General features: G+C 70.8%; 43 protein-coding genes, 1 pseudogene and 1 riboswitch (1 of these 45 running past the window's edge). Of the genes and pseudogenes, 21 read left to right on the top strand and 23 right to left on the bottom strand.

Translation table 11 applies throughout. The features are described 5' to 3' along the window. Positions 1-188: the 5' end (the start) of an AAA family ATPase gene (locus ADK54_RS15515; RefSeq protein WP_078966402.1), read on the bottom strand. Its footprint begins 469 nt before the window's first position; only the first 188 of its 657 coding nucleotides appear in the window; it begins with the start codon at positions 186-188; the stop codon falls past the left edge of the window. A gap of 129 nt (positions 189-317) precedes the next feature. After that, positions 318-415: riboswitch (glycine riboswitch) on the top strand. A 153-nt stretch (positions 416-568) separates the two neighbouring features. Between ADK54_RS15515 and gcvT the strand changes: the two genes are divergently transcribed. From gcvT to ADK54_RS15495, 4 genes are all read left to right on the top strand, one after another. Further along, a complete protein-coding gene (gene gcvT / locus ADK54_RS15510) occupies positions 569-1684 on the top strand; it encodes a glycine cleavage system aminomethyltransferase GcvT (RefSeq protein ID WP_053726216.1) in 1116 nt (371 codons plus the stop codon). Positions 1685-1784: 100 nt separating this feature from the next. Next, positions 1785-2159, top strand: coding sequence for a glycine cleavage system protein GcvH (gene gcvH / locus ADK54_RS15505; RefSeq protein WP_053726215.1), 375 nt, complete (start codon positions 1785-1787; stop codon positions 2157-2159). Between the two features lie 32 nt (positions 2160-2191). Next, entirely contained in the window at positions 2192-3451 is a 1260-nt protein-coding gene (gene glyA, locus ADK54_RS15500) for a serine hydroxymethyltransferase (protein WP_053726214.1), read from the top strand. Positions 3452-3607: 156 nt separating this feature from the next. After that, positions 3608-4978: an L-serine ammonia-lyase gene (locus tag ADK54_RS15495; protein WP_053726213.1), complete on the top strand. Its 1371-nt coding sequence runs from the start codon at positions 3608-3610 to the stop codon at positions 4976-4978. A gap of 4 nt (positions 4979-4982) precedes the next feature. On the opposite strand, the pseudogene ADK54_RS15490 reads toward ADK54_RS15495, so the two are convergent. From ADK54_RS15490 to ADK54_RS15480, 3 genes and pseudogenes are all read right to left on the bottom strand, one after another. After that, positions 4983-5645, bottom strand: a pseudogene (locus ADK54_RS15490) (NADPH-dependent F420 reductase); the annotation flags it as partial. A 126-nt stretch (positions 5646-5771) separates the two neighbouring features. Beyond that, on the bottom strand, positions 5772-5984 hold the full coding sequence (locus tag ADK54_RS15485; protein ID WP_053726211.1) for an EF-hand domain-containing protein: 213 nt from the start codon (positions 5982-5984) through the stop codon (positions 5772-5774). A 56-nt stretch (positions 5985-6040) separates the two neighbouring features. Then, a complete protein-coding gene (locus tag ADK54_RS15480) occupies positions 6041-6961 on the bottom strand; it encodes a MerR family transcriptional regulator (protein WP_053726210.1) in 921 nt (306 codons plus the stop codon). Positions 6962-7030: 69 nt separating this feature from the next. Between ADK54_RS15480 and ADK54_RS15475 the strand changes: the two genes are divergently transcribed. From ADK54_RS15475 to ADK54_RS15465, 3 genes are all read left to right on the top strand, one after another. Continuing rightward, positions 7031-7669, top strand: coding sequence for a GNAT family N-acetyltransferase (locus ADK54_RS15475; RefSeq protein ID WP_053726209.1), 639 nt, complete (start codon positions 7031-7033; stop codon positions 7667-7669). A gap of 202 nt (positions 7670-7871) precedes the next feature. After that, entirely contained in the window at positions 7872-8567 is a 696-nt protein-coding gene (locus ADK54_RS15470; protein ID WP_053726208.1) for a tRNA-dependent cyclodipeptide synthase, read from the top strand. Further along, positions 8564-9754, top strand: coding sequence for a cytochrome P450 (locus tag ADK54_RS15465; protein WP_053726207.1), 1191 nt, complete (start codon positions 8564-8566; stop codon positions 9752-9754). The genes ADK54_RS15470 and ADK54_RS15465 overlap by 4 nt, the downstream gene beginning before the upstream one ends. Positions 9755-9818: 64 nt before the next feature. Here ADK54_RS15465 and ADK54_RS15460 read toward each other — a convergent pair whose 3' ends face one another. From ADK54_RS15460 to ADK54_RS15435, 6 genes are all read right to left on the bottom strand, one after another. After that, complete coding sequence (locus ADK54_RS15460) at positions 9819-11012, bottom strand: YncE family protein (RefSeq protein ID WP_053726206.1); 1194 nt, start codon at positions 11010-11012, stop codon at positions 9819-9821. After that, a complete protein-coding gene (locus ADK54_RS15455; RefSeq protein WP_053726205.1) occupies positions 11012-11833 on the bottom strand; it encodes a polysaccharide deacetylase family protein in 822 nt (273 codons plus the stop codon). The genes ADK54_RS15460 and ADK54_RS15455 overlap by 1 nt, the downstream gene beginning before the upstream one ends. Positions 11834-12232: 399 nt before the next feature. Continuing rightward, entirely contained in the window at positions 12233-12736 is a 504-nt protein-coding gene (locus tag ADK54_RS15450) for an ATP-binding protein (protein ID WP_053726204.1), read from the bottom strand. A 286-nt stretch (positions 12737-13022) separates the two neighbouring features. Continuing rightward, positions 13023-13790 (bottom strand): enoyl-CoA hydratase/isomerase family protein, encoded by a 768-nt coding sequence (locus ADK54_RS15445; RefSeq protein ID WP_053726203.1) that lies wholly within the window; start codon positions 13788-13790, stop codon positions 13023-13025. An 82-nt stretch (positions 13791-13872) separates the two neighbouring features. Next, the gene (locus tag ADK54_RS15440) at positions 13873-15117 is read right to left on the bottom strand and encodes a L,D-transpeptidase (protein ID WP_199826974.1); all 1245 of its coding nucleotides are present in this window, start codon (positions 15115-15117) and stop codon (positions 13873-13875) included. A 236-nt stretch (positions 15118-15353) separates the two neighbouring features. Next, positions 15354-16583: a L,D-transpeptidase gene (locus ADK54_RS15435; protein WP_053726201.1), complete on the bottom strand. Its 1230-nt coding sequence runs from the start codon at positions 16581-16583 to the stop codon at positions 15354-15356. 141 nt (positions 16584-16724) lie between these two features. On the opposite strand from ADK54_RS15435, the gene glgX reads away from it, so the two are divergent. Beyond that, positions 16725-18980 (top strand): glycogen debranching protein GlgX, encoded by a 2256-nt coding sequence (glgX, locus tag ADK54_RS15430; RefSeq protein ID WP_053726200.1) that lies wholly within the window; start codon positions 16725-16727, stop codon positions 18978-18980. Positions 18981-19144: 164 nt separating this feature from the next. Then, a complete protein-coding gene (locus ADK54_RS15425; protein WP_053726199.1) occupies positions 19145-19723 on the top strand; it encodes a methyltransferase family protein in 579 nt (192 codons plus the stop codon). A gap of 36 nt (positions 19724-19759) precedes the next feature. On the opposite strand, the gene ADK54_RS15420 is transcribed toward ADK54_RS15425, so the two are convergent. From ADK54_RS15420 to ADK54_RS15405, 4 genes are read right to left on the bottom strand one after another with little or no spacing between them, the layout of a single operon-like run. Then, complete coding sequence (locus tag ADK54_RS15420; RefSeq protein WP_053726251.1) at positions 19760-20404, bottom strand: response regulator; 645 nt, start codon at positions 20402-20404, stop codon at positions 19760-19762. After that, entirely contained in the window at positions 20394-21662 is a 1269-nt protein-coding gene (locus ADK54_RS15415) for a sensor histidine kinase (protein ID WP_053726250.1), read from the bottom strand. The genes ADK54_RS15420 and ADK54_RS15415 overlap by 11 nt, the downstream gene beginning before the upstream one ends. A gap of 59 nt (positions 21663-21721) precedes the next feature. Then, on the bottom strand, positions 21722-22513 hold the full coding sequence (locus ADK54_RS15410) for an ABC transporter permease (protein WP_078966401.1): 792 nt from the start codon (positions 22511-22513) through the stop codon (positions 21722-21724). After that, positions 22510-23412, bottom strand: coding sequence for an ABC transporter ATP-binding protein (locus ADK54_RS15405; RefSeq protein WP_053726198.1), 903 nt, complete (start codon positions 23410-23412; stop codon positions 22510-22512). The genes ADK54_RS15410 and ADK54_RS15405 overlap by 4 nt, the downstream gene beginning before the upstream one ends. A gap of 228 nt (positions 23413-23640) precedes the next feature. On the opposite strand from ADK54_RS15405, the gene ADK54_RS15400 reads away from it, so the two are divergent. From ADK54_RS15400 to ADK54_RS15390, 3 genes are read left to right on the top strand one after another with little or no spacing between them, the layout of a single operon-like run. Continuing rightward, complete coding sequence (locus ADK54_RS15400) at positions 23641-25464, top strand: ABC transporter ATP-binding protein (RefSeq protein WP_053726197.1); 1824 nt, start codon at positions 23641-23643, stop codon at positions 25462-25464. After that, a complete protein-coding gene (locus tag ADK54_RS15395; protein WP_053726196.1) occupies positions 25461-27308 on the top strand; it encodes an ABC transporter ATP-binding protein in 1848 nt (615 codons plus the stop codon). Before ADK54_RS15400 ends, ADK54_RS15395 begins: the two co-directional genes overlap by 4 nt. Positions 27309-27368: 60 nt before the next feature. Next, positions 27369-28520: a DUF1266 domain-containing protein gene (locus ADK54_RS15390; RefSeq protein WP_053726195.1), complete on the top strand. Its 1152-nt coding sequence runs from the start codon at positions 27369-27371 to the stop codon at positions 28518-28520. A gap of 9 nt (positions 28521-28529) precedes the next feature. Here ADK54_RS15390 and ADK54_RS15385 read toward each other — a convergent pair whose 3' ends face one another. Further along, positions 28530-29036 (bottom strand): DinB family protein, encoded by a 507-nt coding sequence (locus ADK54_RS15385; protein WP_053726194.1) that lies wholly within the window; start codon positions 29034-29036, stop codon positions 28530-28532. Between the two features lie 83 nt (positions 29037-29119). On the opposite strand from ADK54_RS15385, the gene ADK54_RS15380 reads away from it, so the two are divergent. Continuing rightward, positions 29120-29839, top strand: a complete 720-nt coding sequence (locus ADK54_RS15380; protein WP_053726193.1) for a hotdog fold domain-containing protein — start codon at positions 29120-29122, stop codon at positions 29837-29839. A gap of 422 nt (positions 29840-30261) precedes the next feature. Here the strand turns inward: ADK54_RS15380 and ADK54_RS15375 are convergent, their stop codons facing one another. Continuing rightward, the gene (locus tag ADK54_RS15375; RefSeq protein WP_053726192.1) at positions 30262-31785 is read right to left on the bottom strand and encodes an MFS transporter; all 1524 of its coding nucleotides are present in this window, start codon (positions 31783-31785) and stop codon (positions 30262-30264) included. Between the two features lie 115 nt (positions 31786-31900). On the opposite strand from ADK54_RS15375, the gene ADK54_RS15370 reads away from it, so the two are divergent. Then, positions 31901-32809, top strand: coding sequence for a TetR/AcrR family transcriptional regulator C-terminal domain-containing protein (locus ADK54_RS15370; RefSeq protein ID WP_053726191.1), 909 nt, complete (start codon positions 31901-31903; stop codon positions 32807-32809). Positions 32810-33012: 203 nt separating this feature from the next. Further along, entirely contained in the window at positions 33013-35046 is a 2034-nt protein-coding gene (locus tag ADK54_RS15365) for a M4 family metallopeptidase (protein ID WP_053726190.1), read from the top strand. A 127-nt stretch (positions 35047-35173) separates the two neighbouring features. Here the strand turns inward: ADK54_RS15365 and glgP are convergent, their stop codons facing one another. Next, the gene (gene glgP / locus ADK54_RS15360; protein ID WP_053726189.1) at positions 35174-37807 is read right to left on the bottom strand and encodes an alpha-glucan family phosphorylase; all 2634 of its coding nucleotides are present in this window, start codon (positions 37805-37807) and stop codon (positions 35174-35176) included. Positions 37808-38154: 347 nt separating this feature from the next. On the opposite strand from glgP, the gene ADK54_RS15355 reads away from it, so the two are divergent. The 5 genes from ADK54_RS15355 (at position 38155) to ADK54_RS15335 (ending at position 46243) form a co-directional block, all read left to right on the top strand. Continuing rightward, a complete protein-coding gene (locus ADK54_RS15355) occupies positions 38155-40251 on the top strand; it encodes an alpha-1,4-glucan--maltose-1-phosphate maltosyltransferase (RefSeq protein ID WP_078966400.1) in 2097 nt (698 codons plus the stop codon). After that, the gene (gene treS / locus ADK54_RS15350) at positions 40248-41954 is read left to right on the top strand and encodes a maltose alpha-D-glucosyltransferase (protein ID WP_053726188.1); all 1707 of its coding nucleotides are present in this window, start codon (positions 40248-40250) and stop codon (positions 41952-41954) included. Before ADK54_RS15355 ends, treS begins: the two co-directional genes overlap by 4 nt. A gap of 143 nt (positions 41955-42097) precedes the next feature. Further along, the gene (locus ADK54_RS15345; protein ID WP_053726187.1) at positions 42098-43474 is read left to right on the top strand and encodes a maltokinase N-terminal cap-like domain-containing protein; all 1377 of its coding nucleotides are present in this window, start codon (positions 42098-42100) and stop codon (positions 43472-43474) included. An 18-nt stretch (positions 43475-43492) separates the two neighbouring features. After that, the gene (gene glgB / locus ADK54_RS15340; protein WP_078966399.1) at positions 43493-45820 is read left to right on the top strand and encodes a 1,4-alpha-glucan branching enzyme; all 2328 of its coding nucleotides are present in this window, start codon (positions 43493-43495) and stop codon (positions 45818-45820) included. Between the two features lie 117 nt (positions 45821-45937). Continuing rightward, positions 45938-46243 carry an antibiotic biosynthesis monooxygenase family protein gene (locus ADK54_RS15335; protein WP_053726186.1) on the top strand — a complete coding sequence of 102 codons (306 nt, stop codon included), beginning with the start codon at positions 45938-45940 and terminating at the stop codon, positions 46241-46243. Positions 46244-46323: 80 nt separating this feature from the next. On the opposite strand, the gene ADK54_RS15330 is transcribed toward ADK54_RS15335, so the two are convergent. From ADK54_RS15330 to ADK54_RS15305, 6 genes are all read right to left on the bottom strand, one after another. Beyond that, complete coding sequence (locus ADK54_RS15330; protein ID WP_053726185.1) at positions 46324-49335, bottom strand: alpha-mannosidase; 3012 nt, start codon at positions 49333-49335, stop codon at positions 46324-46326. Between the two features lie 40 nt (positions 49336-49375). Next, positions 49376-51379: an endo-beta-N-acetylglucosaminidase gene (locus ADK54_RS15325; protein WP_053726184.1), complete on the bottom strand. Its 2004-nt coding sequence runs from the start codon at positions 51377-51379 to the stop codon at positions 49376-49378. Positions 51380-51401: 22 nt separating this feature from the next. After that, positions 51402-52643, bottom strand: a complete 1242-nt coding sequence (locus ADK54_RS15320; RefSeq protein WP_053726183.1) for a glycoside hydrolase 5 family protein — start codon at positions 52641-52643, stop codon at positions 51402-51404. A gap of 54 nt (positions 52644-52697) precedes the next feature. Continuing rightward, a complete protein-coding gene (locus ADK54_RS15315; RefSeq protein WP_053726182.1) occupies positions 52698-53588 on the bottom strand; it encodes a carbohydrate ABC transporter permease in 891 nt (296 codons plus the stop codon). A gap of 25 nt (positions 53589-53613) precedes the next feature. Next, the gene (locus ADK54_RS15310; RefSeq protein WP_053726181.1) at positions 53614-54573 is read right to left on the bottom strand and encodes a carbohydrate ABC transporter permease; all 960 of its coding nucleotides are present in this window, start codon (positions 54571-54573) and stop codon (positions 53614-53616) included. 75 nt (positions 54574-54648) lie between these two features. Next, entirely contained in the window at positions 54649-55944 is a 1296-nt protein-coding gene (locus ADK54_RS15305; RefSeq protein ID WP_053726180.1) for an ABC transporter substrate-binding protein, read from the bottom strand. 210 nt (positions 55945-56154) lie between these two features. Here ADK54_RS15305 and ADK54_RS15300 point away from each other — a divergent pair, with 210 nt between their 5' ends. Further along, positions 56155-57225 carry a LacI family DNA-binding transcriptional regulator gene (locus ADK54_RS15300; protein ID WP_420717313.1) on the top strand — a complete coding sequence of 357 codons (1071 nt, stop codon included), beginning with the start codon at positions 56155-56157 and terminating at the stop codon, positions 57223-57225. The last annotated feature ends 446 nt before the right edge of the window (positions 57226-57671 follow it).

The following is a 57671-nucleotide window of genomic DNA, read 5'->3' as shown; positions in this document are numbered from 1 at the left end:
CCGCTGCCGGGCAAGCCCGACACCACCACGACGTCGCCCGCGTCGAAGACCAGCTCCGGCGGCGTGCGCTCGGGCCGACCGCGCAGATCCCGCACCACCGGCCGTGTCTGTCCTCCCGCCGCCTGATGCCCAGGGCCTTTTGGCGCGGGGACCTCCCGCACCTGGCCCGTGTTCCGTCCAACCGTCATGGCACTCCCCCCTGTTCGGGTCCCGCGACCCCTGCCCACGAAGTGTAAAGAGACGGTAATGGGTCACCGGCGATGTGACGCTTCCGGGATGCGTGCAATGATGTGCGCGCCAACTGCATACCGGCCGTTCGAATCCGCGCGGGAGAGTCCTCAGCAGCTGTGAGCTGGGGCGCCGAAGGAGCAAGTTCCTCCCTTGAATCTCTCAGGCCCCGTACCGCGCGGACGAGGCAGATCTGAAAAGCGGGCCGTCCCCTGCCGGGCGTCCCCACCCAAGGTGCAAGCCGTGCCGCGCAACGCGTGCCGGTGAACCTCTCAGGTTCCGATGACAGATGGGGAGGATGTCCTCGACCGTCATGCCCCGGGACCTTGGAGCCACATCCATGAGCAACGCCCCCCGCCTCACCGCCCTCGATGCACTGCATCGTTCGCTGGGCGCCACGATGACCGACTTCGCGGGCTGGGACATGCCGCTGCGGTACGGGAGCGAGCGCGACGAGCACACCGCCGTACGGACCCGCGCCGGGCTCTTCGACCTGTCCCACATGGGCGAGATCACCGTCACCGGCCCCGAGGCCATGAAGGCGCTGAACTACGCCCTGGTCGGCAACATCGCCACCATCGGCCCCGGCCGCGCCCGGTACACGATGATCTGCCAGGAGGACGGCGGCATCGTCGACGACCTGATCGTCTACCGCCTGGGTGAGACGGAGTACATGGTCGTCGCGAACGCGGGCAACGCGCAGATCGTGCTCGACGCGATCACCGAGCGCGCGGTCGGCTTCGACGCCGAGGTCCGCGACGACCGCGACGCGTACGCGCTGATCGCCGTGCAGGGCCCCGAGTCCCCCGGCATCCTCAAGTCCGTCACGGACGCCGACCTGGACGGCCTGAAGTACTACGCGGGCCTGCCCGGCACCGTCGCCGGTGTCCCCGCCCTGATCGCCCGCACCGGCTACACCGGCGAGGACGGCTTCGAGCTGTTCGTCGCCCCTGAGCACGCCGAGCCGCTGTGGCGTGCGCTGACCGAGGCCGGCCAGGACGCGGGTCTCGTGCCGTGCGGCCTGTCCTGCCGCGACACGCTGCGCCTGGAGGCGGGCATGCCGCTGTACGGGCACGAGCTGACCACGGAGCTCACCCCCTTCGACGCCGGGCTCGGCCGGGTCGTGAAGTTCGAGAAGGACGGCGACTTCGTGGGCCGTACGGCTCTGGAGGCCGCCGCCGAGAAGGCCGCCGCGAACCCGCCGCGCAAGCTGGTCGGCCTGATCGCCGAGGGCCGCCGGGTGCCCCGCGCCGGCTTCTCGGTCGTGGCCGACGGCGAGGTCGTCGGCGAGGTCACCTCCGGCGCCCCGTCGCCGACCCTGGGCAAGCCGATCGCCATCGCGTACGTGGACGCCGCGCACGCCGCGCCCGGCACCGCCGGCGTCGGCATCGACATCCGCGGGACGCACGAGGCGTACGAGGTCGTTGCGCTGCCCTTCTACAAGCGCGAGAAGTGACCCGCGCGTCCCTGCGGCACCGCCCTTCTCGTCTCACTGTCCGAGACACTCTTCGAGACCCCGTCATCAGCACTCCCCCGCGTACAGGAGAATTCAGGTCATGAGCAACCCGCAGCAGCTGCGCTACAGCAAGGAGCACGAGTGGCTGTCGAACGCCGAGGACGGCGTGTCGACGGTCGGCATCACGGAGCACGCGGCCAACGCGCTCGGTGACGTCGTGTACGTACAGCTTCCCGGGGTGGGTGACACGGTGACCGCGGGCGAGACCTGCGGCGAGCTGGAGTCCACCAAGTCGGTCAGCGACCTGTACTCCCCCGTGACCGGCGAGGTCGTCGCCGCCAACCAGGACGTCGTGGACGACCCGGCCCTGGTGAACTCCGCTCCGTTCGAGGGCGGCTGGCTGTTCAAGGTGAAGGTCACGGACGAGCCGGGCGACCTGCTCTCCGCCGACGAGTACACCGACTTCGCCAGCTGACCTAGAGACCACAGGGATACAGGGATCGTCTGATGTCGCTTCTGAACCAGCCCCTCCACGAGCTGGACCCGGACGTCGCCGCCGCCGTCGACGCCGAGCTCCACCGTCAGCAGTCCACCCTCGAAATGATCGCCTCGGAGAACTTCGCTCCGGTCGCGGTCATGGAGGCCCAGGGCTCGGTCCTCACCAACAAGTACGCCGAGGGCTACCCGGGTCGCCGCTACTACGGCGGCTGCGAGCACGTCGACGTGGTCGAGCAGATCGCGATCGACCGCATCAAGGCGCTCTTCGGCGCCGAGGCCGCCAACGTGCAGCCCCACTCGGGCGCCCAGGCCAACGCGGCCGCGATGTTCGCGCTGCTCAAGCCGGGCGACACGATCATGGGTCTGAACCTGGCCCACGGCGGCCACCTGACCCACGGCATGAAGATCAACTTCTCCGGCAAGCTCTACAACGTGGTCCCGTACCACGTCGACGAGACCGGCGAGGTCGACATGGCCGAGGTCGAGCGCCTCGCCAAGGAGTCGAAGCCGCAGCTGATCGTGGCCGGCTGGTCCGCCTACCCGCGCCAGCTAGACTTCGCCGCGTTCCGCCGCATCGCGGACGAGGTCGGCGCGTACCTGATGGTCGACATGGCGCACTTCGCCGGCCTGGTCGCCGCGGGTCTGCACCCCAACCCGGTGCCGCACGCCCACGTCGTGACCACCACCACGCACAAGACCCTCGGCGGTCCGCGCGGCGGTGTCATCCTGTCGACGCAGGAGCTCGCCAAGAAGATCAACTCGGCGGTCTTCCCCGGTCAGCAGGGTGGCCCGCTGGAGCACGTGATCGCGGCCAAGGCGGTCTCGTTCAAGGTCGCGGCCTCCGCGGAGTTCAAGGAGCGCCAGCAGCGCACCCTGGACGGCGCTCGGATCCTGGCCGAGCGCCTGGTCCAGGACGACGTGAAGGCCGTCGGTGTCGACGTCCTGACCGGCGGCACCGATGTGCACCTGGTCCTGGTGGACCTGCGCAACTCGGAGCTGGACGGCCAGCAGGCCGAGGACCGCCTCCACGAGGTCGGCATCACGGTCAACCGGAACGCCATCCCGAACGACCCGCGGCCGCCGATGGTGACCTCGGGTCTGCGGATCGGCACCCCGGCGCTCGCCACCCGCGGCTTCGGTGACGACGACTTCCGCGAGGTCGCCGACATCATCGCCGAGGCCCTGAAGCCGGACTTCGACAAGGACGCGCTGGCCGCCCGGGTGTCCGCTCTGGCCGCGAAGCACCCGCTGTACCCCGGCCTGAAGTAGTTTCGTACGCTTTAGTTCCCGGTTCATTCGGGACGAAGCCCCGGGGCACCGCGCACACTGGTAGTGAGCGCGGTGCCCCATCCCATGCTGTGCCAGCTTTGCTCTGCACCACCCCGGCAGACAACGGCGTCTACCAAACCCCTCAAGGAGTCCCCCGTGGCCATCTCGGTCTTCGACCTGTTCTCGATCGGCATCGGCCCGTCCAGCTCCCACACCGTCGGCCCGATGCGGGCGGCCCGAATGTTCGCCGCGCGCCTGAAGAACGAGGGCCTCATCGCCCACACCGTGCGGATACGGGCCGAGCTGTACGGGTCGCTCGGCGCCACCGGACACGGCCACGGCACGCCGAAGGCGGTGCTGCTCGGCCTGGAGGGCGCCTCCCCGCGCACGGTCGACGTCGAGACCGCAGACGACCGGGTGGAGCGGATCAAGGAGTCGGGGCGGCTCAACGTGCTGGGCATGCACGAGATCGACTTCGCTTACGACGACGACCTGATCCTGCACCGCCGCAAGGCGCTGCCGTACCACGCCAACGGCATGACGGTCTTCGCGTACGACATCGACGGCGCGCTGATCCTGGAGAAGACGTACTACTCGGTCGGCGGCGGCTTCGTCGTCGACGAGGACGCGGTGGCCGGCGAGAACCCGATCGTGCCGGACGACACCGTTCTCAAGCACCCCTTCCGCACCGGCGACGAGCTGCTCCGGCTCGCCCAGGACACCGGTCTTTCGATCTCCGCGCTGATGCTGGAGAACGAGAAGGCCTGGCGCACCGAGGACGAGATCCGTTCCGGCCTGCTCGACATCTGGCGGGTCATGCAGGCCTGCGTCTCGCGCGGCATGGCCCGCGAGGGCATCCTGCCCGGCGGCCTCAAGGTCCGCCGCCGCGCCGCCACCACCGCCCGCCAGCTGCGCGCCGAGGGCAACCCCGAGGCGCACGCCATGGAGTGGGCGACGCTGTACGCGATGGCCGTGAACGAGGAGAACGCGGCGGGCGGCCGGGTCGTGACCGCCCCCACCAACGGCGCCGCGGGCATCATCCCGGCGGTCCTTCACTACTACATGAACTTCGTGCCCGGCGCCGATGAGGACGGCATCGTCCGCTTCCTGCTGGCCGCCGGCGCGATCGGCATGCTGTTCAAGGAGAACGCCTCGATCTCCGGCGCCGAGGTCGGCTGCCAGGGCGAGGTCGGCTCCGCCTGCTCGATGGCGGCCGGCGCGCTCGCCGAGGTCCTCGGCGGCACCCCCGAGCAGGTCGAGAACGCCGCCGAGATCGGCATGGAGCACAACCTGGGTCTGACCTGCGACCCGGTCGGCGGCCTCGTCCAGATCCCCTGCATCGAGCGCAACGGCATGGCCGCCGTGAAGGCCGTCACCGCCGCCAAGATGGCGATGCGCGGCGACGGCAGCCACAAGGTGTCCCTGGACAAGGTCATCAAGACGATGAAGGAGACGGGGGCCGACATGAGCGTCAAGTACAAGGAGACGGCCCGCGGCGGCCTCGCCGTCAACATCATCGAATGCTGATCGCCTAGAAGCTGTGGGCGGCCGGGCGCTCCTTGGGCGCCGCCGCCAGGGCCTCGGTGACCTCCGCGACGTTGCCCCTCAGTCCGTAGACCGGGGTCGCGGGCTGCTGGCGCCAGGAGTCGTCGATGCCGCCGGCGTCCACGGTGTCGAAGCCGAGCTCGTCGACGAGCTCGCGGACCAGCTGCTTGGCGGCCGTGTCGTCGCCGGCCACCGGCACGGCGATCCGCTCGGGGTCGCCCTGCGGGCGGGGCCGGTCGAGGAGGTCCTGCGCGTACGTGCCGTTGAAGACCTTGATCACCGGGTGGCCGATGTGCTGCTCGGTCCAGCGGCTCTCGGTGAGGCCGTCCTCGATCGCGTCGATCCGGCCGTCGCGCTCCTTGGGGTAGTAGTTCCCGGTGTCGATGACGGCGAAGCCGTCGGCCGCGCCGTCGAGGAAGCCCTTGGGCAAGTCGGGGATGCGCTTCAGCGGGATGGTGACCACGACGACCTGTGCGCCCTTGGCGGCCTCGGCGACGGTGACCGGGGTCGCGCCGGTCTCCTCGGCGAGGGCTGAAAGGGTCTGCGGGCCGCGGGAGTTGGCGACGGAAACCTCGTGTCCGAGCGCGGTGAGACGGCGGGTCAGGTTGCCGCCGATGTTGCCCGCACCGATGATGCCGATCTTCATGAGCTGGCCTTCCGGAGATGGTGCCGCGTTGGCATGCTCCGGGGAACTCGCGGTCCCGGGAAGTTATTCCGGGCCGGCCCCGGATGGCGTACCGCGCGAGCGGGAGTACGCCACCGGGGCCGATCGGCGTCACTTGTTCAGCGAGGCCCAGAACTCCTCGAAGGAGAGCTTGCCGTCGCCGTTGGCGTCCTTGGCCTTGATGATGGCCTGGGCCACCGTCTCGGTGACGTGGAAGTCGCCCAGCTGCGCCATGACCGCCTTGTACTCGCTCGCGGTGACGCGTCCGTCGCCGTCGATGTCGAGCTTCGCGAACGCCTTGCGCGCCTCTTCGATGTCCGCCACTGGGTCCACCCCTTTGTTGGTGCCTACTGCTTGATGCGTTTCTGACGCGGGTCAGATTAGCTGCCGACGTGCGCGCCCAGTGCGGCGGCCAGCCATTGGAAGGCGGCGGCCGCGCTCGGCGGCTGCTCGTACCCGTTGATGACGGCGAGCAGCTGGAAATAGCGTTCGACGCGCAGGTCCGGGCTGACGCCGACCCGCTCCAGGACGGCCGCCCGGTCGGCGCCCGCGCCGAGCAGCTCGGTGAGGAGTGCGTCGGCCTCGGAGCTTTCGGGTGCGACGCCGCGCTCCTGGGCCGCGCCCGCGAGCTGGGCGACCTTCTTCGCGAAGGCGAGGTAGGCCTGCGGTTCGCGCGAGCGCTCCCGGAAGCTCTCGGAGTCGGTCTCGGCGATCCGCCGCATCAGCGCCCGGAAGGCCTCGTCCTCGACCAGTTCGGCCAGCTCGATCCAGGCGTCGACCTGGAGCGGGGTGGGGTCGTCGGGCAGCTCACCGGCCACGCCGCGGACCCGGGCGTGGAAGTGCGGGTTGGTGTCGTCGAGGCCGGTGAACACCTCGTCGGTGAAGTCGTCGATGATCTGCTTGCGCTCGCGCGCGGAGAGCCTGGCCAGCTTGTTCATGAGGGTCGTCTCCTCCGTGTCGGACTGCCGTCGGGCGATGGTCGACAGGACGGCCCGGCTCACCCGGAGCGCCCGGATCTGGGCGTCGAGGGCCGCGACATGGGCCGCGGCGACCTCGGCGACCGTGATCTCCCGGGCGAGCACGCGGCGTACGTCATCCAGGGAGAGCCCCAGTTCGCGCAGGGTGCGCACCAGCTCAAGGCGGGCCACGCACTCGGCGTCGTACAGCCGGTAGCCGCCGTGGGAGCGGCCGACGGGCGGCAGGGCGCCGATGTCGGACCAGTACCGGATGGTGCGCACGGGCAGGCCGGTGCGGCGGGCGAGCTGCCCGATGGTGAAGGTTTCCGGGCCGTCGTCGATCATGTTGTCGAGTGTCCGGTTTCCAGTGGGTGGAGACTCAAGGCCTCTGGACGGAAAGAAACGGGGAATCCCATGGATGGCACGCTCGGCGACATTCTGGCGGCCGCGGCGACGGGGCGGTTCCCGCCGGCCGACGGCGGTACGACGGTGGTGGCGCAGCCGGGGCCGCGCGACGCGGGCGTGCTGGCGTTCACCGCGCACTCGGTGATCTTCCTGGACGAGGACGAGGACTGGCTGCGGGCCACGCTGGCCGAGACGAGGGCCGATCCGCTCGGCGCGTCGATGAACCCCGGGTTCCTGGCCGCCCTGATGGCCCGCACCGGCCGCTCGATGAACTGCGTCGACCTGCTGACCTGCGCCCCCGCCCTGCCGGGCGAGCCGCCGCTGGGGCTGACCGAGATCGAGGACCCGGAGCATCCGAGGGTGGCGCGGGCCCTGAAGTACCGGGACGACGTGCGGGTCTGGGCGGCGGACGGCGGCGTCCTGATACTCGGCCGGGGCGTCGCCGGCCGCTGGGAGGCCGCCGTCGAGGTCGACGAGTCCGCGCGCGGCCTGGGCCTCGGCGTTCAACTCGCCCTGGCCGCACGGCACTTGGTGCCCGAGCCGGTGCTCTGGGCGCAGCAGTCGCCGGGCAACGCGCGCAGTGTGCGCACCTTCCAGGCGGCGGGTTTCCGGCCGGTCGGCTCGGAGGCACTGCTTGTCGCGCACTGATAACGGGTCCAGACCGGCGGGCCCCGGACTCTGACTGTTCGAAACACGGAAAGGACTGTTTTCCGCCCGCCAAAGAGCAGTTCGCGCCAACTTCACGCCGCCACTTCCTCACGCTCCGCACTTGGCGGATAACTTCTTGCTGTCGCCGCCACACCGGGAGCACAGGGCACCCAGGGACTAGCGGCGCTGGGGCGTTACAGCTGTGACCATCACAACTGAAGCATTCACCGTGCAGCCCTTCACGCGAAGTTGCCACCACATATGGGACGAGGGCGATCACGTCCTCATCGGTGTGAGTCCGGGAAACAGCTATTTCAGCGCCGGCCGCATCACCGAACTCGTCCGCTGGGCTTCGGCACGGTTCTCCCGCATCGACATCGTGTACGCCGACCTCCATGTGGCCGAGCTGTTCAGCGCGCTCGGCTACGACGAGGAGCACGCGGCACGGCGCGCCTCGAAAGAACTCAAGGCGGTACGCCGCAGAATTCTGCGCGGCGTCGAAGAGGCAGGCTCGCCGGACATACCCGTCGGCGTGCACGGGCTCTCCGAATTCGCCGGTAATCCGGTCTACGAACTCCTGCACCGGCGGGTGCGGCATTTCCTCGCCACCGATCCGCATTTCCGGGCCGGCTGCGAGCGCATGGCCGGGCACTTCCTCTCCACGAAGGTGGGCGGGCCGGCCGCGAGCGCGGAACAGCTCGCCGCCTGCCTCGACTACATCGCCGCGGAACTCCCCTTCTTCCTGGACACTCCGGGCATCCTCGGCGTCCCCTCCTCGGTGTCGGCCTACCACGCGCCGATCCCGCTGACCGAGCTCCTCTACGCGAAGGGCGGCGGCTTGCGCGCCTCCCGCAATCAGGCCTACGCCGTGGTGCGCCCGGAAGGAATCGCCGCATGACCCCCGAGCCCGTACTCGACTTCCCGCTCTCGCGCCGCGGTGACGTCCTGCCCGAGGAGTGCGCCTGGCTGCGCGAGAAGCAGCCGGTGGCCCGGGTGCGTACGCTCACCGGCGACCAGGCCTGGCTGGTGAGCAGCCACGCGCTGGCCAAACAGGTCCTGGAGGACGCGCGGTTCAGCCTGAAGGACACCGCGAACGCCGGGGTGCCCCGCCAGTACGCGCTGACGATCCCGCCCGAGGTCGTCAACAACATGGGCAACATCAACAGCGCCGGGCTCCGCACCGCCGTGATGAAGTCCCTCAGCCCGCGCGCCGACGGCCTGGCCGGTCAACTCCGCGTCCGTGCGGGCGAGTTCATCGACGCGCTGCTCACCGAGGGCCCGCCGGCCGACCTCCGGGCGGGGTTCGCCGACCCCTTCTCGGCGGCGCTGCACTGCCAGGTGATCGGGGTGCCGTTCGCGGACTGGCGCCGGCTCATGTCCGGCCTGGACACCGCCTTCATGACCAGCGCGCACACCTTCGAGGGTGCCGGGCTCAACTGGTACAAGGACCTCGGGTACATGGTGGAGCGCCTCAACGCGCCCGGCCTGGACCCCGACAGCCTGCTCGGACGGCTCGCGGCGCTGCGCGAGGACCAGGAGTCCGCGCACCTCACGGACGAGATGCTGGCCACGGTCGCGGTGTCCATGTTCGGCGCGGGCGCGGTCTCCACCTCCGCGTTCCTGATCCTCGCGATCCTGGCCCTGCTCCAGCACCCGGAGCTGATCACCCATCTGCGCGAGCACCCCGAGCGCATGGGCCGCGCGGTGGAGGAGCTCCTTCGCTGGAACCTGTCGATCGGCGACGGGCTGCCCCGGCTCGCCCTGGAGGACGTGACGCTGGGCGAAGTCCTCGTGAAGAAGGGCGAGTTGGTGCTCGTCCTGGTCGAGGGCGCCAACTTCGACCCGGAGGTCTTCACCGACCCCCAGCGCCTCGACCTCGACCGGGAGCACAACCCGCATCTCTCGTTCGGCGCCGGGCGGCACTTCTGCCCGGCCACGGGGCTCGGCCGGCTGCACGCCGAGACGGCGCTCTCGGTCCTGGTGGACCGGATGCCGGGGCTGCGCCTCGCGGTCCCGGCCGAACAGCTGGTGTGGCGTACGGGATTCATCAAGCGCCTGCCGGAGCGGCTGCCCGTGCTGTGGTGACACGGAGGTGCCCCGGGGCCGGCGGACCCCGGGGCACCTCGCCGTCGTACGCCCCCGCTCGTGCTCAGCGGAAGATGCCGGTGTGGCCGAGCGAGTACCGGCCGGGCTGCGGGTAGACGGCGAGGCCGTGCGGGCCCGAGCCGACCGGGATGCGGGCCAGCTCCTTGCCGGTGGCGGTGTCGATGGCGTACACCTCGCTGTTGTAGCGGCCGGACAGCCAGAGCACCTTGCCGTCGGCGGAGACGCCGCCCATGTCGGGGCTGCCGCCGTCCGGCAGCTCCCATTTCTTGGTGAGCTTGTTCTTGGTGAAGTCGAAGATGGAGATGGTGCCCTCGCCCCGGTTGGAGATGTACATCTCCTTGGAGTCGCGGCTGATGTAGAGGCCGTGGCAGCCCTTGCCGGTGGGCAGCAGGGTCGGCGTGGTGAACTTGTCGCCGTCCAGGACCCACATGCCGTGCGCCATCATGTCGGCGATGTAGAAGGTCTTTCCGTCCGGGGACATCTTCACGTCCTGCGGCATCGCCCCGTCGAAGGGCAGCTTCTGGTGGGCGATGACCTCCATCTTCTCCGTGTCGACCTTGAGCAGCTCGCCGGAGAACTCGCACGAGACGATGAAGTACCGCCCGTCCATGGAGAAGTCGGCGTGGTTGACGCCCGCACAGGTCACCGGGACGGTCTTGACCCGGTTCATGCTGACCGGGTCGCGGAAGACGAGCTCGCGGTCCTTGGAGGCCATCACGACGGCGTACTTGCCGTTCGGCGTGAAGTAGAGGTTGTACGGGTCCGAGACCTGGACGGTGCGCCCGGTCTTGCCGGTCGCCGGGTCGATGGCGGTGAGCGAGTCGCCGAGGTCGTTGTTGACCCAGAGCGTCTTCATGTCCCAGGACGGCACGACGTGCTGCGGCTGGTGGCCGACCGGAATCGTCTCGATGACCTTGTACGTGGCCGGGTCGATCACGGACACCGTGTTGGAGTTGGTGTTGGGCACGTACACGCGCGGCAGGAAGTTCTTGACGGCCGGCTGGAGGGCGTTCGGCCGGTCCGCGGCGTAGGCGTCCTTCGAGTCCAGGACGGGCGGCATCCCGGGCAGGCCCTGCGGCACGGCCTTCTTGGCGGCCGGGGGCGGCAGGGCCGCCTTGGTGCTGAGTGCCTCGTCCTTGTGGTCGGCACCCGATCCGCAGCCGACCAGCGCCGCGAGCAGGGCTGCCGAGAGCAGCACGGTGATCCTCTTCGTTACGGCCTTCGTTGCGGTCGGCATCAGATCAGCAGCTCCGTGGTCGTGACCGCGCGCAGTCGGCGGCGTTCCAGTTCGGCGAGTAGGGCGGGCAGCGCGGCGACCGTGTCCGCATAGCCGAAGTGCAGGCTCACCACCGATCCGTTGCGGATCTGCCCGGTGACGTTGCGGGTGACGGCCGAGGCACCGGGCGAGGTGAAGTCGAGCGAGTCGACGTCGTACGACAGGACGTGCGGGTACCCCGCCTTCCGGGCCAGTCTCTGAACGAGCGGTGTCGCGTACTGGGCACGGGAGGGCCTGAACCAGGTCCCGATGGAGCCGGTGAGCCTGCGCAGCCGGTCCGCGCAGCCCGTGATCTCGGCGTACGCCTCCGCCTCGTCCATGGCCCCGATGTCGATGTGGTGCTGGGTGTGGTTGCCCAGCTCGTGGCCGCCGTCGAGGATGCGGCGGGCCATCGCGGGCTGCTCGTCGAGCCAGCTGCCGACGGCGAGGACGGTGACTTTGGCACCGGCCTTCTCGGCCTCGCCGAGCAGGGTCGTGGCGATCTTCGGATCGCCCTGGCCGTGGAAGGTGAGCGCGACCTGGGGGCGGCCCCGGGGGCCACTGCTGATCTGGACCGGCTGCCCGGGGAAGGTACGGGGGGCCGGTGCGGAGCGTGGGACCTTGGGGCGGGCGGGAGCGACGGCCGCCGCGGAGGCGGACGGCTGGGGCTTCGGAGAGTCGGCCGGCTGCTCGCCGGCGTGGTCGTCCGAACAGCCTGCCGTGAACGCCCCCACGATGGCCGCGCCCGCCCCGGCCCGCAGGGCGCTGCGGCGGTCGACGGCACGGGGTGATGGATTCGACACATGGACATTTAAGTGGGCCGAAGGGCGCTTGGTAACGATTGACCCATTTCAGGACCTCTGCGGGTCGCGGCCGCCCGAAGGTGACCGGAGGCGACCGAGTCGCTGATTCACTCAGCACTTCCAATATTTATTCATGCTTTAGAAGGTGCGTGCTCTAGCTCACCTACGATTCACAGCTAAACTGTCATGATTCATGGCGCTATGTCCGACTAGGGACTTTTGATGATTGGCCGCCCATCTGTCATAGTCGAAGCCACGACCCCCATTGACCCGGGCCAGGTCGTCTTCAGTCGCCGTGGATCACACCCCCCCCCAGATCCACGGCGCTCCACAGAAGCCCCCGCGGCGCCACATCCGGCAGCCAGGGGGCTTCTGTGATTCGGCGGGGCCTTCGGCGACTCAGCGGTCGGCGACGCGCATCTCGAACCAGGTGGTCTTGCCGCGCGGCAGCAGGTCCACGCCCCAGCGGTCGGAGAGCTTGTCGACGAGGAAGAGGCCGCGGCCGCTGATGTCGAGCTCGTGCACCGGCATCAGACAGGGCAGGCCGCGCGAGGGGTCGCGGACCTCGATCCGGATCCAGCCCCGGCGGCGCAGCATGCGCAGACCGAAGACGCGGGCTCCGGTGTGCCGCACCGCGTTGCCGACGAGCTCGGAGACGAGGAGCACGGCGTGCTCGGCGAGTGTCGGCGAGAGCGCCCACTGGCGCAGTACGACGGACTGCGTGATCCGGCGGGCCGTGGCGGCGGACTCCGGACGCGAGGGCAGCCGGACTTCTTCCTCCGTCGGATTCCCGAACAACTCCAGCGCCTTCAGCGCCACTTCGTCGTCGGCGGACGGCATCCACCGTGCCGCGGTCGCACTCACACGCTGCGCCGGTTGTTCCACACCCTCCAGCCCCGCCATGGCACCATCATGGCGGCCCGGCGCGGCCTCCGGGGCCGTTCCGAAGGAATCGAGCCCCCGGAACCTGACGTTCCGGAGGCTCGTTCTGGCATATGACGGGGGCAGTCGATGACCCAATGCACCCGCTCTGACCTGCGATGACGTGATGCGTTTGCTTGATCACCAAGCGTTCCGAAGGGGTTTTCCTTAAGGTGCGCTTAAGGCTGTGCTAATCCCCCCACAGGGTGTACACACTGCCCTCACATGTACAGCCGTCGTTGACCCCGGCCACTCAACTCCCGTGCGCTCAGAGGAACTTGGCCTTGCCCGGGCCCTCCTCGACGAAGCTGCGCATGCCCCGCTCGCGGTCCTCGGTCGCGAACAGGCCCGCGAACCAGTTGCGTTCAACAGCGAGGCCCGTGTCGATGTCCGTCTCCAGACCGGCGTCGATGGACTCCTTGGCGGCGCGCAGCGCGATGGCCGGGCCCTGGGCGAGGCGCGCGGCCCAGGCGACGGCCCGCTCGTACACCTCGGCGGCCGGCACCACCTGGTCGACCAGGCCCATGGCCAGCGCCTCGTCCGCCTTCACCTGACGGCCGGTGAAGATGAGGTCCTTGGCCTTGGACGGACCCACCAGGCGCGCGAGTCGCTGGGTGCCGCCGGCGCCCGGGATGAGGCCGAGCAGGATCTCGGGCTGGCCGAGCTTGGCGTTCTCACCGGCGATGCGGAAGTCGGCGCAGAGCGCCAGCTCGCAGCCGCCGCCCAGCGCGTAGCCGGTGACGGCCGCCACGACCGGCTTGGGGATCTTGGCGACGGCGGTGAAGGAGTCCTGCAGCGCCCGGCCGCGTACGACCATCGCCGCGTGGTCCATGGCCTGCATCTCCTTGATGTCCGCGCCCGCCGCGAACAGCTTCTCGCCGCCGTACAGGACCACCGCCCGCACGTCCTCGCGCCGGGCCGCCTCCTCGGCGAGCTCGCGCAGCCGGTCCTGGCTCGCGATGTCGAGGGCGTTCATCGGAGGGCGGTCCAGGCGGATGGTGCCGACGCCTTCGGAAACTTCGAGGTTCACAGTCATGGAGGCAGGTTAACGGTCACTAACGACAACGGACCCGGTGCTGTCGGTCACAGCACCGGGTCCGTCGGGCGTTCGTCCGGGCCTACTTGGTCCAGTCCGCCCAGGAGAGGTTCCAGCCGTTGAGGCCGTTGTCGGGCTGAATGACCTTGTCCTTGGAGTTCTTCACGACGACCACGTCGCCGATCAGGGAGTTGTTGTAGAACCAGGCGGCCGGCGTGGACGGGTCGCCCGCACCGCGCGCGTCTTCCAGACCGACGCAGCCGTGGCTGGTGTTGGCCGAGCCGAACACCGACGGGTCGCCCCAGTAGTTGCCGTGGATGAAGGTGCCGGAGCTCGACAGGCGCATCGCGTGCGGCACGTCCTTGATGTCGTACTCGCCGCCGAAGCCGACGGTGGCGCCGTTCATCCGGGTCACCTCGTACTTCTCGCTGATGACCATCTGCCCGTTGTACGTGGTGTTCGCCGGGGAGCCCGCGCTGATCGGGATGGTCTTCAGGGGCTTGCCGTCGCGCTCCACCTTCATGGTGTGGGCGCTCGCGTCCACGGTGGAGACCTGGGAGCGGCCGATGGTGAAGTGGATGGTGCGGGTCTGCTTGCCGTAGACACCGGGCCGGCCCTCGACGCCGTCGAGGTTGAACTTGACGGTCACCTTGGTGCCGGGCGCCCAGTACTGCTCGGGCCGGAAGTCGAGGCGGTCGTTGCCGAACCAGTGGCCCTCGACCGGGACGGACGGCTCGGCCGTCACGGTGATCGCCTTCTTGACCGCGTCCGGGTTGGTGATGCCGCGGCTGAAGTTGATGGAGACCGGCATGCCGACGCCGACGGTGGAGCCGTCCTCGGGCACGTACTGGCCGATGAAGGTGTTGGTCGGCACGAGGGTGGTGAAGGTGGTGTCCTTGGCGGACTCGCGGCCCTTGGCGTCCTTGGCGACCGCGTGGACCTTGTACTGCGTCGCGGAGGCGAGGTGCTGGTCCGGGGCCCAGCCGAGGCCGTCCGCGGATATCTTCCCGGCGACCGCGTTGTTTTTGCTGTCGGCCACCGTGACGACGGACAGCCTGCCCTTGTCGGCGGATATCTTCAGCGCGCCGTTGGTGGCCACGTCCTTGGCGTTGTCGGCCGGCAGGATGGTGACCACGGCCTCGGAGGCCTTGGTGTCCTCGGCCGCGCCGCCGCTGCCCGCCTTGGCCTTGGAGCTGGAGCCGTCGCCCCCGCCGCATGCGGTGACCAGGAGCAGCATGGCCCCGAATAGGAGGGCCAGCAGTGCGCTGCCCTGGCGACCGCGTCGTCCGGCCCCGGCCGAAGCCCCCGAAATAGGCTGCCCGTTCAAGACTTTTTCTCCCCTCGCACGGCGTGGCCCCGCCACCGCCCGTACTCACTCACCCCCGCGCGCGTCATCGCGCACGCACGGCGCTAGATAATCACACCGGGCGGGCCCCGACCTCCCCTCCAATGTCACCGTTCAGTCCCAACTTGTCCTGGAACTCTCAGGTGAAACACAGGAACCGTTCCCGGTTGGTTAACCGGGAACGGTCAGGGGCCGTGCGTTCGAGGGGTGAGGGGAAATCAGGAGATCGCGGAGCCCGCCTTCCACTTCGCCCAGTCCAGGTTCCAGCCACTGAGCCCGTTGTCGGGAGCCACCTGGCGGTCATGGGAGTTGACGACCTCGACGATGTCGCCGATGAGGGTGCGGTCGAAGAACCACCCCGCCGGGGTGTCCGAGCTGCCGCCCTTCACATCGCGCAGACCGACGCATCCGTGGCTGGTGTTGGAGTTGCCGAAGGTCTTGGAGGGAGCCCAGTAGTTGCCGTGCAGGAAGGTGCCGGTGTTGGTGAGCCGGATGGCGTGCGGGACGTCCGGAATGTCGTACTCGCCGCCGAAGCCCACGGTCTGGCTGTTCATCCGCGTCACGTCGTACATCTCGGTGACGACCATCTTCCCGTTGTACGTGGTGTTCTTCGGCGACCCCGCGGAGATCGGCAGCGTGGACACCAGCTCGCCGCCGCGCCGCACCTCCATGGTGTGCGCCTCGGCGTCCACGAGGGACTCCTGGGCGCGCCCGACGGTGAAGCCGACCGTCTTGTCCTGGATGCCGTAGACGCCGGGCGCCGCGACCACGTCGCGCAGGTGCATGTCGACGGTGACCTTGGTGCCGGGCACCCAGTACTGCTCGGGCCGGAAGTCGAGGCGGTCCTTGCCGAACCAGTGGCCCCGCACGTCCACCGGAGGCTGCGAGGTGATCCTGATGGCGCGCTCGACGGCCGCCCGGTCCTTGATCGGCTGGTTGAAGTTGAACGACACGATCATGCCGACGCCCACGGTCGAGCGGTTCTCGGGCTTGAAGTAACCGATGAACCGGTGCTCGGGGACGAGGGTGGTGAAGCTGGTGTGGCGGGCCTGGCGGTGGCCGTGGCCGTCGAGCGCCACGGTGTCCACCGTGTACAGCGCGGCCAGTTGCAGCGCGCTGCCGGTCGGCGTCCACGTCAGCCCGTCCGTCGAGATCCTGCCCGGCACCTCCTCGGGCTGCGCGTCCTCCGTCTTCATCACCTTGACCCGCTCCAGGCGCCCGCTCGGCACCCGCACCTCCACCTTCTGGTCCGCCTTGACCGCCTTGGCGCCGTCGTCCGGAGTCACCAGAATGGCCTCCTGGGGCGTCAACGGCTTGCCCCCGATGTCGCCGATGTCCAGGGTGCTGCCCGAGCACCCGGTCAGCGTGGCCACCAGGACCGCCGTCAGTCCTGCCCATGCCAGGGCGGCGGCCGTGCCCGCCCCTGCCCGCTTCAGTACGTCTCTCACGACCGACCCAACGACCGCCCCCCGCCGGGGGAAACGTGAGTACGAGGGCTGTTGCGGGAAGAACAGGTGCAGGGACACGCATGGGGAGCCGCGGCCGGGACGCCGCGTGCTGCCCTGCGCCGAGCCGCGGGAGGCCGTCAGGTGTCGAGCGCAGCCGAGCAGAGGGCAGTGCGGGGTGCCGCGCAGGGCGCGCCCGGCACGGAGGGGCACCGGAAGGTGAACGGCCACCGGGGTGAACCGGGGGCGCTGCGCCCCCCTGTCTGGCCGGGCGCGCCGACCCCGCTCGGCGCCCGCTTCCGGGTCGGCCCGGACGGTGTCGCGGGCACCAATTTCGCGCTGTGGGCGGGCGGCGCCGAATCGGTCGAGCTGTGCCTCTTCGACGCGGCGGGCACCGAGACCCGGCTCGCGCTCGCCGAACTGACCCATGAGATCTGGCACGGCTTCGTGCCGGGCGTACGCCCGGGGCAGCGGTACGGATTCAGGGTGCACGGGCGCTGGGACCCGTGGACGGGGGCGCGCTGGAACCCGGCGAAGCTGCTGCTCGACCCATACGCGCGGGCCGTGGACGGGGACTTCGTGCTGCCGCCCGAGGTCTACGGGCACGTCCGGGACTGGCCGCAGCAGCAGGTCGCCGACACCGTCCGCGACGACCGCGACTCGGCGCCGCACGTCCCCAAGGGCGTGGTGGTGCAGGACGACGACGACTGGGCGGACGACCGCCGTCCCAAGACGCCCTGGTCCGACTCGGTCATCTACGAGCTGCACGTACGCGGCTTCACCCGGCTGCACCCGGAGATCCCCGAGCCGCTGCGCGGCACCTACGCGGGGCTCGCGCACCCGGCGGCGATCGGCCATCTGGTGCGGCTCGGCGTGACGGCGGTCGAGCTGCTTCCGGTGCACCAGTTCGCGCACGAGGACCATTTGCTGCGGCGCGGCCTTCGAAACTACTGGGGCTACAACTCGATCGGATACTTCGCGCCGCACGCCGGCTACTCGGCGACCGGGACCGCGGGGCAGCAGGTCGGCGAGTTCAAGCGGATGGTGCGGGCGCTGCACGCGGCCGGCATCGAGGTCATCCTCGACGTGGTCTACAACCACACGGCCGAGGCAGGGGAGTTGGGGCCGACGCTGTCCCTGCGCGGCATCGACAACCGCGGCTACTACCGCCTCCAGTCCGATGCCCGCCGCTACGCCGACTACACGGGCTGCGGCAACACCCTCCATGTGGTCCAGCCACATGTCCTGCGCCTGATCACGGATTCGCTGCGCTACTGGGTGACCGAGATGGGGGTGGACGGCTTCCGGTTCGACCTGGCGGCGGCCCTTGCCCGCTCGATGCACGACGTCGACATGCTGTCGCCCTTTCTCGCGGTGATCGCCCAGGACCCGGTGCTGCGCCGCGTGAAGCTGATCGCCGAACCGTGGGACGTGGGCAACGGCGGCTACCAGGTGGGCTCCTTCCCGCCGCTCTGGACCGAGTGGAACGACCGCTACCGGGACGCCGTTCGGGACTTCTGGCGGGGCGCGCTGCCGGACGTGCGCGACCTCGGCTACCGCCTCTCGGGCTCCAGCGACCTGTACGCCTGGGGCGGCCGGCGCCCGTACGCGTCGATCAACTTCGTGACCGCGCACGACGGTTTCACGCTGCGCGACCTGGTGTCGTACGAGCGCAAGCACAACGAGGCGAACGGGGAGGGCAACCGGGACGGCACCAATGACAACCGGGCCTGGAACTGCGGGGTCGAGGGCGAGACCGACGACCCCCGCGTCAACGCGCTGCGGCGGCGCCAGCTGCGGAACCTGCTCACCACCCTGCTGGTGTCGACGGGCGTGCCGATGCTGGTCGCGGGCGACGAGATGGGCCGCACCCAGGGCGGCAACAACAACGCGTACTGCCAGGACGGCGAGGTGAGCTGGGTCGACTGGTCGCTCCTGGAGCAGCCGGGGCCGCGCGGCCTGCTCGAACTGGCCACACGGCTCGTCGAGTTGAGGCACCGGCATCCGGTGCTGCGTCGCCGGGCCTTCTTCTCCGGCCGGGCTCAGGGCGCGGACGGGCTGCGGGACCTGGCCTGGTTCACCGCGCGGGGCGAAGAGATGACGGAGCAGGACTGGTACGCGCCCGCCGCGACGCTGGGCCTGTACCTGTCCGGCCGGGACATCCCGGGGCGTGACGCGCGGGGCGCGCCGGTGACCGACGACAGCTTCCTGATCCTGCTGCACTCGGCGGACCGCCCGGCGAGCTGCGTGCTGCCGGGGCCGCCGTGGGCCGCCTCGTACGAGCTGGTCGTGGACACCTCGGAGGAGGAGCAGGCCGAGGCGCCGGGGCGGGTGCACCGGGGCGGCGAGACGGTGACGCTGCCGGCCCGGTCGGTCCTCGTGCTGAAGGTGGCGGGGTAGCGGGCGGGGCCGGGTGGTGGCGGTGCGGGTGGAGGCGGGGTGGAGGCCGGGCCGCCGAAAGCTCCACCCAGCGGTCCACCCGGGAGCCGATCCGCTCCACCCGCCCCGGCTGCGATCGTCGAACGTGCCGGAGCCATCAGCGGGCGACGAGGGAGTGGTGCGGCATGAACAACGACATCGATCTGGCCCTGCGGATCACCCTGTACGCGTGGCTGGCCTGCGAACTGGCCCTCCAGGTGAGGCAGTTGCTGAGCAGCGCGCCCACCGAGCGCACCGAGTGGCGCAGCCTGCTGCTCTTCGTCGTGGCGCTGGGCGCGGCCGGCTGGGCGGCGCATCCCGTCGCCCGCGCCACGCCCGCGCTCGACTACTCGACCACGTCTACGGCTGCCCGCCTGGCCGTGCTGATCGTCGCCTGGGCCGGGATAGGCCTGCGGCTGTGGGCCATCGTCGCCCTGGGCCGCTTCTTCCGGGGCACGGTCCACGTCCAGCGGGACCACCAGGTGGTGCGGTCGGGTCCGTACCGCTGGGTGCGCCATCCCGCGTACAGCGGCATCGCGCTGGCCGGGCTCGCCCTCGGGGTGACCTACGACAACGCGGCGGCGCTCCTGGTCTTCGTGGCGGGCGGCGCGCTGGCGCTCGGCTATCGCATCCGCGTGGAGGAGAAGCTCCTCTCGGAGGCGCTGGGCACCGCGTACACGGAGTACGCGGCGACCACGCCCCGGCTGATACCCGGGGTCTGGTGAGGTTCCGGTGAGGGCGGGCGGCGCGACGAGCTTCGGCTAGCCGAGGATCTTCCGGTCGTACGCCACCGCCACCGCGGCGGCCCGGTCCTTGACGCCCAACTTGCCGTAGATGTGCGTCAGATGGGTCTTCACGGTGGCCTCGCTGATGAACAGGGCCCGCGCGATCTCCCGGTTGGAGGTGCCCTTGGAGACGAGTGCGAGGACCTCGCGCTCGCGGCCCGAGAGGGGTTCACCGGCGGGGACGGCGGGCGTGCGGACCGCCGTGACCAGGCGGGAGGCGACCGCCGGGGAGAGCACCGTGCGGCCCGCGGCGGCGGCCCGGACGGCGGTGAACAGCTCCTCCCGCGGGGCGTCCTTGAGGAGGTAGCCGGTGGCGCCCGCCTCGATCGCGGGGAGGGTGTCCGAGTCGGTGTCGTACGTGGTGAGGACGAGGACCTTGGAGCGCAGCCCGCGCCGGGTGAGCTCGGCGATCGCGGCCACTCCCCCGCCACCGGGCATCCGCAGGTCCATCAGGACGACGTCCGGGTCGAGTCGCTCGGCGAGGTCGACACCCTGGACTCCGTCGGAGGCCTCGCCGAGGACCTCGAAGCCGTCGGCCGAGGCGAACATGCCGCGCAGACCGTCCCGCACTACGGGGTGGTCGTCGCAGATCAGGAGGGTGATGGTGGCGTCATTGGTCATGGGGGACCAACGGTACGCGGGCACAGACCGCGGTGCCATGGCCGGGCTCCGATTCCACGGTGACACTGCCGGCGATGCGTTCGGCCCGGGCGCGCATGCCGTCGAGGCCGAAGCCTCCGGCGCCGGAGCGGGCCGGCAGGCCCAGCTGGTCGAAGCCCCGGCCGTCGTCGCGGACGTCGAGGGAGACCTCGTCGCCCATGAAGGAGAGGGTGACGCCGATGCGGGAGGCCTGGGCGTGGCGGCTCGCGTTGGCGAGGGCCTCCTGGGCGATGCGCAGCAGGGTGGCCTCGATCTCGTCGTGGAGCTGCACGGCGGTGCCGGTCACGGTGAAGTCGGCGCGGACCTGGTGCCGGTTGCCCCAGTCGGCGACGGTCTTCTTCAACGCCTTGTGCAGGACGTCGTGTTCGAGGTCAAGGGGGCTGAGGTTCTGCACCGAGCGGCGGGCCTCACCGAGGCTGTGCCGGGCCAGCGACTGGGCGCTGGCGAGGTGTTCGCGTACGAGGTCGGGGTCGGTGCTGCTGGTGACGACCTGGAGCTGGGCGATGATGCCGGCCAGGCCCTGGGCGATGGTGTCGTGGATCTCGGCGGCGAGCCGGCGGCGTTCGTCGGCGACGCCCGCCTCCCTTGCCTGGAGCAGGAGTTGGGCGTGCAGGGCGGCGTTCTCGTCGAGGGCCTGCTGGAGGCGGGCGTTGGTGGTCTCCAGCTCGTCGATGGTGGCGACCTGCACGCGGGCCCGCTCGTCCTCCTGGGCGGCGAGGTGGCCGAACACAGCGAGGAGGACGGAGTTGATGGCGAGTACGGCGCCGAACAGGACCCATCCCATGGAGCCCTTGGGCGGCAGGCCGCCGGACTGGGAGCCGGCCATGATCACCGCGGTCGCGAACAGGCCGACCTTGACCCAGCGCCGGGGCAGCACCGCCTGGGCGCCGAAGTAGCCGACGACGGCGTAGAACGCGAAGAACGGGTTGAGCCAGGTGAGCGCGAAGGCGAAGGCCCAGCGCAGGAAGTAGTAGACGACTCCGGCGGCGCCCGGTCCCGGCCGGGTGCGGCGCAGATAACCCCAGCAGAGCTGGAGCAGCAGGGCACCGCCGGCCAGGGCGGCGGCGGCCCAGCGGTCGGCGGTGCTCATCAGCAGGTCGGCGGTGGCCGCGGCGGCCAGGCAGCCGACGAAGAGGAGTCCATAGGGCCCCCAGCGGTGGAACGCCTCCCAGCGTTCCTCCACCGGATCCGACTTCGCCGTGCTCACCCCGTTGCTCATGGCTCCAGTCTCGTCCACGTCGAAGCCGTCACCGGAGCCGCCCCAGAAGGACACGGCCGTCATTCCCACCGGAACCAGCGGGTGGCGGCCGCCGAGAGGAGCACGGTCCACAGGGCGAGGATGCCGAGGTGGTCCCAGCCGGGCCAGCCGCCGGCCGCGGCCTCGTTGAGGGCTTGCGCTGCGGCACCGAAGGGCAGCAGCTCGACGATGCGGCCCAGTGTGTCGGGCATGGCCTGGACGGGCAGCCAGACACCGGCGCTGAACATCATCGGGAAGAACACCGCGGAGCCGATGGCGTTGGCGACCTTCGAGGTACGGGAGAGGGCGGAGATCAGGGCGCCGAGGGCGAGCGCGCTCAGGACGGCGAGCAGCAGGGCGAGGGCGTACCCGAAGAGCTGGTGCGGCAGGGCCACGTGGAAGGCGAGCCGGCCCACCGTGATGGAGAGGACGGCGGAGATCAGCGCGGCCACGCCGTGCAGCCCCATCTGGGCGCCGAGCAGGGCGGACGGGCGGACCGGGGTGGCCGACATGCGGCGCAGGATGCCGCGCTCGCGGTATCCGGTGATGACCGGCGGCATCGCCTGGAGGCCCGCCATGATCATGGAGAGGAGTACGGCGACGGGAACGTAGGCGTCGACGAAGCGGATGCCCCCGAGCGCCTTGTCGGGGTCGCGGAAGCCGGGGATCGAGCCGAGCACGACAAGGAGGACGGTCGGGAACACCATGATCCAGAAGAGCCCGGCGGGCTCGCGCCGGAACAGCTTGGTCTCGGTCTTCAGTACGGCGACGGCGGCCGAACGGGAGGTGCGGGCCGACCGGGCCGGGCGCGGCCGGGTGAGGGTGGTGGTCATACCGAGGCCTCCGTCAGGTCCAGGAACGCGTCGTCGAGGGTCGCCTCGGAGACGCGGAGTTGGTGGGCGGTGATGTGGTGCCGGGCGAGCAGGGTGATCACGGCGTTGACGGTCTCGTCGGTGCCGTGGATGGTCACCCGGCCGTGCTTCTCCTCCACGGCGGCGGCCTGCGGCAGCTCGGCCAGGGCGAAGTCGTCAAGCGGGGCCGAGGGGGTGAAGGAGATGACGGTGGAGCCCGCCGCCCGCCGGATAAGACCGGAGGGGGTGTCCAGGGCGGCGATCCGCCCCTTGTCGATCACGGCGACACGGTCGCAGAGGCGCTGGGCCTCCTCCATGAAGTGGGTGACGAGCAGGACGGTGACTCCGCTGCGGCGTACGTCCTCGATCAGTTCCCAGGTGTCGCGGCGGGCGCGCGGGTCGAGGCCGGTGGTGAGCTCGTCGAGCACCACGACGCGCGGGTTGCCGATGAGGGCGAGCGCGATGAACAGGCGCTGCTTCTGTCCGCCGGACAGCTTGGCGAAGCGGGTGTTCAGCTTCTCGCCGAGGCCGAGGCGTTCGGCGAGCGGGCGCCAGTCGGCCGGGTTCGGGTAGAAGGCGGCGTACAGCTCAAGGGACTCGCGGACGGTGAGCTTGGGCTGGAGCTCGCTCTCCTGGAGCTGGGCGCCGAGGATGCGGGTCACCTCGTCGTGGTCGGCGACGGGGTCGTGACCGGCCACCCGGATCGTCCCGGCGTCCGGGACGCGGAGCCCCTCGATGCACTCGACGGTGGTGGTCTTGCCGGCGCCGTTGGGGCCGAGGATCCCGAAGATCTCGCCCTCTTCCACGGCAAAGCTGACGCCGTCGACGGCGGGCCTGCGGCCGTATGTCTTGCGCACTCCGGTGACTTCGATGATTGGCATGCCTTGAGACTCCCGTTCGGCGGGGGTCCACCACATCGCCCATCGCGCTCGACCCCGCATCAACCGATCGGTTGATGGGCGGTACGACCCCCTGCCCTCCCGGCTCGGAACGCGACGCGGCGCCGTCCATCAAGGCCGCCCGACGACCGGTCCTAGGACCAGCGGACCAGCCGGGCCCGTCCGAAACTCGGTGGGCACTGTCAGTGGCCGTCCGTAGGCTCGGCCACGATGCCCGATACACATGCAGCTACCAAGGACCCGTCGGCCACGCGCTCGCTCCTGCGGCTCTGGCCGTACGTAAGACCCGTGCGAACTCGCCTGTTCAGTGCGGCATTTGTGGCGGTCGTCGCCTCCTGTCTCGGTCTGGTGATCCCGCTCGTCCTGAAGTGGATCGTCGACGGGCCGGTCGCCGACCACGACCCGGGCGGGGTGTGGCTCGGCGCGCTGTACCTGCTGCTGCTCGGGGTGGCGGAGGCGGCGCTCTTCGGGTTCCGGCGGTGGCTGGTGGCGCGGCCGCTCGCGAGCGTCGAGGCGGACATGCGGGCCGATCTGTACCGGCACGTGCAGCGGCTTCCGGTCTCCTTCCACGACCGCTGGGCGTCGGGCCAGCTCCTGTCGCGCGGCACCACGGACCTCATGCTGCTTCGGATGTTCCTGGCGTTCCCGCTGACCTTCCTGGTCGTCAACGGGGTGACGATCCTGGCCGGGTTCGCGATCCTGTTGTCGCAGCAGTGGAGCCTCGGGCTCGTGCTGCTCGTCCCGGTGATCCCGCTGGTGGTCCTGTGCTCGGTCTTCGAGACCCGGTACTCGCTGGTCGCCCGGCAGGCGCAGGACCAGGTGGGCGACCTCACGACGGTCGTCGAGGAGAGCGTGCTCGGCATCCGCATCATCAAGGGGTTCGGCCGCCACCGCAGCCAGGCCCTGGCCTTTCGCGAACTCTCCCGGCGGCTGCGCGGCACCGAGCTCGCCAAGGCCCGGCTGCTCGCCGGGCTCTGGGGCCTGATCACCACGATCCCCGAACTCGCCATCGGCGCGGCCTTGGTGCTCGGTACGGTGCAGGTGGCCGACGGAGACCTCTCGGCCGGAACGCTGGTGGCGTTCCTGTCCACGGCGCTGGCCCTGCGGTGGCCGGTAGAGTCGATCGGCTTCCTGCTTGCGATGAGCCAGGAGTCCGCGACGGCGACGGTCCGCTTCTTCGAGGCCATGGACGCGGAGGAGGAGGCGGATGCCGCCTCCCCCAACTCCCCGGTTCCCGCGCCGGAGGCCGAGTTGGCCGGCACTGCTCAGGCAGTGCCGGGCCGTGACGAACTCGGCATCCGGTTCGAGGGGGTCGTGTTCCGGTATCCGGATGCGGCCGAGGGGAGTTCGGCTGTCCTCTCCCGGATCGATCTGCACATACGGGCCGGCGAGACCATGGCCCTGGTCGGGGGGACCGGGTCCGGGAAGACCACGCTCACCGCGCTCGTGCCGCGCCTGCACGAGGTCAGCGGGGGGCGGATAACTCTCGACGGGGAGGACATCGCGCTCATGCCGCGAGAGCGGCTGCGCGGACTGGTCTCCGTCGCGTTCGAGGAGCCCACGCTCTTCTCGGCCTCCGTGGGGGACAACGTCCGCATGGGCGGCGGGAGTCCGGCCGATCTGGAGCGGGCGCTCGACATCGTGCAGGCCCAGTTCGTACGGCGACTGCCGCAGGGCGTGGACACACAGGTCGGGGAGCAGGGGCTCAGCCTGTCGGGCGGGCAGCGGCAGCGGCTCGCGCTGGCCAGGGCGGTCGTGGGGCGGCCGAGGTTCCTGATACTCGACGACCCTCTGTCGGCCCTGGACGTACACACCGAGGCGCTCGTCGAGGCGGCGCTGCGGCGGGTGCTTCAGGACACCACCGCGCTGGTCGTAGCGCACCGCCCGTCCACGGTGATGCTCGCCGACCGGGTCGCCCTGCTTTCGGGCGGACGGATCGCGGCCGTCGGCACGCACCAGGAACTGCTGCGCGGCAACGCCGAATACGCCTGGCTCATGTCGGGCGCCGATGACAAGGGGGAGGACGAGCGATGACCACGACTGTCGGGGAGGAGACCGCCACCGGGGAGGACGAGGTGCCGGCGGCCGGCGATCCCTTTGACCGGGACGAGCTGCCGGCGCCCCCGGGGGCGACCGGCGCGCTGCTCAGGTCCCTGCTGCGGCCGCTGCGCGGGCGCGTGCTGATCGCGACGCTGATGCTCGTCGTGCAACAGGCCGCGGCCCAGGCGGGCCCGCTGCTCGTCGCGTACGCCATCGACCGGGGCGTGCCGGCGTTCCGCGCGCACGACTACGGGCCGCTGATCGCGGTGGGCGCCGGATATCTGGTGTGCGCGCTGGCCTCCGGGTTCTTCCAGTACGCGTTCATCCAGACCTCCGCCCGGGTCAACCAGGACGTGCTGCTCGATCTGCGCGGGCGGATCTTCCGGCAGGCGCAGGCGCTGAGCGTGGACTTCCACGAGCGGTACACCTCGGGCCGGCTGATCTCGCGGTCCACCACGGACGTCGAGTCGCTGCGGGAGCTGCTCAGCGAGGGCCTGCAGGAGCTGATCGGGGTGATCCTCTCCTCGGTCTACATCTGCGCGATGCTGCTCTGGCTCGACTGGGGCATCGGGGCTCTGGCCGTCGCCTCCTACGTCCCGCTGCACTTCCTGATCCGGCTCTACCAGCGCCGGGCGGGGACCGTGTACGCGGCCAGGTCCACCGCGATAGCCGCGGTGATCGTCAAGTTCGCGGAGACCCTGAACGGCATCCGGCCGGTGCAGGCCTTCCGGCGCGAGCGGGCCAACGACGCCGAGTTCCAGGAGCTGAACCGCCGCCACGAGCGGACGAACGGCGACGCCCTCCTGGAGATGGCGCGCTATGTCGTGGGCTCCCGGCTCGTCGCCAACACGGCGGTCGCGGCGATGGTGCTGTGGGGTGCCACCCGGGTCGCGGACGGCGGCCTGGAGCTGGGTGTGCTCGCGGCCGCGGTGCTGTATCTGCGCCGCCTGTACGACCCCATCGACCGGCTCGGCATGTTCCTCAACTCCTACCAGTCGGCCGCGGCCTCCCTGGAGAAGGTCGCCGGGCTGCTCGCCCAGACCCCGTCCGTCCCGGAGAGCGCCCAGCCGTCCGCCCTGCCGGAGCGGGCGGCCGAACTCCCGGGCCGCCGTGTCGAGTTCGAGCGGGTCGGCTTCGGCTACCGGACCGGCGGCGAGGTGCTGCCCCGCTTCGACCTGACCATCCCGGCGGGCCAGACCGTCGCCGTGGTCGGCTCGACGGGTGCGGGCAAGTCCACCCTCGCCAAGCTCCTGGCCCGCTTCTACGATCCGACGGCGGGCCGCGTCCTGCTCGACGGCACGGATCTGCGCGAGCTGTCCGTACGGGATCTGCGGCGCGGGGTCGTCATGGTCACCCAGGAGGCGTTCCTGTTCTCCGGCACGGTCGCCGAGAACATCGCGATCGGCCGCCCGGACGCCACCCGGGACGAGATCGAGCAGGCCGCTAAGGCGATCGGCGCGCACGACTTCATCGCGGGCCTGCCCGACGGCTACGACACCGACGTACGCAAGCGGGGCGGCCGCATCTCGGCCGGGCAGCGCCAACTGGTCGCCTTCGCACGGGCGTTGCTGGCCGACCCGGCGGTGCTGATCCTCGACGAGGCGACCAGTTCCCTTGACATTCCGGGTGAGCGGGCGGTGCAGCGCGCCATGCACACCGTCCTCAACGGGCGTACGGCGGTGGTGATCGCGCACCGCCTGTCCACGGTCGAGATCGCGGACCGGGTCCTGGTGATGGAGCACGGCCGCATCGTCGAGGACGGCTCCCCCGCCGACCTGATCGCGGGCACCGGCCGCTTCGCCGACCTCCACCGCGCCTGGCGGGACAGCTTGGCCTGACCTGTGCGTTTCCCGGTACCTGCCGCGTGGCGGCCGGAGGGGAGTTCGTAGGATCGGGGCGTGGCAACGGGGACGGGTACCAACTGGGCGGCGCCCACGGAGACGGAGTGGCTGCTGCACTCGGCAGGGCTGCGCGGCGACGTGCTGGCGCAACTGCGGGTGCTCGCCCGCGAGGAGCTCTACATAGCCGCGCCGAAGGCCGAGGTCGACGCGCGGCCCGACCTGATCCGCTGGCCCTCCTACCGGGACGCGTCGGGCTGGCTGTGCAAGCCGGTGCTCACCCGGGGGATGCTGCCGCCGTGGCATCCGGACTGGGTGTTCCACGGGGTCTCCCTCAAGTGGATCGCCGACTCCGGCCTCCTGGACGGGCGGACGCTGCTCGCGGTCAACGCCGGCACGCCGGCCCAGCTGTTCCTGCCCGCCGCCGCCGACAACCTGGCCCTGTGGCGCCGGCTCCACGAGGAGGTCGAGCGCCCCGACCGGCTGATCGGCCTGCGGCACGGCGCGCTGCGCGGGCCGCTCGCGTACGGCCTTGCCTGCGGCGCGCATCTGGCGGTCGGCAACGACGTGCCGTGGAACGAGGTCGGCTCGGTCTACCAGGAGTACACCAGCGAGCTCCGGATGCTCCGCGACTCCTGGGACATCACCGACCGGGCGGGCTGGCGGCAGCAGTTGGACTTCCTGCTCGACGCGCGCAACAGCCCGGCCGAGCCCGACTTCGTGCTGCGCGTGCGCGAGGAATTGCGCGCCGGGCTCGACGAGGCGCCGCCGCCCGATCTGTGGCGCGAGACGGCCGCCGGGCACGCCCAGGACATCGGGGTCGGCCCCGGCGCGGTCAAGGACATCGAGGAGCTGGTCCGGCGCATCCTCCGGTACGAGGCCCGGTTCCGGGCCGACGGGCTGCTCGCGCCGGACGGCCGGGTCACCACCACCGTCGCCTACGACTACGGGCGGGCCGTGAACCTGGCGCGCTGGGGGCTCTCGGCCCGGTTCTGCACCCCGCACGAGGCCGAGCAGGCGATCGTGCACGCGGGCGCGCTCAGCAAGTCGGCCTACCGCTCGTGGGAGGACTTCTCGGCGGCGTACGCGCTCGGCCGGGTGCTGCGCTTCGACGAGGAGTCGTACGGCCGCTACTACCAGCAGAACGTCGACGCGCACCGGATCCTGACCGAGCACGAAGCCAGCCCCTGGCGGAACATCCCCTGGCGCTGAGCCCGGCCTTCAGGCCCCCACGGTTCCGTCGATGCCCTCGCGCAGGAGGTCGGCGTGGCCGTTGTGGCGGGCGTATTCGTGCATCATGTGCAGCATCACCATGCGCAGCGACACGTCCTCGCCCCAGCGCGGCTGGTGGCCCGCGAGGTCGAGGGACTCCGCGGCGCGCTCGATCCGCCGCGAGTGCTCGACCTCGGCCTCCCAGGCCTCGAACGCCTCGGCCCTGGTGGAGTTGCTCGCGTCGTACGCCGCCTGGAAATCGATCTTGTCCGACCACACCATCGGGATGTCGTGGTCCTCGAAGACCCGGCGGAACCAGGTCCGTTCGACCTCGGCCATGTGCCGCACCAGGCCGAGCAGCGAGAGCGTGGACGGCGGCATCGACTGCCGGCGCAGCTCCTCGTCGCCGAGCCCCTCGCACTTCATGGCCAGCGTCGCGCGGTGGTAGTCGAGGAAGGCGCGCAGCGTCTCGCGCTCGCTGCCGAAGTGGGGCGGGCCTATGCGGTGGTCGGTCATGGGTGGGGCTCCTCACGGTGTTCGGGCCGGGCGGCCCGAACAGTACCCGCAGGCACCGGGGCGGGTGTGATGGGGTGGCGGGCATGACAGCGATAGAGACGATCACGGTTCCGGCCCACCTCCAGGGGTACCCGGGGGTGGCTTTCGGCGGCTATGTGGCGGGCGTGCTGTCCGGTCGGGCGGCGGCCACAACGGTACGGGTGGACTTCCGGCGGCCGGTGCCGACGGGTGTGCCGGTGCGGCTCGCCGAGACCGCGGACGGCGGCAGCGAACTGACCTCCGGGGAGACGGTGCTTGCCGTCGCCGTCCCGGCCGAGCGGAGCGTCGAGGCGCCGGACGCGCCGTCGTGGGCGCAGGCGTCGGCCGCGGCCGACGCCTACCGGGCCGCACCCCCTTCCGGCAGCGTCGACTGCTTCGGCTGCGGCCTGGACCGCACCCCCGACACCGGCCTGCGCCAGCACTGCGGCCGGGTCCCGGGCCGGGCCCTGGTGGCCACCGCCTGGACCCCGGGCCCCCAACTCGCCGACGCGGACGGCGCGTTGCCCCCCGAGCTGGTGTGGGGCGCGCTCGACTGCCCGGGCAACGCGGCGGGCCGCCTCCTCGGCACCCAGCGGGCGGGGGCGGTGACGGCCTCCCTCACGGCGACCCTGCTCCGCCCGGTGAGGGTGGGCGAGCCGCTCATCTCGTACGCGTGGCTGCGCGCCGAGGAAGGCCGCAAACACCACATGGGCGTGGCACTGGCCTCGCCAACGGGCGACCTCTACGCGGTGGCGGAGTCGCTGTGGGTCGACCCCAGGGCCTAGGGGGCCGCACCGCCGATGTGCGACTGCGGACCGTCAGTGGCTGATCGCGCGGTTCCCCGCGCCCCTGGAGGGCGCGGGCTACCGCCCGGCGCCCGCGCGGCGAAGCCGGACGATGCCCCCTCGGAGCCGTCGGGTCACGGCTCAACGGGCCCGAGCCCCACGCGCGGAAGGTGCGCGGGCTCGCACCATCGCGCGGCCCCACCGCACGGCCGGGCACTCAGCCGAACACCGAGCTCCGCAGGGTCAAGCCCCCCTAGGGGCGTTGGGGAACTGCGCGACCGGCCACGGACCGGTCCGCAGCCGAAGCACCCCGCACCCAGCAGAACGCTGAATCCCGCCAAGCCACACCCCCTCAGGGGCGCGGGGAACTGCGCGACCGGCCCACGACGGCTCGCAGTCGAAACAACCCCGCACCCCCGCAGTCACCTCCCCGAGGGAGCCGAACCCCCCTCACCCCGCCGAACCTTCAGCAGCGTCAGGGCAAGCCCAGCCGCCCCCGCCATCAGCGCGGCAGCGCAAAGCGCCGCGAAGTCCAGGCCCCGCGTGAACGCGGAGAACGCCGCCTCCAGGTCAGCCCCGTGGAGGCTGGCCAGCGCCCCGCCCAGCGTTTCGCGTGCCGCGGCCGGCGCGTCCCCCATGCCGTGCCGGTAGACCGCCGCCCCCACCGAGCCCAGGACCGCCATCCCCAGCGCGCCGCCCAGCTCCTGCCCGGATTCCAGGACGGCGGCCGCGGAGCCGGCCCGCTCGGGCGGGGCGGCGCCCAGGGCCAGTTCGTTGGCGAGGGCCATCGCCGCCACGAGGCCCGAGGTGTAGACGGCACAGGCGGTCAGGGTGAACCAGAGCGCCGAGTCCGTACGCACCCACGTCAGCGCCAGGAACCCGCCCGTGGAGACCGCGAAGCCGCACGCCATGACCGTCCCCCGGTCGAAGCGCCGGGCCAGCACCGCCCCGGTCGGCGCGCCCACGAACGCGCCCGTCGCCGGCACCAGGCTCCACAGCGCCGCCTCGAACGGGCTCTTGCCGAGCACCGACTGGAGGTACTGGGTGAGGAACACCGCCATGCCGACGGTCGCCGCGATGGCGAAGAGGTTGGCCAGCACCGCGCCGCCGTAACCGCGCCGCCGCAGCAGCTCCAGGTCGACCAGAGGGTGGGCGAGCCTCGACTGGCGCCGGACGAAGACGTACAGCAGGCCGAATCCGGCCATGATCATCAGGATGGGCGGCGACTCGACGCCGTTCCGGGCCAGTTCCTTGACGCCCTGGATCACCGGGAGCAGCCCGGCCAGGGACAACACCGCGCTCGGCCAGTCGAAGCGGCCGGACGACGGCTGCCTCACCTCGGGCAGCAGCAGCGGTGCCAGGATCAGCAGCAGGAGCATCGCCGGCAGGTTGATGAGGAACACCGAGCCCCACCAGAAGTGTTCGAGCAGGGCGCCGCTGACGACCGGCCCGAAGGAGATGCCGGCCGTCATGACGCCGGTCCAGGCGGTGACCGCCGTGGCGCGCTGCTTCTCGTCGTGGAAGAGGTTGCGGATCAGGGCGAGCGTGGAGGGCATCAGCGCGGCCCCGCCGACACCGAGCAACGCCCTTACGGAGATGAGGAGTTGGGGCGAATCGGCGTAGGCCGCGGCGACCGAGGCCAGGCCGAACACGCCCGCCCCCGCGAGCACCAGCCTGCGGCGGCCGACGCGGTCGCCGAGGGCGCCCATCGTGATGAGCAGCCCGGCGAGCACGAAGCCGTACATGTCGAGGATCCACAGCTGCTGGGTGGAGCTGGGCGCCAGGTCCTCGCTGATGAACGGGATGGCGAAGTAGAGGACGGAGACGTCCATCGAGACGAGAAGCAGCGGCAGCATGAGGACGGCGAGCGCGGTCCATTCCCTGCGCCCGGCGCGCTGCGGGGCCGGGTCCGTGCGGCCCGCGTGGGGGCCGGTCGTGGTGTCCATGACGGTAGGGAAACAGCGTCGCGCGTACACCGCCATCAGTGGGCTAGTACACCCCGGCAACTCCCCTGGTATCAGCGGGCATTACACCGTCCAGCGCACTAGTACACTGCCCGCCGTGACCGAGCAGCCGCCCTACCTCGCCATCGCCGCCGGCATCCGGCGCCGCATCGCTTCCGGGGAGCTCGCGCCCGGCGACCGGGTGCCCTCCACACGGGCCATCGTGCGCGAGTCGGGGGTGGCGATGGCGACCGCGACCAAGGCGCTCGCCGCGCTCACGCGCGAGGGCCTGGTGCGGGCGGTGGCGGGGGTCGGCACGGTGGTCGCCGAGGCACGCCCGGCGCGCGCCCAGGACGGAGCGGCGGCTCTGAGCCGCGAAGCCGTGGTGGCCACCGCCGTCCGCATCGCGGACGCCGAGGGCCTGGCCGGGCTCTCGATGCGCCGGGTCGCCGGCGACCTCGGCACCTCCACGATGGCGCTGTACCGGCACGTACCGAGCAAGGGCGACCTCGTACGGCTCATGACGGACGTGGGGTTCGGCGAGGCGCACCCGGGGCGGCCGACCGGAGACTGGCGGGATCAACTCGCGCACGCTGCCCGGACGTTGTGGGCCACCTATCGCAGGCACCCGTGGATGGCGCGGGCGATGGCGTCCTTCATCCGGCCGGATCCCATGCCGGAGGCGATGAAGTACACCGAGTGGACCCTGCGGGCCCTGCGCGGCACCGGCCTGGGCGTGCACCAGGTCATGCACGCGCACCTGGCGCTGATCGCCTTCGTCCAAGGTCTGGGCGTGGCCATGGAGTTGGAGGGCCACGCCCTCCAGGACACCGGGGTATCCAACGACGAATGGATGGACCGGAACGGGGGTCGGTTTGCGGCCATCGTGGCGGGCGGCGGCTACCCCGTCCTGACCTCCGTCCTCGAACACGAGCCGTTCGAGCTGGACTTGGACTCGCTCTTTGGTTTCGGGCTCGACCGACTCCTCGATGGCATCGCCGTCATCATTGCCGAAACGTCCGCTTAACGAACGACGACCTTCGGACAACGGACGGTTTTCGGCCAACTTGTTGACGCGCTCCTGACATTAGTTCTCATCTGCTGGCACTCTCTCCCCGTTCCACTCACAAAGTTTTCACGCAGCACGCTTTGTTGCCGCACCCGCTCCGCCTTGCTCTGCCCGGCCGGCCCCACCCAGTCGACCGGATCCCCCTCGCAGAAGGAGTTCGCGTGAGATCCACGCACCGTCGTCGTGCCACCGCCACCGGCGCCCTGATCGCCGCAGCCGCCATGCTCAGTGTCGGCGTCCAGGCAGGTAGCGCCAGCGCACGCCCCGACGACTCCGCGGCCACCGCGGCCCTCAAGGCCCAGGCGGTACGCAACCCGGGCGCCCTGCCCGCCGGCCTCAGCCCCTCCCAGCGCGCCGAGCTCATACGCCAGGCCACGGCCACCACGGCGGCCACGGCCAAGGAGCTCGGGCTCAGCGCGCAGGAGAAGCTCGTCGTCCACGATGTGTCCAAGGACCAGGACGGCACCACGCACACCCGCTACGAGCGCACCTACGACGGTCTGCCCGTCCTCGGCGGCGACCTGATGGTCGACACCGCGGCCGGCAAGACCAAGGGCGTCAGCAAGGCCAACAGCGCGCAGCTGAAGGGCATATCGACCGCCGCCCCCTCCAACGCCCCGGCCGCCGCCGAGGGCCAGGCCCTCAAGGCCGCCAAGGCCGCCGGCTCGAAGGCGGACAAGGCCGACAGCGCCCGCAAGGTCATCTGGATGGTCAAGGGCGCGCCGACCCTGGCGTACGAGACGGTCGTGGGCGGGCTGCAGGACGACGGCACCCCGAACCAGCTGCACGTCATCACGGACGCCAAGACGGGCGCCAAGCTGCACCAGTGGCAGGGCATCGAGACCGGTGTCGGCAACACCCACTACAGCGGCCAGGTCACGCTCGGCAGCTCGCAGTCCGGGTCGAACTACACCCTGACCGACGCCGCGCGCGGCGGGCACAAGACGTACAACCTGAACCACGGTTCGTCCGGTACGGGCTCGCTGTTCACCCAGACCAACGACACCTGGGGCGACGGCACCAACTCCAACGCCGCGACCGCGGGTGCGGACGCCGCCTACGGCGCCGGCGAGACCTGGGACTTCTACAAGAACGTCTTCGGCCGCAGCGGCATCCGCGGCGACGGCGTCGGCGCGTACTCCCGCGTCCACTACGGCAACGCGTACGTCAACGCGTTCTGGGACGACAGCTGCTTCTGCATGACGTACGGCGACGGCGCGGGCAACAACGACCCGCTGACGGCGCTCGACGTGGCGGGCCACGAGATGACGCACGGCGTCACCGCCGCCACCGCGGGCCTGAACTACGCCGACGAGTCGGGCGGCCTGAACGAGGCCACCTCCGACATCATGGGCACCTCGGTGGAGTTCTACGCGAACAACGCCTCGGACCCGGGTGACTACCTCATCGGCGAGAAGATCAACATCAACGGTGACGGCACCCCGCTGCGCTACATGGACAAGCCGAGCAAGGACGGCGGCTCCGCGGACAGCTGGTACTCCGGCGTCGGCAACCTCGACGTCCACTACTCCTCGGGCCCCGCGAACCACTGGTTCTACCTGGCCTCCGAGGGCAGCGGCGCCAAGGTCATCAACGGCGTGAGCTACGACTCGCCGACCTCCGACGGCCTGCCGGTCACCGGCATCGGCCGCGACAAGGCCCAGCTCATCTGGTACAAGGCGCTGACCACCAAGTTCAACTCCAGCACGGACTACGCGGGGGCCCGCGCGGGCACCATCGCCGCGGCGACCGAGCTGTACGGCGCGAACAGCGCCGAGGTCACCAACATCACCAACGCCTGGGCGGCCATCAACGTCGGCGCCCGCGCCGGCGGCGGCGACCCCGGTGGCAAGGTCTTCGAGAACACGGCCAGCGTGGCCATTCCGGACTACCCGGGTGCCGCGGTGACCTCGCCGGTCACCGTCTCGGGCATCACCGGCAACGCGCCGTCCGCCCTCAAGGTCGGGGTGAAGATCACCCACACCTACATCGGTGACCTCCAGATCGACCTGGTGGCCCCGAACGGCACCTCGTTCCGGCTGCAGAGCTCTTCGTCGGACTCGACGGAGAACCTCGACAAGACGTACACCGTGAACGCCTCCAGCGTCGCGGCGAACGGCGTGTGGAAGCTGAAGGTCCAGGACAAGGCGCGGCAGGACGTCGGCACCATCACCGACTTCAAGCTCTCCTTCTGAACTTCCGGTACCCCCTGAGGTTCACCTTCTGGAAGCTCACCTTCTGACCAGGCGGCTGGCCGGAAAGTGAAGGTGCCCGGAGCCCACGAGGCTCCGGGCACCGCCCATGTCCGCGGGCGTACGCGGCTCAGCGCATGAGCACGCCCGCGCCCTCTCCGGTCGCCTCCGTCGGGCCCGCCATCAGGCCGAGCTCCGCGTGGGTGGCCAGGTGGCGGTGGGCCGGAAGCACGCGGACCGTGTAGCCGAACGGGCCCGCACGGTCCAGCGCGAGGGGGCCCTCGTACATCCAGCGGCCCTCCAGGTCCGGGCCGCCCGCCGGTTTCAGGGGAAAGGTCGCCGCGTCCGCGATGGCGTCGGCCGCGTCCACCCGGCCCGCCACCGCCTGCACCTCGACGTCGTCCGGGCCGAGCTCGCCGAGTGCGACCCGGACCCGCAGCGCAAGGGTGGAGCCGAGCTCCGCGGTGCCGTTGAGAGTCCCGGCGGCCGGGGCCAGCGCCTCGACGTGGTCGACCGCGACCCGCGGCCAGGTGCCCCGCACCCGCGCCTTCCACTGCGCCAGCTCCCTTGCCGTGGACGGGTCCAGGGCCCGGTGGGCCGCGGCGGCGGGCGCGTACAGGCGGGTCACGTACTCCCGCACCATCCGCCCCGCGAGCACCTTCGGGCCCAGGGTGGTGAGGGTCTGGCGGACCATCTCGATCCAGCGGTCGGGGAGCCCGGCCGGGCCCCGGTCGTAGAAGCGCGGGGCGACCCGGTCCTCGATGAGGTCGTACAGCGCGTTGGCCTCCAGCTCGTCGCGCCGGTCCTCGTCGGTCGACGCGCCGTCGGCGGTCGGGATGGCCCAGCCGAAGTCGGGCTCGAACCACTCGTCCCACCAGCCGTCCAGGACGGACAGGTTGAGGCAGCCGTTCAGGGCCGCCTTCATGCCGCTCGTCCCGCAGGCCTCAAGGGGCCGCAGCGGGTTGTTGAGCCACACGTCGCAGCCGGGGTAGAGCTTCTGCGCCATGCCCATGCCGTAGTCGGGCAGGAACACGATCCGGTGGCGCACCCTCGGGTCGTCGGCGAACTTCACCAGCTCCTGCACGAGGCGTTTGCCGCCGTCGTCGGCGGGGTGCGCCTTGCCCGCGACGACGATCTGCACCGGCCGCGTCGGATGAAGGAGCAGCTCCATCAGACGGTCCCGGTCGCGCAGCATCAGCGTGAGCCGCTTGTACGAAGGGACTCTCCGGGCGAAGCCGATGGTGAGCACGTCGGGGTTCAACACCCCGTCGATCCATCCGAGTTCGGCCGATCCCGCGCCGCGCTGGCGCCACGAGACGCGCAGTCTCTCCCGGGCCTCGGTGACGAGCTGTTCGCGCAGCTCCCTGCGCAGCTCCCAGATCTCGGCGTCCGGGATGTCGGCGACGGCGTCCCAGCGGTCGGAGCCGCCGACGGTCAGCGCGTCCTCGGTGCGGCCCGCGCCGATCTGGCGGGCGCCGAGCCGGAAGACCTCGGGGGCGACCCAGGTCGGGGCGTGCACGCCGTTGGTGACGGAGGTGATCGGCACCTCCTGCGCGTCGAATCCCGGCCACAGGCCCGCGAACATCTCGCGGCTGACCGCGCCGTGCAGGGTCGAGACCCCGTTGGCGCGCTGGGCGAGCCGAAGCCCCATCACGGCCATGTTGAAGAGGTTCGGCTCGCCGCCGGGGTAGGTCTCCATGCCGAGCTGGAGGATCTTCTCGACGGGCACCCCGGGCAGCTCGCCGTCGTCGCCGAGGTGGCGGGCGACCAGCTCGCGGTCGAAGCGGTCGATTCCGGCCGGCACCGGGGTGTGGGTGGTGAACACGGTCCCGGACCGCACCGATTCGAGCGCGGCGTCGAATTCGAGCCCCTCGCCCGCGAGTTCACGGATGCGTTCGAGCCCGAGGAAGCCCGCGTGGCCCTCGTTGGTGTGGAACACCTCGGGCGCCGGGTGCCCGGTGAGGCGGCAGTACGTGCGGACCGCGCGCACCCCGCCGATGCCGAGCAGCATCTCCTGGAGCAGCCGGTGCTCGCTGCCGCCGCCGTAGAGCCGGTCGGTGACGTCGCGCTCGCCCGGCGCGTTCTCCTCGACGTCCGAGTCGAGCATGAGCAGCGGCACCCGGCCGACCCGGGCCTGCCAGACGGTGGCGTGCAGGGCGCGGCTGCCGGGCAGCGCGAGCGAGACCCTGGCCGGGGTGCCGTCCTCCTCGCGCAGCAGGGAGACGGGCAGCTCGTTGGGGTCGAGCAGGGGGTAGTGCTCCTGCTGCCAGCCGTCGCGCGAGAGCGACTGGCGGAAGTAGCCGTGCCGGTAGAGGAGGCCGACCCCGATGAGCGGTACGCCGAGGTCGCTGGCCGATTTGAGATGGTCGCCGGCGAGGATGCCGAGGCCGCCGGAGTACTGCGGCAGGGCCGCGGTGATGCCGAATTCGGGAGAGAAGTATCCGATGGCGCAAGGGAGTTCGCCACCCTGCTCCTGGTACCAGCGGCGGCCGTGCAGATAGTCGTCGAGGTCGTCGGCGGCGGCGGTGAGTCTGCGCAGGAAGCGGCGGTCCTGGGCGAGCGAATCGAGCCGGGCGGCGCCGACGGCGCCGAGCAGCCGCACCGGGTCCTCACCCGCCGCCCGCCAGCCGTCGGGATCCACGGACTGGAAGAGTTCTCTGGTCTCGGTGTGCCAGGACCAGCGCAGATTGCGCGCGAGGTCGCTGAGCGGCCGGAGGGCGTCGGGCAGGACAGGGCGCACGGTGAATCGACGGATTGCCTTCACGCTTCCACCTTTGCAGGGGATGTACGTACCGGGGTGGGCACACCGCGATGTGCGCCCCTCCTTCACCCCCGAAGGTAGTGCCGGTGCGCCCCGCCAACCACAGCGCCTCGCGGCCCGGCGCCTCCGATTTCCGCCACCACCTGACGGAGCATCACATGACCTACGGGTAGGCAAAGTTTGGGCCGTTGTCCACGAAAGGCGCGGCGCTTTCCTTGTCTGAACCGTTACGCGCAGGTAGTTAACAAACTGCCGGAATGCCCACCCGTACGCCGTGGAAGGCTCCCCCGGTAACGCATTCCCGCAGTCTCTCCCGCACGCCATTCGAGTGAACGCGGACAGGAGCGGCCATGCCCGCAGCCGGTCAGCCGTCAACGGAGCAGCTAAAAAGGACAGATTCCCGCAAACGCGGCAAACCCTACCAGTCACCCGCAGGTGAGCCCGTGAACCCGAACCCGTCAATCGGCCGCATCCCCGTGCTCGACGTACACCCCGCCGTCGAGTGCGGCAGAAGGCCCGCGAAGGCGGTGGCCGGGGAGAGTTTCCAGATCACCGCCACCGTCTTCCGCGAAGGCCACGACGCCGTCGCCGCCAATGTCGTACTGAGAGACCCGGGAGGAAGGCCGGGACGCTTCACCCCGATGCGCGAGCTCGCCCCCGGCACCGACCGCTGGGGCGCCGAGGTCGCCCCGGCCGCCGAGGGCCGGTGGACGTACGCCGTCGAGGCCTGGAGCGATCCGGTCACGACCTGGCGCCGCCACGCCGCCATCAAGATCCCGGCCCGCCAGGACACCGAGCTCGTCCTCGCGGAGGGCGCCGCGCTGTACGAGCGGGCCGCGGCCGGGGTGCCCAAGGCCAAGGGCCGCGAGGCGGTCCTGGCCGCGGTGGACGCCCTGCGCGACACGAGCCGCCCGCCCGGGAAACGGCTCGCGGCCGCGCTCGCCCCGGCGGCGGTGGCCGCCCTCGCGGCGCACCCGCTGCGCGAGCTCGTCACCTCCTCGGCCCCCATGCCGCTGCTCGTCGAGCGCGAGCGCGCCCTGTTCGGGTCCTGGTACGAGCTGTTCCCGCGCTCGGAGGGGGCGGTGGTCACCAAGGGCGCGCCGCCGGTCTCCGGCACCTTCCGCACCGCGGCCGAGCGCCTTCCCGCGGTCGCCGCGATGGGCTTCGACGTGGTCTATCTGCCGCCCGTCCACCCCATCGGCAGCACCTACCGCAAGGGCCCCAACAACAGCCTGAAGGCGGGGCGTTGGGACGTCGGGGTGCCCTGGGCGATCGGCTCGGCCGACGGCGGGCACGACGCAGTCCACCCCGACCTCGGCACCCTCGACGACTTCGACGCCTTCGTGGCCGCCGCCCGCGACCTGCGCATGGAAGTGGCCCTCGACTTCGCCCTCCAGTGCTCCCCCGACCACCCCTGGGTCGACAAGCACCCCGAGTGGTTCCACCACCGGGTGGACGGGACGATCGCGTACGCCGAGAACCCGCCGAAGAAGTACCAGGACATCTACCCGATCGCCTTCGACCAGGACATGCCCGGCCTCATCGAGGAGACGGTGCGGCTGCTGCGGTTCTGGATGGGGCACGGCGTACGGATCTTCCGCGTCGACAATCCGCACACCAAGCCGGTGGTGTTCTGGGAGCAGGTCATCGCCGAGATCAACGGCACCGACCCGGACGTGATCTTCCTGGCCGAGGCGTTCACCCGGCCCGCGCTGATGCGCACCCTCGCCAAGATCGGCTTCCAGCAGTCGTACACCTACTTCACCTGGCGCAACACCAGGCACGAGCTCACCGAATACGTCACCGAGCTGGCGGGCGAGTCCGCGCCCTACATGCGGCCCAATTTCTTCGTGAACACCCCGGACATCCTGCACGGCTACCTCCAGGAGGGCGGCCGGCCCGCCTTCGAGGTGCGGGCCGTGCTCGCCGCGACGCTCTCCCCCACCTGGGGTGTCTATGCCGGATACGAACTGTGCGAGAACACCCCGGCCAAGGCCGGGAGCGAGGAGTATCTGAATTCCGAGAAGTACCAACTACGGCCCCGCGACTGGGAGTCGGCCGAGCGCGAGGGCCGCTCCATCGCCCCGCTGATCACCTCGCTCAACCGCATCAGGCGCCGCAATCCGGCGCTGCGGCAGCTGCGCTCGGTCCACTTCCACGACACCGGCAACGACGCGCTCATCGCGTACAGCAAGCGCGCGGGGTCGAACACCGTTGTGGTGGTCGCCAACCTCGACCCCCACCACACCCAGGAGGCGACGGTCTCGTTGGACATGCCGGAACTCGGCCTCACGTGGGACGAGTCCGTCCCGGTGCGCGACGAGCTCACCGGTGAGACCTACCACTGGGGCAGGGCCAATTACGTGCGTCTGGAGCCGGGCCGAGCGCCCGCGCACATCCTGGTCCTGCGACCGTCCCCGCCGATCGGAGGGTCACCCACACCATGATCGTCAACGAGCCCGTCCACGACACCTTCGAGGACACCCCCGCCAAGGACCGCGACCCCGAGTGGTTCAAGCGTGCGGTGTTCTACGAGGTGCTCGTGCGGTCCTTCCAGGACAGCAACGGCGACGGCGTCGGGGATCTCAAGGGCATCACCGCCAAGCTGGACTACCTCCAATGGCTGGGTGTCGACTGCCTCTGGCTGCCGCCGTTCTTCAAATCCCCGCTGCGTGACGGCGGTTACGACGTCTCGGACTACACGGCCGTGCTGCCCGAGTTCGGTGATCTCGCCGACTTCGTGGAGTTCGTGGACGCCGCCCACCAGCGCGGCATGCGCGTGATCATCGACTTTGTCATGAACCACACCAGCGACCAGCACCCGTGGTTCCAGGAGTCGCGCAAGGACCCCCAGGGCCCCTACGGCGACTACTACGTCTGGGCCGACGACGACAAGCAGTTCCAGGACGCCCGGATCATCTTCGTCGACACCGAGACGTCGAACTGGACCTTCGACCCGGTCCGCAAGCAGTACTACTGGCACCGCTTCTTCTCCCACCAGCCCGACCTCAACTACGAGAACCCGGCCGTGCAGGAGGAGATCGTCTCCGCCCTGCGCTTCTGGCTCGACCTCGGCATCGACGGCTTCCGCCTCGACGCGGTGCCCTACCTGTACCAGCGGGAGGGAACCAACTGCGAAAACCTTCCGGCAACGCATGAGTTCCTCAAGCGGGTACGGGCCGAGATCGACGCCAGCTACCCGGACACGGTGCTGCTCGCCGAGGCCAACCAGTGGCCCGAGGACGTCGTCGACTACTTCGGCGACTTCGCCAAGGGCGGCGACGAGTGCCACATGGCGTTCCACTTCCCGGTGATGCCGCGCATCTTCATGGCGGTACGGCGCGAGTCGCGCTACCCGGTCTCGGAAATCCTCGCCAAGACCCCGGCCATCCCGCGCAACGCCCAGTGGGGCATCTTCCTGCGCAACCACGACGAGCTCACCCTCGAAATGGTCACGGACGAAGAGCGCGACTACATGTACGCCGAGTACGCCAAGGATCCCCGGATGCGCGCCAACATCGGCATCCGGCGCCGGCTCGCCCCGCTGCTCGACAACGACCGCAATCAGATCGAGCTGTTCACCGCGCTGCTGCTCTCGCTGCCCGGCTCGCCGATCCTGTACTACGGCGACGAGATCGGCATGGGCGACAACATCTGGCTCGGCGACCGCGACGCGGTGCGCACCCCGATGCAGTGGACCCCGGACCGCAACGCGGGCTTCTCCTCCTGCGACCCGGGCCGGCTCTACCTGCCCACGATCATGGATCCGGTCTACGGCTACCAGGTGACGAACGTCGAGGCGGCCATGGCCTCGCCGTCCTCGCTGCTTCACTGGACCCGGCGGATGATCGAGATCCGCAAGCAGAACCACGCCTTCGGGCTCGGTTCGTACACCGAGCTGATGTCGTCGAACCCGGCCGTCCTCGCCTTCCTGCGCGAGTCCGGCGACGACCTGGTGCTGTGCGTGCACAACTTCTCGCGCTTCCCGCAGCCCACCGAGCTCGACCTGAGGGCGTTCAACGGGATGCACCCGGTGGAGCTGATCGGCGGGGTGCGCTTCCCGGCGATCGGCGAGTGGCCGTATCTGCTCACCCTGGCCGGACACGGCTTCTACTGGTTCCGGCTGCGGAAGGACCCCGCCGTCACTTGACCCGTAGCGCCGGGCGGAGCGGTTTTGGCCGCTCCGCCCGGGGCACTCTGAACCCCGAACCCCGCGCGCCGCCGGACAGCTTCTGTTGCAATCCGGGACACTCTGCGCAACTCGATGTGTGCCCGGGGAAAGGATGCGCCGTCATGCCGAAGGCCGCACCGCCCCGTACCACCGGCCTCCCACTCGCCCGGCTGCTGACCTCGCTCGCCCCGCTCCTGCACGAATGGCTCCCCCGGCAGCGCTGGTTCGCGGGAAAGGGGCGGCCCGTCACGGACTTCGTCCTGCTCAGCGCGACCGAGCTGCTGCCCGGCTTCCTGCACCTCCTCGTGCGCACCGAGCACGCTCCGGTGCCGCTCCCCGCCGACGCCGCGCCGGTGCCCGCCGACTGCTACCAGCTCCTGATCGGGGTCCGCGACCAGCTGCCGCCCCGGCTCGCCCCCGCCTTGATCGGCCGAGCGGACAAGGGCCCGCTGGCCGGGCGCACGGTGTACGACGCCCTCCAGGACCCGCAGTCCGCGGCCCTGCTCATGGAGCGCCTGCGCACCCCGGGCACGGTGGGCCCGCTGTCCTTCGAACTCGACCCGGAGGTGCAGGTTCCGCCGGGTCTCGCACCGCGCCTGCTCGGCGTCGAGCAGTCCAACTCCTCACTGGTGTACGGAGATACGTTCATCCTGAAGGTGTTCCGCCGGGTGCAGCCGGGCGTCAATCCGGACCTGGAGCTGCCGTGGGCGCTGGCCCGCCAGGGCTGCGACCGCGTGCCCGCCCCGGCCGCCTGGTTCCGCACCTCCCAGCCCCAGGAGGCGACGCTCGGCGTGCTCCAGCCGTTCCTGCGCGGCGCCGACGACGGCTGGACGCTGGCGCTCGCCTCGCTCGTGGCGGGCCGCGCCTTCACACAGGAGGCGTACGAGCTCGGCCGGGCCACCGCCGAGGTGCACCTGGCCCTCGCCGAGGCCTTCACGCCCGTCACCCTCGGCCGCCCGCAGACGGCGCTGATCGCGGCCGCCATGGCCGAGCGCCTGGACGCCACCGCCCAGGCGGTGCCCGCGCTCGCGCCGTACGTACCGGGGCTGCGGGCCGCGTTCGAGGCGGTCGCGTCCCTCGACTCGGCGGGCACGGCCCAGCGCGTCCACGGCGACCTGCACCTGGGCCAGGCCCTGCGGCCCGCGGACGGACCCTGGTCGGTGATCGACTTCGAGGGCGAGCCGGCCCGCCCGCTCGCCGAGCGCCGCCGCCCGCAGCCCCCGGTCCGCGATGTCGCGGGCATGCTGCGCTCCTTCGACTACGCGTCCTGCTCGGCGCGCCCGCCGAACCCGGCCTGGGCCACGGACTGCCGGGCCGCCTACTGCGCGGGCTACGCGGCGCGCTCCGGCTCGGACCCGCGCGAGTCGCCCGAGCTGCTGCGCGCGTACGAGACCGACAAGGCGGTGTACGAGGTCCTCTACGAGGCCCGGCACCGCCCCGACTGGCTGCCCGTGCCGATGGCGGCGATCCGCCGCCTGGCGGAGCCCGAACTCGCCTGAGCCCGAACTCGCCCGAGAATGACGCCCTTCGAGGAGGCCGACCCCGTGACCCCCCGCCCCGCCCGCAGCTCCTCCGAACCCGCCCCGCGCACCGCCGAGCCGACGACGCCGGCGGCGGCGGCGAAGCCGGCCAAGGCGCCGCCCGCGCCGCGCCGGGCCGCGAGCCGCGGCGTACGGCCCGCGCCCGCCCTCGCCGCCGCGGACCGGGGGCGCCTGCTCGCGGGCGGGCACCACGATCCGCACTCCCTGCTCGGCGCGCATCCGGTGCGCGGCGGGGTGGCGTTCCGGGCCCTGCGCCCGTACGCGCAGGCCGTGACGGTGCTCGGCAAGGGGCTGCGGGCCGAGCTGCACGACGACGGCGACGGGCTGTTCTCCGGGGTACTGCCCCTGCGTGAGATCCCGGACTACACCCTCCTCGTCACCTACGAGGACACCGAGATCGAGGTGCACGACCCGTACCGCTTCCTGCCCTCGCTCGGCGACCTCGATCTCCATCTGATCGGCGAGGGCCGGCACGAGGAGCTGTGGACGGCGCTGGGCGCCCGCCCGATGGCCCACCAGGGCGTGATCGGAACCCGTTTCACGGTGTGGGCGCCGAACGCGCAAGGGGTCAGGGTCACGGGGGACTTCACTTACTGGGACGGCACCGCGCACCCCATGCGCTCGCTCGGCTCGACCGGGGTGTGGGAGCTGTTCCTGCCCGGGGTGGGCGACGGCGCCCTCTACAAGTTCGACATCATGCGCCCGGACGGCAGCCACACCGTGCGGGCCGACCCGATGGCCCGGCGTACGGAGGTGCCCCCGGCCAACGCCTCGATCGTCACCGAGTCGCACCACGTCTGGCGGGACGCGGACTGGATGGCCCGGCGGGCCGAACGCCCGGTGCACGAGGCCCCGTTCTCGGTGTACGAGGTCCACCTGGCCTCCTGGCGCCCCCGCCTGACGTATCGTCAGCTTGCCGATCAACTCCCGGCCTACGTGAAGGACTTGGGCTTCACCCACGTGGAGTTCCTCCCCGTGGCGGAGCACCCCTTCGGCGGCTCGTGGGGCTACCAGGTGACGGGTTTCTACGCCCCGACATCGCGCATGGGCACCCCGGACGACTTCCGCTTCCTCATCGACGCGCTGCACGAGGCGGGCATCGGGGTGCTCGTGGACTGGGTGCCGGCGCACTTTCCCAAGGACGACTGGGCGCTGGCGGAGTTCGACGGCCGGACGCTCTACGAGCACGAGGACCCCGCGCGCGCCGAGCACCCCGACTGGGGCACCCTCGAATTCGACTACGGCCGCAAGGAGGTGCGCAACTTCCTGGTGGCGAACGCGACGTACTGGTGCGAGGAGTTCCACGTCGACGGACTGCGCGTGGACGCGGTGGCCTCGATGCTGTACCTGGACTACTCCCGCGAGCACGGCGAGTGGACCCCCAACGAGCACGGGGGCCGCGAGAACCTGGACGCGGTCGCCTTCCTCCAGGAGATGAACGCGACGGTGTACCGGCGATGCCCCGGCGTCGTGACCATCGCGGAGGAATCCACGGCCTGGGACGGCGTGACCCGGCCCACCGATCACGGGGGCCTGGGCTTCGGCCTGAAGTGGAACATGGGCTGGATGCACGATTCACTGGGCTACGTCCAGCACGAGCCGGTGCACCGCAAGTACCACCACAGCGAGATGACGTTCTCGATGGTGTACGCCTACAGCGAGAACTACGTGCTGCCGATCTCCCACGACGAGGTCGTGCACGGCAAGCGCGCCCTCGTCTCGAAGATGCCCGGCGACTGGTGGCAACAGCGTGCCACGCACCGCGCCTACCTGGGCTTCATGTGGGCCCACCCCGGCAAGCAACTCCTGTTCATGGGGCAGGAGTTCGCGCAAGGAGCGGAATGGTCCGAGGGCCACGGCCCGGACTGGTGGCTCCTGGACCCGTCGTACAGCGCGGAGCCGGACCACCGGGGCGTACGCGATCTGGTCCGCGACCTGAACGCGGTGTACGCGGCGCAGCCGGCCCTGTGGGAGCGGGACACGGACCCGTCGGGGTTCAGCTGGGTCGCCGGGGACGCGGCGGAGGACAACGTCTTCGCGTTCCTCCGCCACGACGCGGCGGGCACGCCACTCCTCTCGGTCTCGAACTTCTCCCCGGTGGTGCGGGCGGAGTACCGCCTGGGCGTCCCGGAGTCCGCGGCGGCGTGGGGCGAGGTCCTGAATACGGATGAACTGCGGTACGGGGGCGGCGGGGTGGGCAACCCGGACCCGCTGAAGCCGGAACCGATCCCATCACACGGGCAGCCGGTGTCCCTCTGCTTGACGCTGCCGCCGTTGGGGACGGTTTGGCTGCGGGGGATTTGAGCCGGGCCCGCCTCAGGTGACGGGCAGGGTCCCGCGACGGCCGCCGAGCAACATCATTTACTGTCTGTCGAGACGGGCCGGAACGAGCCTGCGAGCCTGGATGAAGGGAACCCGGAGATGTTCGCAGTGATCTATCGATGGAGCATCGAGCCGGGCAAGGAGCAACAGTTCATCGACGGCTGGCACCGGGTGACCGCAGCGATCCACGCACAGTGCGGAAGCTATGGATCACGGCTGCACCGAGCGGACGACGGGACGTGGGTGGCGTACGCGCGATGGCCCGATGCGGAGAGCCGCGAACGGTGCGCGATGCCCGATCCGGAGGGGGCCGCGATGATGAGTGACGCGGTCGCGGAACGTTTCCCGGAGACCCGACTGGTGCTCGTCGACGACCTGCTCGCCGAGCCGATCAGCCACGTCTAGTCACGGGTGGCGGCGGCCTCCGGCCGTGGGCATGCGCCCACAGCCGGAGGCGACCCGGCCAAAAGCCCAGGCCCGTCGGGCTACGACCGCTTGAACCGCAGCGTCCGCAGTTCGAACGGCCGCAGGGTCACCTCCACCAGCCCTTCGGTCAACTCCGGCTCCGCCAGTGGGCGTTCGAGAAGGTCCGTCACCACCACCTCCTGGGTGGAGAAGCCCAGCGTCAGCCTCGCCCGAGCCCGCCCCCCGCACGCCTCGTGGAAGCGGACCACCACGTCCCCGCTCCCGTCGTCCGCCAGCTTCACCGCGGTCACCACTACCGCGTCGCTGTCGACCACCACCAGCGGCTCGACCGGGCCTGCGCCCGGGACCGTCCGCTCGGGGAGGTTCACGACGTATCCCTCCCGCACCGCGTCCCCGATCGTGGCGCCCGGCACCAGCGCGTGACGGAAGCGGTGCAAGCCCTGGTCGGTTTCCGGGTCGGGGAAGCGGGGGGCCCGCAGCAGCGAGACCCGCAGGGTCGTCGTCGTGCCCGCGTCCTGCGCCCGGACCGTACGCGTCACGTCGTGGCCGTACGTCGAATCCGTCACCAGAGCCACGCCCCAGCCCGGCTCCTCAAGGTGTACGAAGCGGTGGTTGCACGCCTCGAACTTCGCCGCCTCCCAGCTCGTGTTCGTGTGCGTCGCCCGGTAGAAGTGGCCGAACTGGGTCTCCGACGCGTACCGCTCCGCGTGCACGTCCAGCGGGAACGCCAGCTTCAGGAACTTCTCCGTCTCGTGCCAGTCCACCTCGGTGAGGATGTCCAGGCGGGAGGAGCCCGGCGCCAGGGTCAGGGTCTGGGTCACCTTCGACGACCCGAACGACCTCACCACCCGCACCGACGCGTCCCCCTCCCCCGGCGCCACCTCCTGCGCCTCGACCAGATCCGTCACCGTGTTGCGGTAGAACGCGTCCACGTCCCACGCGTCCCACATGTTGGGGAAGTCGGGGTGGAGTTGGAGGAGGTTGGCGGGGTGGTCCGGTGCGATCGTCTCCCGGCCGGCGAGCAGGTCGTACGCCGACACCACCAGGCCCCGCTCATCCACCTCCACCCGCAGCAGTCCGTTGGAGAGGACGAAGCCGCCGCCCGGCCGAGCCGACCGTTCCGGTCGCGCGTCACCCACCGGTGCCGCGGCCCCGCCCGCCGCCACCCCACGCCGCGCATGCGGAGCCGCGTTGAAGACCAGAGCCTCCGCGCCCTCCCCAGCCAACGCCCGCTGGGCCTTCTCGATGATCGCGGTCAACTCCTCGGCGACCGCGGCGTACGTCTTCTCCGCCTCCCGGTGCACCCACGCGATCGACGAACCCGGCAGGATGTCGTGGAACTGGTGCAGCAGCACCGTCTTCCAGATGCGGTCCAAGTCCGCGTAGGGGTAGACGAACTCGGGCGTCCTCACCGCCGCCGTCGCCGACCACAGCTCCGCCTCCCGCAGCAGATGCTCGCTCCGGCGATTGCCCTGCTTCGTCTTCGCCTGGCTCGTCAGGGTCGCCCGGTGCAGCTCCAGGTACAGCTCGCCCACCCACACGGGCGGGTTCGCGTACTCGGCCGCCGCCTTCGTGAAGAACTCCGCCGGGGTCTCCCAGACCACCTGCGCACTGCCCTCCAGGTTCCGCAGCCGCGCCGCCTTCGCGATCATTTCGCGGGTCGTGCCGCCGCCCCCGTCGCCCCAGCCCGTCGGCGCGAGCGAGTGGCGGGCGACTCCCTTGTCCTTGAAGTTCTTGGCCGCGTGGGCGATTTCGCTGCCCTTCATGGCGCAGTTGTACGTGTCGACGGGCGGGAAGTGCGTGAAGATCCGGGTGCCGTCGATGCCCTCCCACTGGAAGGTGTGGTGCGGGAACTTGTTGGTCTGGGACCAGGAGATCTTCTGGGTGAGGAGCCACTTCGAGCCCGCTGCCTTGATGATCTGCGGCAGCCCGGCCGCGAACCCGAACGTGTCCGGCAGCCACGCCTCGTCGTTCTCGACCCCGAACTCGTCGATGAAGAAACGCTTTCCGTGCACGAACTGCCGGGCCATCGCCTCCGAGCCCGGCATGTTCGTGTCCGCCTCCACCCACATGCCGCCCGCCGGGACGAACCGGCCGTCCGCCACCGCCTTGACCACCTTCGCCCACACCTCCGGGCGGTGCTCCTTGATCCACGCCCACTGCTGCGCCTGCGACATCGAGAAGATGAACTCGGGCTCGTCGTCGAGCAGGGCCGTCATGTTCGACGTCGTGCGCGCCACCTTCCGTACCGTCTCGCGCAACGGCCACAGCCACGCCGAGTCGATGTGCGCGTGGCCCACCGCGCTGATCCGGTGCGCCGACGGTTCGGCGGGAGAGGACAAGACCCCGGTCAACTCCGAACGGGCCGCGCCCGCCGTGCCGTTCACGTCCTGTAGGTCGAGCGCGTCAAGGGCTCGGTCCACCGCGCGCAGGATGTCCCAGCGCCGCCCCGACTCGACGGGGAGCTCCGCCATCAGCTCGCCGAGCACCTCCAGATCGATGACCAGGCCCCACACCGTCTCGTCGAAGACGGCGAGGTCCATGCGGGTCAGCTTGTACAGCGGGTCCCGGTGCGCCGTCTCGATGTCGCCCAGCCGGGTCGGCAGGAAGGGGTGGTAGTCGAGCAGCACCGGGTTGGAGGCCGCCTCGATGTGCAGGCGCACCTCTTCGCCGCCGTCCACCGGGGCTCCGATCCGTACCCACTGGTTGCGCGGGTTGAGGCCCTTCACCGGGGTGCCGTCGGGGCGGTAGACCAGGCCCTCGCACTGGAAGCCCGGCATGTTCTCGTCGAAGCCGAGGTCCAGGATCGCCTCCACCGACTTCCCCGCCCACTCCTCGGGCACGGTCCCGGTCACCCGGAACCAGCTGGTCCCCCAGGGCGGGCCCCACATGTCGCCGACCGCGACCGACGTCACCGGCGCGGCAAGGCCTTCCTCCACCGGTACCGGCTCTCCGGGCGCGTTCCAGACGGCGACCTCCAGTGGCACCGACGCCGGGTACACGGCGGGGCGGATGCGCTCGTCCAGAACGCGCTTGAGGCGGGCTTCGACCAGGCCGCGGTCGTCATGCATGAGGGGTGCTCCGTTTCGGGGTGGAGGGGGACGGGTGGGTCTACCAGGTGTGGGCGGCCGAGGCCGGGCCGGACGCGGCGTACAGCTCGCCCACCGCCCGCACCTCGAAGCGCGCTGACTTCTCGCCCTGCTCGGGTGCCAGGCCCGGCACGTAGTACGCGCGCTGGCACGTGCCGCCGAGGAAGCGCCGGGTGCCGTCGGGGAGGATCCGGTGCAGTTCGTAGTGGCGTACGGATCCGGGCGCGCCGAGCCAGCTGAAGCGCATCCCGTCCGAGCCCGCCACGGTCTTCAACTCCCTCGGCGATCCCGGCACTTGTGGACCATCGTGCACGGCGAGCGCGCCGATCCGGTAGGTCAGCGCACCCGGCGCCGTGAGCCGTACGCCCATCGCCCTCGCCGTGCCGGACAGGCCGGCCAGCCGTAGGCGGGCCGTCGTCCACCCACCCGCCTTCAGCGTGCCGGCCGGTATGTAGCGGTACGACTGAGGGGCGCCGGGTTTCGTCGGTTCGTCGGTCGCCACGGCCAGCTCGACCGTGACGTCCGCGTCGGCTCGGTGGGTGAGTTCCACGACCGTGCGCTTCGACAGCGGCAGGCACGTCGCGTACAGGTCCAGGGTGACCGGCGCGCCCGGCCTTCCCGAAACCAGCACGCTGCTGCCGCCCCGCCACGCGTCCGTGAAGTCGAAGGCGACGGTGGGGTGTTGGCCGGATGTGCGGGTGACCCAGCGCCGGGACGGCAGCCGGTCCTGGAGGCCCAGGTGGTTCCACTCGACAGGCGACGTCACCTTGCCCGCCTCGTACCAGCGCAGCCCATGGCCCGTGTTGAACGTGGTGGCGAAGGGCAGTGCGCTCACCGTCGAGCGGTCGGCCACCGCCACGGCGGGGGCGCGCCAGGCGGACCCCGCGTCGGGGCGCGACGGGTCGAGGGACGGCCCCGTCCAGAAGCGGTCGTCCGCCGCGTGGAAATCGGCGGGGGTGCGGCTCCCGGGGAGGTGGCCCAGGGTCCACTCCGGGCGGTAGAAGCCGTACGACGCCACGTGCGGCTTGGTCGCGGGGATGATCGCGTCCCAGTCCACCGGCGTGTCCCAGCCGTTGGACTCCACGTCCACGCCGGCCCACAACTCATGGCGACTGCGGCTCAGTTGCTCGGCCTTCCTTCCGGACGACGCCAGGGTTGCCGCCGTCCAGCGGAAGTCGAGGAACATGGTGTCGGCGGCCTGGAAGAACGCCTGGTTCTGGCTGTTCAGCGCGCCCTGCCAGCTCACCGAGCCGTTCGCGGTCATCGAGTCGTACCAGGTGACGCGCTGCCCCCTGGCCGCGCCGAGTACCTTGAGCTCCTTCACGAAGCCGAGCATGTCGGTGGCGAGCGCGGTGTTGCCGCCGTCGGTCTCCGCGTTGATGAACCAGCCGTCGAAGCCGTACGCGACGGCCACCGCGACGAGCTGGGCGGCCAGCGGGTAGCGGTCCGAGGCGTCCTTCTGGACCAGGTCGCGGGTCCATTGGAGCTGCCCGCCGTACGCCGCCGGAGGCAGGAAGACGTTGCCCAGGACGCGTACGCCGTGCCGGTGGGCGGCGTCCACGACCGGCGCGTTCGGCGCGAGGATCAGGCCCTCGCCCGACGAGCCGCCCCAGAAGACCAGCTCGTCGATGTACGCCCAGTGCGTGAGCGCGTAGTAGTCGGCGGTGGGCGCGCCCTGCGAGGGGTTGGAAGCGGTCGGGCCGAAGGAGACCAGGGACTGGATACGGGCCTGCCCGGCGCGGGCTGTCGGATTCGCCGGGGTGGGCGTGAAGCGCCGGGCGAGCGGCACGGTCGCCGCGTTGAACGCCAGGTCGGCGTCGGTGGCCTTCCGCCAGGACTTCAGGCTGCGCCAGGTGATGCCTTCGCCGGGGCTGCCCGCCGGCAGCGAGTCCGGGTACCAGTAGGAGGCGTACGGCTGAAGAGCCTCATTCGTGGCGGTAGTTGAGGCGATGGCGGGCAGTGTCGGGGTGAGGGCGGCTGCCGCGCCGGCGAGGACCACGGCGCGTCTGGTGGGGTGGTGGTGCACGGGGTGCCTCCTGGCGGGAGCGTTACCGGACCTGGTCGGGGGTGACGACTTCGGTGATGCCGCGGGCGGCGAGGTGCGCCTTGTCCTCGGCCCGGGTCGCGAGGACGGTGGTGGGGCGGGCGCCATCGGCGGTGAGCCGGAAGAACGCCTCGAAGACGGCGCCGCCGGGGGCGCACACGGAGCGGGCGGCCGGGTCGTCGGGGACCACGAGCGCGGTCGTGCGGGGTGCGGGGGCGTAGCCGCGTACGCCGTCACGGAACTCGGCGGCGGTCCGGGCGAGGACCTGGGCGGTGTCCTTGGGGTGCCGGTCGTTGGTCAACAGGCCGAGCCCGTATTCGAGTTCGGGAAAGTCGGCGAGGTCGCGCGAGACGTCGTGGGAGCACCACCAGGTGATGCCCCACAGGTCGGGGCAGTCCAGGGCGTTCTCGACCGTGGCCTCGGTGAAGGCGGCGGCGTGCACGGGCGGCACCAGCGGGGCCGGGGCGCCGACCTCCTGGAGCCAGACCGGGCGGTGCGGGTCGTCCGCCCACGCCTTGGAGAGTTCGACGAGGTAGGCGGCGTGGTGCTCGGTCGCCGTCGAGAGGCGTCCGTGCTGTTGCGCGGTGCCGTTGAAGACCCAGGAGTGCACGGCGGTCAGCGCGCCGCGCCGGGCCGCCTGCGCCGGGGTGAACGGCATGTCGTCCTGGTACCAGCACGCGTCGTACTCGGCGTGCAGATGCAGCCTTCCGGGCGCGCCCTCCTCGCAGGCCGCCAGCATCCGCTCCAGCCAGCTGTCGACCTCGGCCTCGGTGGCCCGGTCGGGGTCGGGGTGGGGCCCGGCGGAGAACTGGTTGACCTCGTTGCCCAGCGTCATACCGATGAAGTTGGGCCGGTCGGCAAGCGCCGCGGCCAAGGTGCGCAGGTAGGCGGCCTGCCCGTCGGCGACCTCGGGGTCGGTGAACAGGTTGCGGCGGTGCCAGGTGCGGGTCCAGGCGGGCAGGAAGTCGAAGCTCGACAGGTGCCCTTGCAGTCCGTCGACGTTGACGTCCAGGCCGCGCTCGGCGGCCGCGTCGGCGAGGTCGACGAGGTGCTCGACGGCCCGGGGCCTGATCAGGGTGCGGTTGGGCTGGAAGTAGGGCCAGAGCGGGAAGACCCGTACGTGGTCGAGGCCGAGCGCGGCGATGGAGTCGAGGTCGGCCCGCACCGCGTCCGGGTCGTAGTCGAGCCAGTGGTGGAACCAGCCTTGGCTGGGCGTGTAGTTGACGCCGAAGCGCGGGGCTGCCATGGGGTGAGCTCCAAGGTAGTTCTGCGAAAAGGGAGTTGGTGGTCCGGCGAAGCGCTATCCCTTGACCGCGCCCTCGCCGACCCCGCGGAAGAAGAACCGCTGGAGGCAGGCGAACATCACGATCAGCGGGGCGACGGCGATGATCGTGCCGGCCGCGACAACGCGCTGGTTGTTGGAGAACGTGCCCTGCAGGAAGTTCAGGCCGACGGTCAGCGTGAAGTGGTCGGAGTCGGAGAGCACGATCAGCGGCCACAGGAAGTCGTCCCAGGCACCCATGAAGGAGAAGATCGCGACGACCGCGAGCGTGCCCTTCACGGCGGGCAGCGCGATGCGGGTGAAGCGCTGCCACACGTTGGCGCCGTCAACGATGGCCGCCTCTTCGATCTCGTACGGGATGTTGTCGAAGGCGTTCCGCATGAGCAGCACGTTCATCGCGCCGATGCAGCCGGGCAGCACCACGGCGACCAGGGTGTTGTTGAGTTCGAGCGAGCGCATGGTCGCGAACTGGGCCAGCATGATCGCTTCCATCGGCACGAGGAGCGCGAGCACGAAGACGGTTCCGGCGGCGCCGCGGCCCTTGAAGCGGAGCCGGGAGAGCGCGTACCCGGCCATCGCGGCGCCGGCCACGTTCGTCAGGACGTTGCTGAGCGCGACCTTCACGGAGTTCAGGATGAAGTCCCAGACCGGGATGATGTCCGCGACGCCCCGGTAGTTGGCGAAGGTGGGGTGCTCGGGCAGCAGCCGGGGCGGCGAGGTGTAGATGTCCTCGGTGGTGCCCTTGAGCGAGGTGGACAGCTGCCACAGGAACGGCCCGATCATGATCAGCAGCACGAGCACGAGGGCCACGTACCGCAGGATCTTGCGCCAGCGCGGCACGCGTCCGCGGCTCGGCCGGGCGGGGGTGCGGGGATCGGCGGGCGTACGGGCGTGGGCGACGGCGGCCATCAGTGATTGTCCTTCCGGTCGGCCATCAGTCCTTGTCCTTCCGGTCGGCCCGCAGCACGAGGAGCATGAGGACCAGGGTCAGCAGGAAGAGCACGATCGACATGGCGGAGGCGTAGCCGGTGCGGCCCTGGAGCCCGGTGCCGGCCCGCTGGATGAGCATGACGAGGGTGGTGTCGGCGCCGCCGGGTCCGCCGGTCGGCCCCGCGATCATGAAGACCTCGGTGAAGACCTTGAAGGCGGAGACCGAGGAGAGCGCGCCGACCAGGACCATCGTGGAGCGCACGGACGGCATGGTGATGGAGAGGAACCGGCGGATCGGCCCGGCCCCGTCGACCTCGGCGGCCTCGTGGAGTGCCTTGGGTACGTTCGCGAGCGCGGCCAAGTAAATGATCATGTAGTAGCCGAGGCCCTTCCACACGGTCAGGGCCATCGAACTGAACAGCAGCAGCCACTCGTTGGAGAGGAACGGCACCGGGTCGACGCCCACCATGTGCAGGACGCCGTTGATGAAACCGCGGTCGTCCAGCATCCAGACCCACATCAGGGCGACCACCACGACCGACGCGACGACGGGCGTGTAGTACGCGGACCGGAAGAAGGCGATGCCGGGGACGTGCCGCTGCACCAGGAGTGCGAGGAGCAGCGGCAGGAAGACCAGGCACGGCACGACCAGGACCACGTACAGCGCGCTGTTGCGCAGGGCGACCCAGAACTGGTCGTCGTGGACGAGCGCGGTGAAGTTGTCGAAGCCGACGAAGCTGCCTGTGGTCAGGGTGCGGGCGTCGGTGAACGACTTCCACACCGTGGCGAGGAACGGGTAGAGGTTGAAGGCGAGGGTGATCAGGAGGCCGGGCGCCAGGAAGAGCCAGGGACTGAAGGCCTTGTGCGTACGGGCCGTGGTGCGGCCCGCGCGCCGGCCGGGGGCGGCGGCGCGCGGACGGCCCGCGGCCCCCTTCGCGGCGACGGTGGTGGCCGAGGTGCTCATCGCTTTGACCGCCGGGTCGGGGTGGGGGTGCTCATCGTCAGGACCGAGGAGTGGCTCATTTCTCGTTCCCCCGGGTCACTTCTGCTGGATCAGCTTGGTCATCTGGTTCGCCGCGCTGTCCAGGGCCTCCTTCGGGGACTCCTTGCCCTGGAGGCACTTGGCGATCTCGTTGCGCAGGATCGTCTTCATCTCGTCGCTGAACAGCACCGGCGTGTAGTTGACGGCGGTCGGCAGCATCTTGGCCGAGGCGACCCGGATCTTGCCCTCCTCCGTGCCGTCGGCCTTGGTCCAGTACTCCTTGTCGAGGGAGCCCTTGGTGCTGGGGAAGACGGCGACCTTGTGGCCGAAGTCCTCCTGGTTCTTCTGGTCGGTGACGAAGTGCGCGAAGGCGAGGGCGGTCGCGGCGTTCTTGCTCTGCGAGTTGACCGAGAGACCCTGCAAGTACATGTTCTGCTTGCCGGTGTTGGTGGGTACGTCGGTGATGCCGAGGCTGTCGTAGAGCGACGGGGCGTTCTTCTTGAAGGTCTCCAGATCATGGGCGCTGCCCGGGTTCATGGCGACCTCCTGCTGAAGGAACTTCTGCCCGGCGGTCTCGGCGGTGAGCGTGAGAGCCTGCTTGTGGAGCCCACCCTCCTTGAACATCTCCTGATATTTCGTCAGGAATTCGACGCCCTTGGCGTCGTTGAAGGTGAACTTCGTCCCGTCCTTGCTCATGATGTCGACGCCGTACCGCCCGAAGTCCTCGACGGTCGGCGGCTGCGCGAGGGTGGCCTTGCCCTTCTTCGCCAACTGGGCGGCGTCCGCGAAGAGTTCATCGAAGGTCTTAGGCGCCTTGTCCGGGTCGAGGCCGGCATCCTTGAACATGGACTTGTTGTAGAAGAGCGGGCCGGTGTTCAGGTACCAGGGGAAGGCGTACGAGCCGTCGAGCCCCGGCATGTCGAAGCCCTGCCAGGCGCCGTCCAGGTACTCGGGCTTGAACTTGGCGGCGACCTTGTCCTTGTCCAGGTTGAGCAGGGTGCCCGCCTTGGCGAGCGGATAGGCGAGGTCCGGGGAGAGGTTGACGACATCGGGGAGGGTGCCGGCGGTGGCGTCGGCGCTCAGCTTGTCGGCGTAGTTGTCGGCGGGCTGGTCGACCCACTTCACCTTGGCGCCGGGATTCGCCTTCTCGAAGTCCTTGATGACGCCTTCGAAGTAGTCCTTGAAGTTGGCGCGGAGGTTCCACGTCTGGAACTTGATCTCGCCCTCGACCTTCCCGTCGGTGGACGAACCCGTACCGCTCCCGCCGCCCCCGCACGCGGTGAGCACGGTGAGCGAGAGGGCCGCGCCGAGCCCGACGGCCGTCCGGATCGCGACACTGCGATGAATGGACATGAGTGGCTGACTCCTTCGCCTCGTCCCGATGACGTTGCCGCACACCATGCAGCGTGAATTAATTGGACGTCAATACCGAATAAGTAGGCTGTTTTACTAAACGCGCAGGTCGGCAAGGCTAAAAAGGACTAAAGTCCCGAATATTCTGGACCAACTAAGACGGTTTAGTTGCAGCCAGCTAAACCGCGTTACCATCACCTCATGAGCGAGATCGAAAGCGATGCGCCGCCGCCCCGCCGTCCGACCATGAAAGACGTGGCCAGAGAGGCCGGCGTCTCCACCAGCGCGGTTTCCTTCGCGCTCAACAACCGGCCCGGGGTTTCCGATTCGACCCGCCGTCGGGTCATACGGGTCGCGGACCGGCTCGGCTGGCGGCCGAGCTCGGCGGCGCGTGCGCTCTCCGGGGAGAACGCGGGCGCGATCGGGTTGGTCCTGGCCCGCCCGGCGGACAGCCTGGGCGGGGAGTCGTTCTTCCTCCAGCTCGTCTCGGGCATCCAGGCGAGCCTCGCGCCGCGCGACCAGGCGCTCGTGTTCCAGATGGTCGACGACGTCCAGGCGGAGTGCGAGCTGTACCGGCGCTGGTGGGCGCAGCGGCGGGTCGACGGGGTGATCGTGGTCGACCCCCGGGTGTCGGACCCCCGCCCCGAGACCCTCGCGGTACTCGGCCTGCCAGCCGTGGTCATCGGCGGCATGGAGGCGCCGGGGAACCCAGGTGCGCCCCGACTCCCGCGCCAGGCACGGCTTTCCAACATCTGGGCCGACGATTCCGGGGCCATGGACCTGATCGTCCGCCACCTGTACGCGCTGGGCCACCGCCGCATCGGTCACATCGCGGGTACGCCGGGCTTCGCCCACACCGCTCGCAGGATCGCTTCGCTGCGGGCGGCGGGGCGGCGGCTCGGCCTGGAGCAGGCAGTGTCGGTGACGACGGACTTCACGGACCGCCAGGGGGCGAAGGCGGCGCGCCGGTTGTTCTCGTCCCCCGCCGCACCCACCGCGCTCATCTGCGACAACGAGGTGATGGCGGTGGCTGCGGTCAGCGTCGCGGCCGAGCGGGGGCTGCTCATCCCGCGGGACGTGTCGGTGGTGTCCTGGGAGGACTCGGTGATCTGCCACACGCTGCATCCCCTACTCACCGCGCTGGTACGGAAGGCGGACGAGTTCGGGCACCGGGCGGCGGGCGAACTCCTGGCCCTGCTGGACGGCGGCCCGGCCCGGCAGGTCCAGGACCCGTTGCCCCGGCTCCAGCCGAGGGAGAGCACGGCGCCGCCTCCCGCTTAGGGGTTCGGGGTGCGCACCGAAGCCCCCTGGGGCTGCGCCCCAGACCCCGGGGGGACTGCCCGCCCGCCCGTGCAAGGGGTTGGAGAGGTTGAGCCCTGGGGCTGCGCCCCAGACCCCCTGCGGGGACTTCGTCCCCTGCACCCCTTTTCGGGGGCTCCGCCCCCGAACCCCGTTCGCGCCTGAACGGCGCTCGTCCTCAAACGCCGGACAGGCTAGGAGTGGGCTGATGCCCGTCATCGGCTTCTCCCGGCGGGCTGGGGATGCACCCTGCCAAGGCCAGCGCTGCCAGGGGCGCGGGGAACTGCGCGAGCAACCAGCCACGGTCCGCAGCCGAACTCGACCACGCATCCAGCGGGGCCAGGGGGCAGCGCCCCAGCATGACCCACCGAGCCGCACCCGACCCCATCCCCCGGAGGGTCCAGGGAAGGGGCGGGGTGGGGGCTCAA

It is taken from the genome of Streptomyces sp. WM6378 (genome assembly GCF_001279695.1).
Taxonomy (GTDB): domain Bacteria; phylum Actinomycetota; class Actinomycetes; order Streptomycetales; family Streptomycetaceae; genus Streptomyces.
The sequence above is the reverse complement of the archived record's forward strand: the minus strand, read 5'-3'. Positions and strand labels throughout refer to the sequence as shown.

Coding starts and splice junctions, on each gene's coding strand:
- ADK54_RS15355 (WP_078966400.1), top strand. CDS start 38,155: ATGCCCGCAGCCGGTCAGCCGTCAACGGAGCAGCTAAAAAGGACAGAT.
- ADK54_RS15405 (WP_053726198.1), bottom strand. CDS start 23,412: ATGCCAATCATCGAAGTCACCGGAGTGCGCAAGACATACGGCCGCAGG.
- ADK54_RS15460 (WP_053726206.1), bottom strand. CDS start 11,012: ATGCCGACCGCAACGAAGGCCGTAACGAAGAGGATCACCGTGCTGCTC.
- treS (WP_053726188.1), top strand. CDS start 40,248: ATGATCGTCAACGAGCCCGTCCACGACACCTTCGAGGACACCCCCGCC.
- ADK54_RS15400 (WP_053726197.1), top strand. CDS start 23,641: ATGCCCGATACACATGCAGCTACCAAGGACCCGTCGGCCACGCGCTCG.
- gcvH (WP_053726215.1), top strand. CDS start 1,785: ATGAGCAACCCGCAGCAGCTGCGCTACAGCAAGGAGCACGAGTGGCTG.
- ADK54_RS15315 (WP_053726182.1), bottom strand. CDS start 53,588: ATGGCCGCCGTCGCCCACGCCCGTACGCCCGCCGATCCCCGCACCCCC.
- ADK54_RS15415 (WP_053726250.1), bottom strand. CDS start 21,662: ATGAGCAACGGGGTGAGCACGGCGAAGTCGGATCCGGTGGAGGAACGC.
- ADK54_RS15450 (WP_053726204.1), bottom strand. CDS start 12,736: ATGGCGGGGCTGGAGGGTGTGGAACAACCGGCGCAGCGTGTGAGTGCG.
- ADK54_RS15395 (WP_053726196.1), top strand. CDS start 25,461: ATGACCACGACTGTCGGGGAGGAGACCGCCACCGGGGAGGACGAGGTG.
- ADK54_RS15320 (WP_053726183.1), bottom strand. CDS start 52,643: ATGGCAGCCCCGCGCTTCGGCGTCAACTACACGCCCAGCCAAGGCTGG.
- ADK54_RS15380 (WP_053726193.1), top strand. CDS start 29,120: ATGACAGCGATAGAGACGATCACGGTTCCGGCCCACCTCCAGGGGTAC.
- ADK54_RS15345 (WP_053726187.1), top strand. CDS start 42,098: ATGCCGAAGGCCGCACCGCCCCGTACCACCGGCCTCCCACTCGCCCGG.
- gcvT (WP_053726216.1), top strand. CDS start 569: ATGAGCAACGCCCCCCGCCTCACCGCCCTCGATGCACTGCATCGTTCG.
- glyA (WP_053726214.1), top strand. CDS start 2,192: ATGTCGCTTCTGAACCAGCCCCTCCACGAGCTGGACCCGGACGTCGCC.
- ADK54_RS15335 (WP_053726186.1), top strand. CDS start 45,938: ATGTTCGCAGTGATCTATCGATGGAGCATCGAGCCGGGCAAGGAGCAA.
- ADK54_RS15475 (WP_053726209.1), top strand. CDS start 7,031: ATGGATGGCACGCTCGGCGACATTCTGGCGGCCGCGGCGACGGGGCGG.
- ADK54_RS15385 (WP_053726194.1), bottom strand. CDS start 29,036: ATGACCGACCACCGCATAGGCCCGCCCCACTTCGGCAGCGAGCGCGAG.
- ADK54_RS15465 (WP_053726207.1), top strand. CDS start 8,564: ATGACCCCCGAGCCCGTACTCGACTTCCCGCTCTCGCGCCGCGGTGAC.
- ADK54_RS15445 (WP_053726203.1), bottom strand. CDS start 13,790: ATGACTGTGAACCTCGAAGTTTCCGAAGGCGTCGGCACCATCCGCCTG.
- ADK54_RS15410 (WP_078966401.1), bottom strand. CDS start 22,513: ATGACCACCACCCTCACCCGGCCGCGCCCGGCCCGGTCGGCCCGCACC.
- ADK54_RS15305 (WP_053726180.1), bottom strand. CDS start 55,944: ATGTCCATTCATCGCAGTGTCGCGATCCGGACGGCCGTCGGGCTCGGC.
- ADK54_RS15425 (WP_053726199.1), top strand. CDS start 19,145: ATGAACAACGACATCGATCTGGCCCTGCGGATCACCCTGTACGCGTGG.
- ADK54_RS15310 (WP_053726181.1), bottom strand. CDS start 54,573: ATGAGCACCTCGGCCACCACCGTCGCCGCGAAGGGGGCCGCGGGCCGT.
- ADK54_RS15480 (WP_053726210.1), bottom strand. CDS start 6,961: ATGATCGACGACGGCCCGGAAACCTTCACCATCGGGCAGCTCGCCCGC.
- ADK54_RS15375 (WP_053726192.1), bottom strand. CDS start 31,785: ATGGACACCACGACCGGCCCCCACGCGGGCCGCACGGACCCGGCCCCG.
- ADK54_RS15330 (WP_053726185.1), bottom strand. CDS start 49,335: ATGCATGACGACCGCGGCCTGGTCGAAGCCCGCCTCAAGCGCGTTCTG.
- glgB (WP_078966399.1), top strand. CDS start 43,493: ATGACGCCCTTCGAGGAGGCCGACCCCGTGACCCCCCGCCCCGCCCGC.
- ADK54_RS15420 (WP_053726251.1), bottom strand. CDS start 20,404: ATGACCAATGACGCCACCATCACCCTCCTGATCTGCGACGACCACCCC.